Genomic DNA, 54,458 nt, shown 5'->3' with positions numbered 1-54,458 from the left:
ACGACCACCACTACGACGACGACCACCACCTCCGCCCAGTCGGACCCGCCCGCGCAGTCCTCCACCGGGACCACGGGAACGTCCTCGGGCACGTCGTCGACCGGCGGCGGCAGCAGCGCCAACACCAGCAGCGGCAGCAGCGCGGCCGAGTCCTCGTCGCCCAGCTTGGTAACGAGCACGCCCAGCTAGTCCGGCGTGTCACGGTGGATGCCAGCCGGCCGAGCTGTTGGAGTCCCACCTCCCGGTAAATCGCGAGGCATGGACGGCGTTCCTTGGCATTGTGAAGGCGTGCGACCTGACTACCCGCTGAAGACCGAACGCCTCGTCCTGCGCCCCTTCGAACCGGGCGACCTCGACGACCTCCACGCCTACCGCTCCGACCCCGAGGTCTGCCGCTACCTCTACAGCGAACCCGGCCCGATCGAGGAGACCCAGCAGCGCCTCGACAAGAGCCTGACCATGGACGAGCTGACCGAGGAGGGGCAGTGGCTCGTGATGGCGGTGACTCTCGAGGACCGGGTCATCGGCGACGTCGTCCTCAAGTGGGTCAGCGAGAAGGACCGCCAGGGCGAGCTCGGTTACGTCTTCAACCCCGCCTACCAGGGCAAGGGCTACGCGCGTGAGGCCGCAGAGGCCATGCTCAGGATCGGGTTCGAGGAAATGAAGCTGCACCGCATCGCCGCCGTGTGCGACCCGCGCAACGAGCCGTCGTGGCGGTTGATGGAACGTCTCGGCATGCGCAGGGAGGCGCACTTCCGCGAGAGCGAGATGTTCAAGGGCGAGTGGGGTGACTGTTTCATCTACGCCATGCTCGAAGAGGAGTACGGCCGTGCGGCCTGACTACCCGATCGAGACGGACCGTCTCGTCCTGCGGCCGTTCGAGCTCGGCGACGTCGACGACGTCCTCGTCTACCGCTCGCTTCCCGAGGTCAACCGCTACCTCTACTGCGAGCCCTGCACGAGGGAGGAGGCCGCGGCGGGTCTCGCGAAGTGGGCCGGCCAGGACGAGATCACCGGGGAGGGGCAGACGCTGGCCCTCGCGGTCACCCTCGAAGGCCGGGTCATCGGCGAGGTCGACCTCAAGTGGCTGAGCGAGCAGCACCGGCAGGGCGAGATCGGCTACATCTTCAATCCCGCCCACCAGGGCAACGGCTACGCGCGTGAGGCCGCGGAGATCATGCTCGGGATCGGGTTCGGGGAGCTGGGCCTGCACCGGATCATCGCCGACTGTGACGCGCGCAACGAACGGTCGTGGCGGGTGATGGAACGCCTGGGCATGCGCCGGGAAGCCCACTTCAGGCACAACGAGATCGTCAAGGGCGAGTGGGGCGATCGTTTCGTCTACGCCATGCTTGCCGAGGAGCATCGGCAGCTGAAGTAGGGGTGATCATGTCGCGGGTTGCGGCCATCGACTGCGGGACCAACTCGATCCGACTGCTCGTCGCGGACGTGACGAAGCGCGACGACGGCACCGCGTGGCTGCGGGACGTGCACCGCGAGATGAAGATCGTCCGGCTCGGGCAGGGCGTGGACGCGACCGGGCGGTTGCACCCCGACGCGATCGAACGGACCAGGGAGGCCCTGCTCGACTACGCGCGCACGATGCAACGCAAGGGCGTGGAGACCGCACGGATGGTCGCCACCAGTGCGACGCGCGACGCGAGCAACCGGGACGAGTTCTTCGGGATGACCGCGGAGATCCTCGGCGCGCCCGCCGAGGTGATCACCGGGGACGAGGAGGCGCGGCTGTCGTACCTCGGCGCGGTGGCCGATCTTGACCCGGACGAGGGACCCTTCCTTGTCACCGATCTGGGTGGAGGTTCGACCGAGTTCGTCCTCGGCAGCGGCACGGAGGTCGAGGCCGCGCGATCTATGGACATCGGGTGTGTGCGGCTGACCGAGCGGTTCATCAAGTCCGATCCGCCGGCGAAGGCGGAAATCGCCGAAGCGGAAGCGTTTGCGCGCGAAGCGATCAAAGAAGCCTTCAACTCGGTGCCGGTGGAGAAGGCGGTGACCTGGATCGGGGTCGCCGGCACCGTCACGACGTTGTCAGCCCTGGTCCAGGGCCTGGAGGTGTACAACAGCGACGTTATTCACCTCAGCAGGATCACACTTGACAATGTTCGAGAAATCACCGACCGTATTCTCTCCATGACGCATGATGAGCGTGCCTCGCTCGGGCCCATGCATCCCGGCCGGGTGGACGTGATCTGCGGTGGAGCGTTGGTTCTGCGTGCGATTGCCGAGGAGCTCTCGAATCGCGCGGGTATTCGCACGCTCGTGTGCAGTGAGCACGACATCCTCGACGGCATCGCGTTTTCGCTGGTCTAGCGCCGAATTAAGGTCGACTTGAGGTGATCGTGACGAGTTTGTAACCGCTTTCGATGCGCGTACTCCTGGACACCCCGGTTAACGTCCTCTCACGTTTTGGGAGGTGGACGAGACCTCCCGGGGAGGCGCGCGCACGCAATATCTGCGGCGGCGCCGGGGAAAGGCGGGAGAGACTGATGTCGCGATCACTGGTTGCGTGGGTGGCTCTGCCAGTCGCGCTGGCCATGACGCTCAGCGCATGTGGCGGCGGTGGTGGTGGTTCGACCACCTCTGAGGGCAAGGAAGACACGGAAGGCACGGTGTCGATCTACGGCACCGAGCCCAAGAGCACGCTCTTCCCGGCCAACACGACCGAGGCGGGCGGCGGCAAGATCACCGACGCGCTGTTCACGCGTCTGGTCGGCTACAAGCCTGACGACGGCGCCACGTACAACCTGGCCGCCGAGTCGATCGAGTCGAGCGACGCCAAGGTCTACAAGATCAAGCTCAAGTCGGGCATGAAGTTCCACGACGGCACCGACGTCGACGCGCAGAGCTTCGTGGACGCCTGGAACTTCGCCGCCTACGCGCCGAACGCGCAGCAGGCCAGTTCGTTCATGTCGCCGATCGCGGGCTACAAGGACGTCCACCCCGCCGACGAGAACGCGAAGCCGGCCGTGGACAAGATGTCCGGCCTCAAGGCCGTGAGCCCCACGGAGCTCGAGGTCACGCTGAGCGCGCCGAACTCGGTTTTCCCGATCATGCTCGGCTACCAGCCGTTCTCGCCGCTGCCGAAGGCGTTCTTCGCGGACCAGAAGGCGTTCGAGGCCAAGCCGATCGGCAACGGGCCGATGAAGTTCGCCGCCCGCACGCCGAACGCGCTGATCAAGCTCGAGCGCTTCGACGACTACAAGCTCGAGGACAAGGTCCACTTCAAGACCCTCGACGTGAAGATCTACTCCAGCCAGGAGACCGCGTACCAGGACCTGGTCGCGGGCAAGCTGGACTTCATGGAGGCGCTGCCGCCGTCGGCCAAGGTCGGCGAGAAGTACAAGGCGGACCTCGGTGACCAGGTCCTGAACGCGAACCTGCTGGGCCAGAGCGCCATCGCGCTGCCGTACTACGTCCCGGCGTTCAAGGACAACGTGAAGCTCCGCCAGGCCATCTCGATGGCCATCAACCGCGAGCAGATCACCAAGACCGTGCTGGCCGGCTCCTACGTGCCGTCCGACGGCTGGGTCTCGCCCGGCATCAAGGGCTACCGCAAGGGCATCTGTGGCGAGTACTGCTCGTACAACCCGGAGAAGGCCAAGGCGCTGCTCAAGGAGTCCGGCTTCACCGGCAAGCTGACCATCCAGTCCAACCAGGACGGTGGCCGCAAGGAGCCGCTCGAGGCCGCGTGCAACAGCATCAAGCAGGCGCTGGGTGTTGAGTGCGAGTTCGTCGGTGCCACCAACTTCGGTGCGTACCGCCAGATCGTCGACGGCAAGCAGCTGACCGGCATGGGCCGTTCGGACTGGTCGGCCGACTACCCGTCGATCGAGAACTTCCTCAACCCGCTGTACCGCACCGGCGGTTCCTCGAACGACTCGAACTACTCGAGCACCGTCGTCGACGGTCTGCTGGAGAAGGCTGACGGCACCGCCAACCAGGACGAGGCCATCAAGCTCTACCAGCAGGCGGAGGACCAGATCGCGAAGGACATGCCGTCCATCCCGACCTGGAACGAGAAGGGCATCGGTGCGCGGTCGAAGAACCTCCTCGCCGCCAAGCTGACCTTCACCCGTGACGCCGAGCTCGCGGCATTCCGCGTCAAGGCGAAGAGCTGACAGCCGACGAAGCGCACGTCAGATTCTGAGCAAGTGAGCACTGAGCAGTAACCCTTTCCGGCCTCGCGTCCGCCAAGCGTTACGGACGCGGGGCCGGAAGGGTGTTCAGGGTCTGGCGCCCCCCACCACGCAAGGAGCCGACCTCATGGGTCGCTATGTGCTGCGCCGTCTGCTGCAGCTGATACCGGTCTTCCTGGGGACCACCTTCCTGATCTACGCACTGGTCTGGGCGATCCCGCAGGACCCCTTCTCCGGCAAGTGCGGTCAGCGGCCGTGCGACCCGTCGTACATCGCGGAGATGAGCCAGAAGCTCAACCTCAACGACCCGCTGCTCGTCCAGTACTTCAAGTACCTCGGCAATCTGCTGCTCGGTGACTTCGGCACGACGTTCAACGGCGTCTCCGTGGGCGAGCAGATCTCCACCTCCTGGCCCATCACCTTCAAGCTGGGCATCATCGCGGTGATCATCGAGGCGGTCATCGGCATCATCGCCGGTGTGCTGACCGGCCTGCGCAAGCAGGGCTTCCTCGACAACCTCGTCCTGGTGTCGACGCTGTTCCTGATCTCGCTGCCGGTGTTCGTCACCGGTTTCGTGCTGCGGCTCTACCTCGGCCCGCAGGGCTTCGACATCATGGACACGTCCGTCGGCACCGATCCGTCGATAGGCGAGCTGATCCTGCCCGGCTTCGTGCTCGGCAGCCTCTCGATGGCCTACGTCGCCCGGCTGACGCGGACGAGCATCGTGGAGAACCGCCGTGCGGACTTCGTGCGCACCGCGATCGCCAAGGGGCAGCCGCAGACTCGCGTCGTCGGCATCCACCTGCTGCGCAACTCGCTGATCCCGGTGATCACGTTCCTCGGCACCGACCTGGGTAGCCTCATGGGTGGCGCGATCGTCACCGAGGGCGTGTTCAACATCAACGGCATCGGCGGCCTGATCTTCCGCGGCATTCAGGAGAAGGAAGGCGTCATGGTCACGGGCATCGTGACCCTGCTGGTGCTCGTCTATCTGCTGGCGAGCCTGCTCGTCGACCTCCTGTACGCCGTTCTCGACCCGAGGATTCGCTATGAGTGACCCAGGATCCGTGTCCGGCGGAACCGGACTCGAGGCGGCCGCGGCCGCCGGCGTCGACCAGGCGAGCCACCTCGACGACTCGTCGCAGAAGCAGCGCAAGCCCCACTCGCTGTGGAGTGACGCGTGGGGCGAGCTGCGGCGCAAGCCCACGTTCGTCATCTCGCTGGTGATCATCGCGATCGTCGTGGTGATGGCGATCTGGCCGTCGCTGTTCACGTCGGTCGACCCGCGGCACGCCAACCTCGACAAGTCGCTCGCGAAACCGTCCGCGGACGCGTGGTTCGGCTACGACCTGCAGGGCTACGACGTCTACGCCCGCGCCATGTACGGCGCCCGTGCGTCGTTGCTCGTGGGCATCTTCTCGACGATCCTGACCGTGGTGATCGGCTCGTTCGTCGGCATCATCGCGGGCTACGCGAAGACGTGGATCGACAGCTTGCTGTCCCGGTTCGCGGACATCTTCGCCGGCATCCCGTTCGTGCTCGGCGCGATCGTCATCCTGACCACGCTGAACGCGCCTTCGGAGAACCCCGGCGTGGTCCGCATCGTCACGCAGGTGGTGCTCTCGATCGCGGTGCTGTCGTGGCCGGTCGTCATGCGCATCATGCGGTCCGCGACGCTGGTGGCGAAGCAGCAGGACTACGTCAAGGCCGCCCGCGGCCTGGGCGCCTCGCCGTTGCGCATCGTCTTCCGGCACCTGCTGCCGAACACGGTCGCTCCGGTGCTGGTGTACGGGACGATCGCCCTGGGTGCCTTCATCGGCGCCGAGGCGACGCTGGCGTTCCTCGGCATCGGCCTGCGGCCGCCGGTCGTGTCGTGGGGCGTGATGATCTCGGAGTCGCGCGACTACTTCCAGTCGGCACCGCACATGCTGCTGTTCCCCGCGGGCTTCGTCACGGTCACCGTGCTGGCCTTCGTCATGCTCGGGGACGCCGTGCGCGACGCCCTCGACCCCAAGTCCCGATAGGGAGATCTCGTGACTCAGCCATTGCTGGAGGTCGAGGATCTCCACGTGGAATTCCGCACCCGCGACGGTGTCGCCAAGGTGCTCAACGGCGTTTCGTACCACGTCTCGGCGGGCGAAACCCTTGCGGTGCTGGGTGAATCCGGTTCCGGCAAGTCCGTGACCGCCCAGACGATCATGGGCATCCTGGACATGCCGCCGGCGTTCATCACCAACGGCACGATCAAGTTCCGCGGTGAGGACCTGCTCAAGCAGTCCGACGAAGAGCGTCGGATGGTCCGTGGCGAGGGCATCGCCATGATCTTCCAGGACGCCCTCTCCGCCCTGAACCCCGTGTTCACGGTCGGGTTCCAGATCGAGGAGCAGCTGCGCGTGCGGCGCGGGATGTCCAAAGCGGACGCCCGCAAGCGCGCGATCGAGCTGCTCGACCAGGTCAAGATCCCGAACGCCAAGGGTCGCATCTCGGACTACCCGCACCAGTTCTCCGGCGGTATGCGGCAGCGCGCGATGATCGCGATGTCGCTGGCGCTCGACCCGGAGCTGCTGATCGCGGACGAGCCCACGACCGCGCTGGACGTCACCGTGCAGGCCCAGATCATGGACCTGCTGGCGGAGATCCAGAAGGAACGCGACATGGGCATGATCCTGATCACCCACGACCTCGGCGTGGTCGCCGACGTCGCGGACCGGATCTCGGTCATGTACGCGGGCCGCATCGTCGAGCACGCCGACGTGTACGAGCTGTTCCGCGCGCCGGGCCACCCGTACACCGAGTCGTTGCTGGAGTCGTTGCCGCGCCTGGACCTGAAGGGCCAGGAGCTCAAGACGATCAAGGGTCTGCCGCCGTCGCTGACCAACATCCCACCCGGCTGCCCGTTCAACCCGCGCTGCCCGCGCGTGTTCGACCGCTGCGTCTCCGAGGTGCCCGCGGTGCACAACCTCGGCATGGGACGCACCAGCCGGTGCCACATCGCGGAGGAGGTTGTCGCTCGTGGCTGAGCCAATCCTCGAGGTCGAGAACCTCGTCAAGCACTTCCCGGTCCGGGTCGGTGTGCTGTTCAAGCGCACCGTGGGCCACGTCCAGGCCGTCGACGGTGTGTCCTTCAGCTTGAACAAGGGCGAAACCCTCGGCGTCGTCGGCGAGTCCGGTTGTGGCAAGTCCACGCTGGCCCAGGTGCTGATGCGCCTGGAGCCGCCGACGTCCGGTGTCGCGCGCTTCGAGGGCCGCGACATGTTCGCGATGAAGGGCGCGGAGCTGCGCAAGCTGCGCCGCGACATCCAGATCGTGCTGCAGGACCCGTACACGTCGCTGAACCCGCGCATGACGGTCGGCGACATCGTCGGGGAGCCCTTCGAGATCCACACCGAGGTCGCCCCGAAGGGCTCGCGCCGGCAGAAGGTCCAGGAACTGCTGGAGACCGTGGGCCTGAACCCGGAGCACATCAACCGGTACCCGCACCAGTTCTCCGGCGGTCAGCGCCAGCGCATCGGCATCGCCCGCGCGTTGGCGTTGAAGCCCAAGGTGATCGTGTGCGACGAGCCGGTGTCCGCCCTGGACGTCTCGATCCAGGCTCAGGTGATGAACCTGCTGGGCGACCTGCAGAGCGAGATGGGTCTGTCGTACGTCTTCATCGCCCACGACCTGTCGGTGGTCCGCCACCTCTCGGACCGCGTCGCGGTGATGTACCTCGGCAAGATCGTGGAGATCGGCACCGAGGACGAGATCTACGAGCGCCCGATGCACCCGTACACGCAGGCGCTGCTGTCCGCCGTGCCGGTGCCGGACCCGACCCAGCGCGGCCGGCGTGACGTCATCCGTCTGACGGGCGACGTGCCTTCGCCGATCGACCCGCCGTCGGGCTGCCGGTTCCGCACGCGGTGCTGGAAGGCGCAGGACATCTGCGCGACCGAGGTGCCGGAGCTGGTCGTGCGCAAGGACGGCCACCCCGCCGCGTGCCACTTCGCGGAGGAGCGCGCGGTCGTCTGATCGTGTCTAGCCGGTTGAGGGGTCGTGCCTGCGGGTGCGGCCCCTCAACTCGTCGAAGGCCCGTTTGCCGGGCGCCTGGGCGAGGAACTCCTTGATCGCCAGCGCGCATTCACGCGGGCTGTTCCTGCTCGTGTCGACCTCGAAGTCGTAAAGCCCGTGCTGGTGGACGATCTGGAACTGGTTCGCGGCCATGCCGGGCGTCCGGTCACCCCTGGCATGTTCGCGCCGCTCCAGCTCCTCCAGAGGGCAGTGCACGCCCACGAGCACGACGTCCAGGCCCTCCAGCACCTCCAGGCAGTCCTGGAGCCGCCAGGGCTCGCTGAACAGGTGGTCGACCACGACGTCGTTGCCGGCCTGCGCCATGGCCGCCACCGAGCGGTGGAAGCCCGCCCTCATGCGGCGCAGGAAGGCGTTGAGCTCGGGCTCGTCGAGCTCTGTCACCCGGTTGCCTGGGCACATCGCGGAGAACGCGTCGATGCTCAGGTGGAAGTACCAGGTGTCCAGCACCTGCAGGAGCTCCTCGGCGATGCTCGACTTGCCGGAGCTGGACGTCCCGTTCAGGAAGATGATCATCCGTTGGCCAGCTCGGTGATCGTCACCCCTGGGGCGATCTCGCGCGTGCCGATCTCGACGAACCCGCGCTTGCGGTACAGCCGGAGCGCGGGTTCGTTCCCGGTGCCGGTGCTGACGATCTGCGGGCCGTCCGGCAGCGCGTCGAGGAGCCGGGAAGCGATGCCGCGGCGATGCGCCCGCGGGTGCACGACGAGCCGGCAGATGTCTACAGTGGACCCGACGAGTTCGTAGGACACCGCGCCCACGAGGCCTTCCTCGTCGTACAGCCCGAGAAAGGTCTCGCCGGACGCTCGCAGTTCGGCAGGCGTCTCGTGCAACGGCGGGATGCCGTCGAAGCCGATGAGCTCGGCCTCGACGGCATAAGCCAGCCGCTGCACCGTCCACAGCTCGTGCAGGACGGTGTCGTCGGACAGGTCCAGGATCACGTGTTGGACGAGTTCCGCACGAAGGCGGCCAGGTCCTCGGACTGCTGGACGCGCGAGGGCTCGTGCACGTACATCATGTGGCCGGCCGGGTAGTAGGCCGACTCGATGTTCGCGGTGAGCTCCTTCGGGATCTGCAGGTGCGCGATGAGGTGCTCGGCCGCGAAGTACGGCGTGGCGCCGTCGTACCAGCCGAACGCGACGTGCACCTTGAGGTGCGGGTTCGCCCGCATCGCCGCCGAGAGCTTGCCCGCGGTCGTCACGTGCCGGCCCTCGAACTCCTTGTACGACCACTTCTCGATGGCCGACCAGGCGAGGGTCTCGTACGGCAGGTCGTTGGAGTAGCCGAGCTCGGCGTGCAGGTAGTGGTTGATCGACGCCGAGTACGGGCCGAGGATCGCGTCGATGGACGGGTCGGCGGAGATCTCCTCGCGGCCGTAGTCCTTGTCCCACCCGGTGAAGCGGCCGTCGAGGCGGCCGACGGTCCTGCGGTCGCGGCGCAGCAGCTCCGTGAAGAACCGGATGTGCTCGATGCGCAGGTCGACCGCGTCCACGTACTCCTCGGTCAGACCGGTCAGCCGTGCGATCTTCTCGATCGTCGCGGCACGTTCGACGTCGGAGAGCCGGTTGCCGCGAGCCAGGGCGTACGGGTAGTCGCGCGAGGCGAACTCCTCGGCCTCGGCGAGCACCTCCTTGAGCGGACGGTCGCCGTGCAGGCCGTGGTAGTGCGCGATGGCCGCGTATGTGGGCAGGAAGAGCGTGTAGCCGAGGTCGTGGCCCTCGTTGAACTCGAGCGTGGCGAAGTCCAGCACCGAGGAGATCAGCATGAGCCCGTTGACGTACATGCCGTACTTCTTCTGCAGGTGCTCGGCGAGGCCCGCGGCGCGCAGCGTGCCGTACGACTCGCCGCAGAGGAACTTCGGCGACATCCAGCGGCCGTTGCGCGACGTCCACAGCCGGATGATCTCGGCGATGGAGTCGATGTCGGGCTGGTAGCCGTGGTAGTTGCCGGGCTTCTCGCCCTTCGCGGCCCGGGAGAACCCGGTCGACACCGGGTCGATGAACACGAGGTCGCTCTCGGCGAGCAGCGACTCCTCGTTGTCCGCGATCCCGTACGGCGGCGCGGTCAGGTTGCCGACGTCGCCGCTCAGCACCTTGCGCGGCCCGAGGAGCCCCATGTGCAGCCAGAGGCTGGCGGATCCGGGCCCGCCGTTGAACGCGAACGTCACCGGCCTCTTCAGCGGGTCGGCGCCGTCGAGCGTGTACGCGGTCAGGAACACCTCGGCCTTGGGCTTGTGGCCCTCGAACACGCCGTCCTTGAGCACTTCTTCCTTGAGCACGACACGCCCGGTGACGGCGGTGTAGTTCAGCTCGCGGCCCTTGACGGTGATGCTGTGCTGAGTGGTGACCAGGTCATCAGCCGGAGACTCTGGCTTCTCTTCGGTCTTCTCCTCGGACATGGGAGCAACACTACGGAACTCGACGATCGAATAACGGCCTGCCGAGCGTGCCCGCGCCTGGTCGCCTGGCGCGAGTCGGTCGCCGCGGTGAAGCGCGCCGCGTTCCGCGATCAGGAGTACTGGGGCAAGCCGGTGCCGGGCTTCGGCCCGATGGACGCCTCGTTGCTGATCGTGGGCCTCGCCCCCGCCGCCCACGGCGCGAACCGAACCGGCCGGATGTTCACCGGCGACCGCTCCGGCGACTTCCTCTACCGGGCGTTGTACGAGGTCGGACTGGCCTCGCAACCCGAAGCGTGGGCGCTCGACGACGGCCTGGAGCTGTACGGCGTCCGGATCGCCTCACCGGTGCGATGCGCGCCGCCAGCCAACAAGCCGACGCCCGAGGAACGGGACCGGTGCTCGCCGTTCCTGCGCGAGGAGCTCGGCCTGCTGACCTCGCTGCGGTCCGTCGTGGTGCTCGGGGCGTTCGGGTGGCAGGCGTTCCTGCCGCTGCTGGGGTCCGCGCGGCCCAAGTTCGGGCACGGGCTGGAGGTGGAGCTCGGTGGGCTGCGTGTGTTCGGGTGCTACCACGTTTCGCAGCAGAACACCTTCACCGGGAAGCTCACCCAGGAGATGCTGCAGGAGGTGCTGCGCAGGGCAGTGGGCTGATGCGGAGTCCCGGTCTGACACCGTCAAGTTGACCAAAAGGATCATCCCAACGGCGGCGAACCGTGTAAGGCTGACCGGCATGAAGTGGTGGCGGGCCGTGGTCGCGGTGGCGGCGTTGCTGATCGTCGTGGTGGCGGCCAGCGGATCGTCGCCGATCACGCTCGTCAACCGCCTGGACGACAGGCCGCCGCCGCAGGACCGCTCGTCGTCGCTGGACGTGGTGGTGCCGCAGAACCTGCCGGACGCGGTCGCAGTGCCGTTCACGGTGTTCCTGCTGTTCCTCGCCGGACTCGTCCTGTTCGGACTGGTCGGGATCATCCTCGCGATCGAGCTGCCGCGCTGGCGCCGCCGCCGGGGTGTGCGCGGCGTGGAGATCGAGGACTTCGAGCTCACCCGGACCGTGTCGGCGGTCCAGCGCGTCGAGAAGGCGTTACAGGAGTTCACCGAGCACCCGCAGCGGCCGCCGCGCGACGCCGTGATCGCCGCCTGGCTCGCGCTGGAGGAGGCCGAGCCCCGCAAGCCGCACCAGACGCCGACCGAGTTCACCGAGAAGCTCGGCGTCGACGCCGCCGTCCTCAAGGACCTGTACCAACGCGCGCGCTTCGGGCACGAGGACGTGACGGCCGCACAAGCTCAACAGGCGCAACAAGAGTTGAGCCGCATCGTCCGGGAGCTCGCATGAAGACCGCACTGGCGCTGGTGGTCGGGGTGATCATCGGCGTCGTCATCTGGTGGCTCGGCGCCTCGCCGTTCTGGGCGGCGGCGCTCGCCGTGCCGCCCACCGCGTTCGGCGTGCTGATCACCAGGCTGCCCCGCGCCACGGACATCGTGTGGAGCTCGGCACCGCCGCCGCCCGGCTCGATCAGTTCCGCACAGGCCAGCACGCTCACGAGCAGGCTGGCCGAGGCGGCGGAGAACCCGCGGCGCTACCAGGAACGGTTCCGCGCCCGGCTCGCACTACTGGGGATCGAGGCATCCGAGATGCCGGACCCGAAGGAACTCGCCGAAAGGCTCAGGAGGGTCGAGTGACCATTGAACTGGAGGCCAAAGCCGTTCTCGACGAGATCGGCAAGGTCGTCGTCGGGCGCACGCGGACGGTGCGGCTCGCGTTGGCGGCCGTGCTGGCCGGTGGCCACGTGCTGCTGGAGGACGTGCCGGGGCTCGGCAAGACGCTGATCGCGCGGTCGCTGGCACAGGCTTTGAGCCTCGACTTCCGCCGCCTGCAGTGCACGCCGGACCTGCTGCCCGCGGACGTCACCGGGTCGTTCCTCTACGACCCCGGCAGCCGCGAGTTCGAGTTCCACCAGGGGCCCGTGTTCACCGGGCTGCTGCTGGCCGACGAGATCAACCGGACGCCGCCGAAGACGCAGTCCGCGCTGCTGGAAGCCATGCAGGAGCGGCAGGTCACGGTCGAGGGGCGCACGTTCCCGTTGCCCAGGCCGTTCCACGTGCTCGCCACCTCGAACCCCGTCGAGTACGAGGGCACCTACCCGTTGCCAGAGGCGCAGCTCGACCGGTTCCTGGTGCGGCTCGACATCGGGTATCCGCCCGCTGAGGAGGAGGTCGAGGTCCTGCGGCGCAGGATCGCGCGACAGCGGGAGGAGGCCGAGGTGCCTCCGGTGTTCGCGGCCGGCCGGCTCGCCGAGCTCCAGGCCGAGCTCGAGAAGACCACAGTGGACGACGACCTCCTGCGGTACTGCGTCGATCTGGCCGTGGCGACGCGGCAGCACCAGTCCGTCGAGGTCGGCGCGTCACCACGAGGCGCGCAGGCGCTCGTGCTCGTCGCCCGCGCCCTGGCCACTTTGGACGGACGCGCATACGTGACGCCCGAGGACGTCAAGGAGTGCGCGGTCGCCGTGCTGGCGCATCGGCTCGTGCTCAAGCCGGAGACGTGGACGTCCGGTGTCAGCGGCGTGCAGGTGGTCACCGAGCTGCTCGGCAAGGTTCCGGGCCCGCCCAGCTCATGAGCAGAGCGGACAAGATCAGGGACGCGTTCGCCCAGTCGCACGGCGCGCACTGGCATCCGACGGACGCGTACTCGCGCGCGGTGTGGCTCGGCGCCGGCCTCGTGGTCGGCGGCCTGTTCCTGCACCAGGTCGAGATGGTGCTGTTCGGCGTGCCGCTGATCCTCAGCGTGCTGCTCACGTCGAAACCGAAGGGCACGCCGACGGTCAGCGTCCGCCCGGTGCCGCGTGGTGCGGGTGCCGGAGTCGTGCACACCGTCGCGCACGTCGACGGCGCGGACGCGGAGATCGCGGTGGTCAAGCTGCCGTCCGGTCCCGCGGCCGTTCCGGCGCACTCGCCCGATCTGCCCGTGGAGATCCGCCGCGACGCGTGGGGTCCCGGCGTCGATCTGCGGTTGGACCACCTCTTCGCCGGACCGGACGGCATGCACGTCTACGGCCCGATCGTCGGCACCGAACACGTCCGCACGATCCTGCCGCCGGTCGAGCACCACCCGTCCGGCCCGCTGCCACCGCGCCCCGCCGGACTGGTCGGCATCCACCGGTCGCCGCGCGCCGGTGACTCGACCGAACTGCGTGACATCAGGGCGTTCCAGCCAGGCGACCGGCTCAAGCGCATCGACTGGCGCGTCACGACCCGCACCGGCACGGTCCACGTCCGCGAGCGGCACGCCGAGGCCGACGCGGAGATCGTGCTGGCCATCGACACCCGGACCGACGTGGGCACGAACGTGGCGGAGTGGTCGTCTCCTCACTACGGCGCCACCACGCGCCCCGACGGCAGCCTGGACCGCGCGGTGCGCCGGGCGGCGTCGATGGCGGCGGGGTACCTGAGGCAGGGCGACCGGGTGGCGTTGATGGACCTCAGCCGTCCACAGCTCAACGTCCGGTCCGGCGTGGGCCGCCGGCACCTGTTGCGGATCCGCACCCAGCTCGTCGTGTGCGTGCAGGCCGCTGGGTGGGCGTCACGCGTGGCGTTGCGGAAGCTCCCGCACGGATCGGTGGTGGTGCTGCTGTCGCCGTTCCTCGACGACGACATCGCTGACCTGGCCGTGCAGACGCGCAAGCACGGGCATGTGGTGCTGGCGATCAACACGCTGCCGTTGCCGTTGACGCCCGACCGGGAGACGCCGTGGGGCGAGGTGGCCGCGGAGATGATCGCCGCGGAACACCGGCTGCGGCTCAGGCGCATGAGCCGGCACGGGGTGGCGGTGACGGCGGAATGCTGATGCGACTGGCGATCGTGCTCGCCGCGGTGCCCGTGGCGTTGATCCTGCACCTCGAGTCCGACACGATCGCGCCGCTGATCATCGTCACGGTGCTGACGGCGATCACCGCGCTGATGCCGGGGAGCGCGGGCGCGGCGTTGCTGATCGGGTACGCGGCGGTGGCGATGGCGTTCGCCGACGGGCACCCGTTGCGGCTGGGCGTGCTGCTGATGATCCCGGCGCTGCACCTGATTCACGTGACGTCCGCGCTCGCGGCGGTCGTTCCGGTGAAAACGAGAATCGAGCCCGCTGCGCTGAAAGCACCAGCACGCCGGTTCGCCATTGTCCAGGCGATCTCATTCGCTGTCGCGGGCTTCGCGGCGTTCGTCCCATCGGGGCCTAATATCGGGCTTGTCGAGCTGCTCGGACTGGGGGCTCTGACGGTCGTGATCGCGGTCGTGGCGCTGAGGATCTGAATCGACCCTCTCAGCGAGAACACCTCAAATCTCACTCAAGGTGCAGGTCAGCGGTGAGGGTGTTCGGCATCACCCGGCGACGGTAGTCACAACGGCCCCTCCGGACGCGCGAAAAAGGGGGTCCTGGTGCGACCATATGTGTATGGCTGCTGTGAAGTCGCAACCCACGCGAATCGTCATTGTCGGCGGTGGGTACGTCGGGATGTACACGGCTCTCGGACTGCAGAAGAAGCTGCGATCCGGTGAGGCGTCGGTCACCGTCATCGACCCGCAGCCGCACATGACCTACCAGCCCTTCCTGCCTGAGGCGGCGGCCGGCTCCATCGAGCCGCGCCACGTCGTCGCCCCCCTGCGCAAGGTGCTCAAGCGCTGCCACGTCGTCACGGGCCGCGTCACCAAGATCGAGCACGCGCGCAAGATCGTGACCGCCGAGCTGTCCGACGGCCACGTCGAGGAGATCGAGTACGACGTGCTCGTCTCCGCGCTGGGTGCGATCTCCCGCACGCTTCCGATCCCCGGCCTGGCCGAGGTCGGTATCGGCATGAAGACGATCGGCGAGGCGATCTACGTCCGCAACCACGTGCTGTCGCGCCTGGACCAGGCAGCGAGCACGAACAACGCGGACCTGCGCAAGAAGCTGCTCAGCTTCGTCGTGATCGGTGGCGGCTTCGCGGGCATCGAGACGCTCGCCGAGCTCGAGGACATGACGCGGTATGCGCTTCGGTACTACGAGGGTGTCAAGCCCGAAGAGATGAACTGGGTCCTCGTCGAGGCGATGGGCCGGATCATGCCCGAGGTGTCCGCCAAGCTCGGGGCGTGGACCGTCGAGGCGCTGGAGAAGCGCGGCATCAAGATCTACCTCGACACCCGCGTGAAGTCGCTCGAGGGTGGCCACGTCGTCCTCGACGACGGCACCGAGTTCGACTCCGACACGATCATCTGGACCGCCGGCATGAAGGCGAACCCGGTGCTGCGCAACACGGACCTCCCGCTCGACGAGCGCGGCCGCGTCCGGTGCACCGCCGCCATGCAGGTCCAGGGCCTCGACGGCGTGTGGGCCGCCGGTGACTGCTCCGCGGTGCCGGACCTCTCACGCATCGAGGAGGACCCGACGGCGACGTGCGTGCCGAACGCGCAGCACGCCATCCGTCAGTCGAAGCTGCTGTCCAAGAACATCGTCGCGTCGCTGCGCGGCCAGAAGCCGAAGGACTACTTCCACAAGTACCTCGGCTCGGTCGCCGGCCTCGGCCTCTACAAGGGCGTGGCGGACGTGTTCGGCCTGCGCTTCAAGGGCCTGCCCGCGTGGTTCATGCACCGCAGCTACCACGTGGCCTTCATGCCCACCGTGAACCGCAAGCTGCGCGTGCTGATGGACTGGACGCAGGCGCTGTTCTACGGTCGCGAGGTCGTGGCGCTCGGTCAGATCAACGACCCGAAGTCGGACTTCGACCGCGCTGTGCAGTCCTGACCCGTTACTCCCCGTGAGTGCACTAGTGCCCCGAACGTGACCACGTTCGGGGCACTTCGCTCGTCCGGAGGCGGAACTTGAGCGCCCAATCGGAGTAAGCTCCGGGGCCTGTCTTGACATTGCGTTACGTGAACCAGAGACTACGGCTGGTGCATCACCTGAATGCGTGATTCGCCGTGTGGGGAGAGAGGTGATCCCGATGTCTCTCGAGGAGCTGGCCGCACAGCTTCGTCGCGGCGAGATCGAGGACCCCGCGTTGGCGCAGTACGCCGCAGAGTACGCGCAGGCGGGGCAGAGTTTCCGCAGCAAGAAGGACGATTGAGCAGGTCGGCTGACGGGCGGGTGCCAGGTGCCCCGTCCGAGGCTGCCAGACCACTGCTGTTGCAGGGTCAGGACTACCTCTTCCGTTCCCCGCCCAAATGCCTGGACTTCCAGGAACAGGTCCACCGCCTGGGCATGGTCGACGAGGGCGACGGCAATCCCCAACCTTGCGTACTGGTGCTCGCGCGCGCCGCCGACATGGAGATGAACGAACTCTCCATCGCCCTGGCCGAGCGCGGCATCCGCATGGCCCGCATCGACGCCGACCGCTGCGTGGACCTGCCGCTGTCCGTCTACACCGACCAGCCGCTGATCGAACTCGACCGCTGGCTGCTGCGCCCCCTGCTGGTCTGGCGCCGCCACTTCGAACTCTCCGCGGTCCCCGTCGAACCCGGCACCCTCGCCGGCGCCTACGCGGTCGACCAGTGGGCCTCAGTGGCCAACTGGCTGTCCTCACGCTCCGACTGGGCACATGTGAACCCTTCGCGCTTCTCGACGCATCTGGACCGCCTGACGCAGCTTTCCGACGCTTCTTCGTTCGGATTGCGTGTGCCACGCACAGCCGTGACAACCCGTCCGGGCCGTACGCGCCCCGGCGGAGGCCGCTGCATCGTCAAGACGGCAGGGCGCCACCTGCTGGAACCACGCCCAGGCGTGCAACACGGCCTGTTCCCGCGCCCGCTGGAAACCTCCCGAGCCTCCGACGCCCCAGAGCCGGCCCCGGTGATCGTCCAGGAGTACGTGCCCTCGGACACCGAGCTGCGCGTGTTCGTGGTGGGGGAGCGCTGCATCGCCTTCCAGGTCGACAAGCTGGACCCGGCCCAGCTCTGGGTGGACCCCGACGCCGTCCGCGTGACGCCGACCTCCGTGCCGACCTCCCTGTCGGACCGCCTGCTGGCCCTGGCCCGTCACTGGCGCGTGCAGGTAGCCGCGTTCGACCTGCTCGTCACCGGCTCTGACCACGTGTTCCTGGAGATCAACGTCAACTGCGACTGGCGCTGGTTCGAGCACCGCGCAGGCGACAACTCGGTCTCCGCCGCCGTCCACGACTGGGTCGCCCTTCGCTTCAAGGAACTGCTCGGAGCAGGGAGGGCCCGCTGATGTTCGGGGCCGTTCGACGCTTAGCCGAATGCTCGCTCTAGTCCAATTCGCTGGGCCAGGCGGGCGAGAAAAGACCATCCGCTCACACAGGCCGACGATCAAGGCCTAGGCTCACCGCGCCCCCGTAGCCCAATCGGTAGAGGCAGGTCCCTTAAAAGGATCACAGTACGGGTTCGAATCCCGTCGGGGGCACCATCTGCATCCACCCCAGGATCTGGTGCCTGAACAGGCAATTTGCTCGTCGCAGGCATGGCTTCGACGAGCCTTTCGGCGGTACCGGCTGCCCCCTGAGGGTGTTCGGGCGAAGCCGGAGAGTAACCAGAAGTTGATCATGATCATCGTTCAGATGGACGCTGAGCCGAGTGATCTTGGTCGGGCATCATCGCAGCAGGTCAGGCAGATCGAGCTGGGTGGCGGCTGTGGTGGTCGGTTTGTCGGCCTCTGGTATGTCGGGCGGTGTGGTCTTCGTCACGGGAGGGGTCCGTGAAAAGTCGGCCGCGGTGGAACCCTCGGTGGCGGTTCCGGACATCTCCCGGTGTGAGCAACGAGGTGCACGCCGGGCTCGACTCGGACGCGGAGCTGTGGGCGAAGGTCCGCACGGGGGACATGGCCGCCTTCCGGGTGGTCCACGACCGTCACGCGCCCCGCGTGTACCGGCACTGCTATGCGCGCATCGGTGACCACGCCGAGGCCGCGGAGGCCGTCAACCAGGTGTTCCTCGCGGCCTGGCTGCGCAGGCACAAGATCACCGCCGGGCCGGACGGGCTGTTGCCCTGGCTGGTCGTCACGGCGGGCAACACCGCGCGCAACCACCTGCGGTCCATGCGGCGCAGGGACGCTCTGGTCGACCGGGTGGCCGCCGCGGCGGACCGGGGCGACGGGGCGGCTGCTTACAACGTGGCGGTGCGGGCGGCGTTGGACACGCTGAACGCCGCGGGTCGCGCGGTGGTCGGGTTGTGTCTCATCGAGGGTTACACGTACGAGGAGGCGGCGCGGGTGCTGGACGTCCCGGTGGGCACGATCCGGTCCCGGCTGAGCCGAGCCAAAGAGCGGTTGCGCAGTGAATTGAAGAAAAAGGGAATCGACTACCGGGAAGGGGGCATCTGATGCAGTCGTTGTTCGACGGGGCACATGAATTCGACACCGACGAGTCGTGGCGCGGAACGCAGGACGTGATCACTGGACATGCGCGACGGCGGAAAAGGGTCGCGGTGACGGCAGGAGTAACGCTCGCGGTGCTCGGCACTGGTGCGGCCGCGGTGGTGTCCGCACTTCCGGTGACCGATTCGTCGAGCGTGGAATGCCGCGCTGTCGCCAAAGACGGAAAGTCCCTTCCCGGAACTTTCGGCGGCCAGGCCGGGCCGGCGGGCAGCGTCGCCGAACCGGCCGTCGCGGTGGACCTGTGCGCGACGTTGTGGCGAACGGGCCTGCTGCGCCCCGGCGTCGAGGGTGTCGTGAGCCCCGAGGGCGACGCCGACCCCAACGCGTCCGGCCCCTACCCGGTGCCGTCCCTGGTGGCCTGTGTCGACCAGGGCGGCGGCCACGCGGTCGTGGTGGTGGGGACCAGTCCGGCGGACTGCTCGCTGGCCGGCCTCGCACCTCTGGCGGGCTGAGCGGATCGGGTGGGGCTGGTGCACCAGCCCCACCCGATCACCAGAACTCAGCGACCTACCACTTGAAGTGGATCGAGGAGACCTCTTCGTCCACGAGCCCGTAGCTGCCCGCGGACGTGTAGTAGCCGGCACCCGCGCCGCCGTAACCAGCGTTTTCGAACACCTTGTGGTGGCAGCTGGAGTAGCTCCGGCCGGAGGCGATGTCGTCGTTGATGGAGTCGCCGACGTAGTTCACGCCCCACGACAGGGACGTCGTGCAGCCCGACGCGGCGAGGGCGGTGTAGATGGTGCCGCCGCCGAAGTTGTTCGAGTCGTAGAAGATGCCGATGACCACGTCCTGGAAGGCGGCCGACTTGCCCTCGGCCGACTTCATCAGCGCGGCGAGCTCCTCCGGCGAGTCGACGCCGGCCGCGGACTCCGCACTGGCCACGCCGCCGGTCGCGTAGGCCACCCCGGCGCCGACGCTGTCAAAGCACACCGGGGCGTCGTTGAGGACCTGCGGCCCGTCGGCCGGATCGCCGTCGACACCCAGCGGGACCGCCTGGACGACGCAGTGCCGCACCTGGCCCTTTCCGGTGTCGGCGACAGCGTTCGGCGCGAACAGGACCGCGCCCAGAGAAAGAAGTGCGGCAACTGAGGCCGCTTTGCGAGGGTTCATCATTGTTGTTCCCCCAGAGATTGTCCGCCTCTGTTGGGCGGGTACGTCCGAATCTATCCAATTCGGCATTATTGGTAAAGTCCGGCAATCGGTCTAAACTGCCGGAATATAATCAGTTGAACACCGAAAACGAATCAGTTGAACGTTGGGGCGCCCAAGTCGAGACCATTCAGGTCGATCGTGTGACGATGCTTTCCAGTCGGGTGCGAATCCACTCGACGATCTCACCGCGCCCCGCCACGAACCCGTCGGTGCCGATCTCGGCGAACTTCCCGCCCGACGCACGGACGAGCACCTCGCCCGCCGCCACGTCCCACGGGTGGATGCCCAGGTTCGCCGCCGCGTCGGCCCGGCCGGCTGCCACCCAGGCGAGCGAGAGGGCCGTTGAGTAGACGCGGCGCACGTCAGCGACGTTCATGAGTGAGCCCAGGAGTTCCATCTCGCCGTGGTACGGGGTGCCGGGCAGCGGGATGTCGGTCAGCACGAGTGGTCGCGGGCTCATGCCCGGCGCGACGGTCAGGCCGCCCGACCGCACGCTGAAGGGCACGTCGGTGGCCGCGGTGAACAGTTCGTCGCGGAACGGGTCGAGCACGCAGCCCGCCACCAGCACGCCGTCGACGGCCGCGGCCACCGAGATGCAGGACAGCGGGAGGCCCCGGACGAAGTTGCGGGTGCCGTCGATCGGGTCGACGAACCACGTCACCGGAGCGGACGCCGACCCGAGCTCCTCTCCGACGACCGCCGAGCCCGGTGCGCCGGACGTCAAAGCGGTCCGCAGGAACGCCTCCACCTCCAGGTCGGCCGTGCTGACCTGGTCGAACGTGCCCTTCAACGTCACGTCGACCGGCATGTCGTGCAGCAGCTTCGCGGCATCCACACAGGACTGCGTGGCGAGCGCGAGGAGATCCCCAGGAGTCACGAGGTCATTGTGATGCGTCACAAACACGACCGGCTGACTCTGGGCAACGTCCCACCCGCCCACGTGACCAGAGCTACCACGATGAGCTGACCTGACGATGACGTTGGAGGTTCGGGATGCGGATCGTGGCCGGGTTGGCGTTCGTGGCGGCGTTGGTCGCCGGCACAACCACAGCACAGGCGGACACGCTCGAGTACGTGGCGCTCGGCGACTCGGCGGCGGCCGGGCCGTTGATCCCGAACCAGGACCCGGCGCTGTGGTGCCTGCGCAGCGACCGGGACTACCCGCGGGTCGCGGCGGAGCTGCTCGGCGCGACGCTCACCGACGCGACCTGCTCCGGTGCCGAGACCGATCATCTGGCAGGACGCCAGTTCGGCTTCGTGACGCCGCAGCTGAACGTGCTGAAGCCGTCCACCGACCTCGTGTCGCTGACGATCGGCGCCAACGACATCGGGTTGTTCCAGACGGCGTTGAGCTGCATCAACTTCCTGCCCGAACCCGCGGGCATCTCGTGCAAGGACCGCTATACGGCGGGCGGCACCGACCAGCTCGCGCAGGCCGTCGACGCGTGGGCGCCGGAGTTCGGTGCGGTGCTCGACGCGATCAAGCAGCGGTCGCCGCACGCCACCCTCCTCGTCACCGGCTACGGCACCTACATCCGGCCGGGCGGCTGCTATCCGCGTCAGCCGGTCTGGAGCCGTGACAGCGACTACCTGCAGAGCGTGCTGAACAAGATCAGCGCGACCGTCAGGGCCGAGGCGACCAAGCGCGGGGCCACGTTCGTGGACTTCGCGGCGGTGACCGTCGGACACGACATCTGTGCCGCACCCGCCGACCGGTACCTGGAGGGCCTGATCCCGACGACGATCGCGGCGCCGCAGCACCCCAACGCGGCGGGCATGCAGGCCTTCGGTACCGCGGTGGCGAAGGCAGCCGATCTTGTCGGACCCGCTGCGTGAGTTGTGACGCGGGGTTCCCGGCCAGGGGCAGGGCCCCGGCAAAGTCCCGTCAGGCCATCCGCCTGGTTGTCGATGGCGTGTGCAAGTACCACCAACCCAACATCAACAAGCACTTTGCTACTACCAACTGGCCTCGTCGATCCCAGCGCCCGGCTCAGCCATGTTCGGCAACTGTCGACCATGTTGGGTGTAGTTGGCGGCGATTTGATCAAGAGTTGGTGGTACTTGCAGACGCCCACCAGCAGAAACGACTTGGCCCGGGCCTTGCCAGCCACAGGGGGTACCCCTGCGTCAGCGCGCCCTCCGCGCCGCCAACGCCGCGGTCAGCAGCGTGACGTGCTCGATCCGGGTCGGGTCCAGGCCGGTCAGCTCGGCCACCCGCCGCAGCCGGTAGTCCACGGTGTTCGGGTGCACGTGCAGCTCGGTGGCGGCAGGGCGTCGCGAGCCGCGGCGGAGGTAGACCTCCAGGGTCTCCACCAGTTCGTCGGACAGCGGATCCACAATGGACGCCAGCGGCTCCAAAGCCGCGCTGGGCCTGGACAACTGGTATTCCAGCAGGACGTCGGTGAGCCGGTACAGGCCAGGGCCCGACCGCACCGCCACCAGAAGCACCTCGCGCGCCAGCCTGGCGGCGGCCGCGACCCCGGAGGGAGGGGCCGCGACCGCCGCCACCGTCAGAGGCACGCCCGCGGACCGCGTCACGTCCGCCACGATCCGGTCGAGCGGGAAGTCCTCGCCGGGCAGCAGGGCGATGCCGCCGTCCGGGGTCAACGAGGACAGCACCGGTTCACGGCTGTGGCGTTCCAGTTCGGTTCGCAGTCGCCGCAGCTTGCGGCGGCCGGCCACCGAAGCGTCGACGTCCGGCAGCAGCTCGTCGGGATGCGGCGGCACGTGCAGTGCCAGCACGACGTACGGGCCGGCTTTCGCACTGCCGTCGAGCAGCGACGTCAGCAACGTGTGCCGCGCGGACCGCTCGTCGTCGAACATCGTCTGCCGCTCGTCCAGGTAGCCCGCGCTCACGGCGGGCGTGACGACCTGCAGGTAACGCATGGCCAGGGCGTTGAGCTCCAGCACCTGCCCGACCTCGTCCGGCCGGGCGTCGGGCACCAGCGCCTCCCACACGACCTGGATGCCCACGTGGTACGCGGTCAGCACCACGTCGATCGGCACGCCCTCCTCGGCGCGGCGGGCCGCCGACTCGCGCAGGAACCGCAGCTCCTCACCGGTCGGCAGGGTGCCGGTGCGCAGGACGTCGGCGAACGCGCGCAGGGTTTGTTCGATCACCCGGGTGATGTCGCCGGCCAGCTCCTCGCCGGGCAGTTGCTGGTAGGCGGGCACCCGTTCGGTGATCTTGGCCAGCACCTGCCGCACGAACGCGGGCATCTCCGCGACGAGCCGCGAGGCCACCGGACGGCCACCGATCACAAAGGACATCCGCCGATTCTGGCCCAACTAGAGCTCGATCACCGTGCCGTCCAGCGGAACCTCGACTCCGGCCTCACGCAGCTTCGCGGACTCGGGTGACGACGGGTCCAGCACCGGGTTGGTGTTGTTGAGGTGCGTGTAGATCCGCCGGACGGAAGGGAACCGCCGCAGCTCCGGCAGGCTCGCGGAGATCGGCAGGTGCCCCATCGCGGCCTGGCCGGACGAGCTGCCGGTCGCCGACCCCATCTCGGACGCCGCGTAGAACGTGCCGTCGAGCAGCACGCAGTCCGCGCCGGCCACCACCTCGTCGAACCCGGCGGGCCACGACGCCAGGCAGGGTGCGTAGACCAGCACACCGCCGGTCAAGGGATCGACGAACCGGTACGCGACCACCCACGGTCCGTCCACAGTGGATGAGCGGGCATACCGAGGACGCTTGTCGCTGACCGGGATCGCCGTGACGTGCAGCCCGCCGAGGTCGAACTGGCCGGAAACCTCGCGCCACGACAAAGGCGAGTAGCCGTCGATCACCGTGCGCAGGTCGAACTGGTCCTTCAACGCGTGCAGCACCGCGCCCGGAGCCCACACCGTCAAACCAGCCCCGCCGCGCAACGTCAGCAGGCCCAGGGTGTGGTCCAGCTCGGCGTCGGTGAACAAAGCCCCGCGAAGCGGTGTGTCGCGCGGGCCCGGACCGGGGTTCAGCAACGCACACGCGGCGATCTGGGTGCGGATGTCGGGTGAAGCGTTGACGAGCCACCAGTCGGTGCCGTTGCCGCTGATCGCCAGGCAGTCCTGGGAACGCGACGGCAGCGAACCGGATCGAGCGCGCACACACAGAGAACAAGCGCAGTTCCACTGCGGGAAACCGCCACCGGCTGTGGTGCCGAGCAGAACCGCTTTCAACTCATCTTCCTCATCGCCATCGCGGGCACCTCGGCCGGCGCTATCTCGGTCTCCAGGATCAGGTCCACAGTGGACCGTGCGGGCGACAGCGAACAGACCGGGTCGGTCGCGGCGGCGTCACCGGTGAGCTGGAACGCCTGGCAGCGGCAGCCACCGAAGTCGATCTCCTTGCGCGGGCACGAACGGCACGGGTCCTGCATCCAGTCGAAGCCGCGGAAGGCGTTGAAGGAAGGCGAGTCGTGCCAGATGTCGTGCAACGAGGAGTCGCGGACGTTCTCGATCTTCAGCGACGAGATCACCGTGGCGGCGGGACAGGGGAGGACGTCGCCGTTCGGTGCCACGGTCAACTGGCGTGCGCCCCACCCGTACATGCAGGGCTTCGGGTGGGCCTCGTGGTAGTCGGCGATGACGTAGACGATCTCCATCCGGCCACGCAACCGCGCCTGCGCCGCGGAAACGATCGGGTCGGCCACCGCCAGCTGTTCGCGGGTCGGCAACAGGACCGCCCGGTTGCGCAGCGCCCAGCCGTAGTACTGGGTGTTGGCGAGCTCCAGACGTTCGGCGCCCATCTCCTCGGCCATCGCGATGATGCCGGCGATGTTGTCGAGGTTCTGCCGGTGCAGCACGGTGTTCACGGTGAGCGGCAGGCCTTCGTCACGAACGAACGCCGCGGCCTCCACCTTCCGGTCGAACGCCTTGATGCCCGCGATCCGGTCGTTGCCCTCACGAGTCGCGTCCTGCAGGGAGAGCTGCACGTGGTCGACCCCGCGGGCGGCCAGGTCCCGCAACCTCTCCCGGGACAGACCGACTCCCGACGTGACCAGGTTGACGTAGCAGCCGAGGCTGTTCGCGTGCGCGACGAGCTCGGGCAGGTCCGGCCTCAGCAACGGTTCGCCGCCGGACAGGTGGATCTGCAACGCGCCCAGCGAGCGGGCCTGGTCGAACACCCGCCGCCAGTCCTCGGTCGACAGCTCCGCGTTGCGGCGCACCAGTTCGACCGGGTTCGAGCAGTAGCCGCACTGCAACGGGCATCGGTGCGTCAGCTCGGCCAGCAGGCCGAAAGGAGCCTCAGCCATCGACGTCCACCACCCTCCGCTCAACGAGACGAGCAACCAACGAGGCGATGTCCCCGGGCTCGACGCCGTCGTACTCGTCACCCAGGACGAGGGCGATGTCGCCGACCGAGCGAACACCATCACAAAGCGACACAACGGAAGCAGCGGTCTCGTTCAGCACCAGCACGCCCTCGGGGAACAGGACGACGTGCGCCGAACGGATCTGGTCGTAGGTGCATTTCACGCCGCGCCGGATGTGCGGCACGGCGTCCAGAGCGACGACCGACGTCACGGCTTTCCTTTGCCCGAGTAGTAGTCCACGGCGTCCAGCACGGCCCGCAGCACGTCGCACTTGAACGACAGCGCGTCGACGGAAGCCAGCTGCTGTTCGCGGGTCCGCGCGTGCTCGACCACGATGTCCAAAGTGGCCCGTCCCTCACCGGCGACCGCCTGGATGCGGTTGGTGAAGTAGGCGAAGCCCTCCTCGGCGATCCACGGGTACTGGTCCCGCAGGGCCGCCAAACGCTTGCGCATCAACGCACCCGAGAACATCTCGGTCAGTCCGGACGCGACCGCGATGACCCACGGCTGAGTGCGCGCGAAGTTCACGTAGGCGTCGACGGCGAACCGCGTGCCGGGCAGCACATGCCGTTCGTCGAGCACCTCTTCCCTGGTCAGGCCAACGGCTTCGGCCAGGCGGATCCAGTTCTCGGCACCGCCCTCACCGGGCTGGTTGCCGTCGTGCCAGATGATCCGCTCGCGCCACTGGCGGCGGATGTCGGGCAACGGGCAGTTGGAGAGGATCGCGGCGTCCTTCTGCGCGATGCAACGCTGGTAGTACCAGCGGTTCGCGGCCCACGCCTGCAGCTCGTGCTTGCTCAGCTGGCCCGCGTGCATGCGCAGGTGGAACGGGTGACTGTCCCAGTACCGGGGGGCGAGGGCACGGAGCTCGGCGACGAACTCCGCGGCAGGAACGGCAGTCATGGGCGGAAACTCCTCGGAGTGGGGCCGGGGTTCCCGCGCAGGGCGGGAACCCCGGTGAAGCCTGACGTCAGCTGCGCGCTGCGTAGGCGGTGACCTCCATCGGCGTGTCGAAGTCGCGGAAGTCGGGCTTGACCCACTCGCGCTTGACCTCGGGAAGCTTCTGCTCGGTAGCGGTGACGACAACGTTCATGGCGCAACTCCTCGGGTCCTGGCCTGCGCGCCCGAAGCGGGCACGCGGCACTTCCGTGGGGCGCGGCGGCGAACCACACCGTATGTCGTGCGGGCGGTCAAGGTCTAGACCGTACATAAAGTTAACTAAAGTCATCGGAGGTGTAACCCGAACGCGGTTACTCGACGTAGTCAAGAACGCCTGCAAATCACCCGCTCGGATGTGCGGGCGTCCCCTAGACATCGGAGGACCGTTGTGGGTTTATTCGACGTGTGATTGGGTAAACACGCCCTGCAACTACCGCCGCCGCAAACAAATACGAGCGGACCCAAAGGAGAGCACATGCGTGCTCGTCGTATCGCGGTGGCGGCAGCCTGTACTGCCGTGGCCGCATCCCTCTGCGTGATCCCCGGAGCCTCCGCACAGGACGGCCCGTCCGCACAGGCCGTGCGCACACTCGCCACGAAGCTGGACATCCCGTGGGACATCGAGTTCGCGCCCGACGGCAGCGGCATCTTCACCGAACGGGACACCCTGAAGATCAAGAAGATTAAGGGCACGACCGTGACCGAGCTGGACACGGTGGAGCAGGCGCAGACGACCGGTGGTGAGGGCGGCCTGCTCGGCCTCGCGCTGTCACCGAGCTTCGCCACCGACAACACGGTCTACATCTACTACTCGACGGCGAACGACAACCGCGTCTCCAAGCTCAAGCTCGGCGGGACGCCGGAGCCGATCGTCACCGGAATCCCCAAGAACAGGTACCACAACGGCGGCGGCCTCGAGTTCGGCCCGGACGGCTTCCTGTGGGCGACCACGGGTGACGGCCAGAACAAGCCGAACGCCCAGAACTGGAACTCGCTGGGCGGCAAGGTTCTGCGGTTCGACACGAGCGGCAGGCCCGCTGCCGGCAACCCTCGCGCCGGCAGCGTCGTCTACTCGATCGGTCACCGCAACGTCCAGGGCATCACCTGGATCGGCACCAGCGCGTACGCCACCGAGTTCGGTGACGCGAAGACCGACGAGCTGAACAAGATCGAGGCGGGCAAGAACTACGGCTGGCCGAACTGCGAAGGCAACTGCAACGTCGCCGGCATGACCAACCCCGTCAAGACCTGGCCCAACAAGCAGGCGGGCCCGACGGGCATCGCGCTGTACAAGGGCGCGCTCTACGTCGGCGCGGTCACCGGCCAGCGGGTGTGGAAGATCCCGGTCAACGGCACCTCGCTCGGCACCCCCGAGTCCGTGTTCACCGGCTACGGCCGGGTGCGCGCGGTCGCCGCGGCGCCGGACGGCACGCTGTGGCTGGGCACCTCCAACCAGGACGCCAACGGCTCACCCGGTGCAACCGACGACCGCATCCTGTCGACCGACGGCTAACTCACCCGATCGAGCCTGCTCGGATGGCACGCGGGGACCCTACGTACCCCAGGACGAAACGCGGGGTCCCCGCGTGCCCTCAGCAGACACGGATGGGTGAGGGTTAGTTGCGCGCTGCGGGCATCCGGCGGAGTTGGTCCAGCACCGCCGGATCCTGCAGCTGCATCCACTGGATCACCTCGGTGTAGGTGGCGCACACCGTTTCCGGCTTGTCGCACACGTACCCGAGGAACTGCTCCATCGCGTTGGAGAACGCCGAACCGTTCCACTCGTTGAAGTGGTTGCCGATCACGAGCGGAGCGCGGTTGCCGTTCAACGCGGCCAGGTGCACCGACTTGTAGGTGTCGAAGACGATCTGGGTGAACTCGGCGGCGCGCGCCGGTTCCTCCTTGGCACCGTTGAGCGAGTACCAGAGGTTGAAGTCCATCATGACGACCTGCTTGCCCAGCCCCGGCACCCGCACCTCGGGCATCGGGAACTCGTACAGTCCGTTTTGGACGGACGGCCACTGCACGCCCAGCGCGACCTTGCTGGTGTCGTAGACGAGGCCGTGCGAGGCCATCGCCGGGAAGGCCTGGTCCCAGTTGCCTTCCAGGCACGGCGTCCGTCCACCCCGGACGGCGTCGGCCGGCAGCTTGAACCCGGCGGCGCGCGCCTTGTCCACGATCTGCCTGAACTGGTCGAGCTCCGCGTTCCAGGCCGCGTTGTCCCACTTGTCGACGGACGGCTGGGTGCCGCCGGAGCAGAAGTGGCCGTTGTAGTGCGTGCCGATCTCGTGCCCTTCGTCGATCACCTGGTTCAGGTAGCCGATCCGGTCCGTGATGTCCTTCCTGCTGCCACCGAACGAGATGTCGGAGGCGCCGCGCTTCAACCCGGCCGGTGGCTGGTACTGGTTCCCGTCCTGGTCAGCGAGCATGTAGACGCCGGACAACAGACCGGTGACGTGCGCGCCCTTCTGCTTCGCGATCGGCAGGACCTTGTCCCAGTGCTGCTTGGACACCGCGCCGTCGAAGGAGAACAGGACGAACTGCGGCGGCTTCTCACCGGGCGCGAGCTTGTGCAGCCACGGCTGCTTCTGCAGCTGTTCAGGGGTGGGCGCGGGCACGGTCGGCGTGGGCCCGGCGTCCTTGGGAGTGGGCAGCCGCGGCGCCATCGGCAGAGGACCGGAGTCCGCCTGGCTCTGTTGTTCTCTGGTGGACCCCAAGGCCCACACCATCGCGACAACCAGCCCCAGTGCCAGACCCGTGGTCAGCCATCCCCAGCGTTTCACACTTTAGGAGACGACTGGTCGCCCGAAGGGGTTGCGCGGTGAGTCCAACTGACTACTGAACGGGTTCGGCAATCACCACTCGGTTCGCCTCGTACCCCTGCTGTCCGCCGATCCACGTCCCGCCGCAGGTGACGAGCACCAGCCGGTGCGGGCCGCGCGGGCCGAAGAACTCGACGGCGCGGGCCGGCAGTTCTTCCTTGCGCACGGTCTCGATCTGCTTGATGCGGAACTTGAACTCCTGGCCCGCGCTGTCGGCGATGACGACCTCGCGGCCGTTCTGCGCCTGCCACAGCTCGGCGAAGGGGCCCTTGGCGCCCTTCCAGTCGACGTGCCCGGCCAGGACCGTCGCCCCCTCGGTGCCGGCCAGTTCGGTGCCCCACCAGGTGGCCTCACCGATGCCGTCCGGCACGGGCAGCACGCCGTTCTTGACCTCCTTGCGCACCAGCGTGGCCGAACCGCCCGCGGGCAGCCGGACCGAACCGGGGCCGGCCTTGGGCGGCGCGGGTTGTTGCGCGGTGGGCTCGGGTGGCGTGGCGTTGTCCGTGTTCGCCCCGCCGAGCAGACCGGTGAGGTCGGCCCCGCGGCCGGTGCTGAGGCTGTCCGCGACCGGCCCCGGTCCGACCACGGGGATCTCGTCCGCGACCGCGTGTCCCTTGAGGACCGCGGTCTCGGACGTGGTGACCAGCACGCTGGTGGCCGCGACGCCCGCCACCAGCACGCCGGTCAGAAAAGCTCTGGGACTCACTGCCTGCGCCACACCAGGAAGCCTGCCAGCGCAGCGACGAGCAGCACCAGGCCACCCACGCCGAGCATCAGACCCGGACGCAGCTGTGTGTCGAACGAGGCGGTCGCGACCGGCGTCTGACCGTCCGCACCCGCCGGGATCGTGCTCGGCACGACCGGCTTGTTCGGCTTGTTCACCAGTTCGAGCGCGAGCGTCTGCCCTGCCGCGACCGTGCCGCACGCGGCCGGCGGTGCCTTCGGGTCGAAGAACTCCTCGTAACCCTTGGGCGCGGCCACCTCGACGAGACAGATCTCCTGCGGGGTGCGCAGGTCCGGCACGGCCACCGTGCCGTCCGGACCGGTCTGCAGCACCAGCGGCTTGCCGTCGGTGCCGACCAGCGGGGTGTCGTCCTGCTTGACCGCGGGAGACGTCTGGTCCTTGGCCGTGACGCGCAACGCGACGCCCGCGATGGACTTCTTGGTCTCGGAGTCGATCTTCGTGATCTTCACGGCGCCCGGCGCGGTCTTGGCCTTGCCGTTGGCGGCGGCGTTCAGCGTCTTCTCGCCACCGGTGGTGACCATCCGCTGCATGTTGTCCGTCGGGATCGGCTGGTGCACGACCGGCTTGTCGGCGGGGGAGGCCGCGACGGCCGTGATCGAGGGGTTCGGGCCGGTCGAGATGATCTTGACGACGGCCGGGCTGCCGTCGGCGCCGGTGGTGGCCTTGCCGGTCACGCTGCCGTCGGCGAGCGTGGCGTCGGTCAGGTTGAAGTCGATCGGGGCGTTCGTGACGCCCTTGCCGTTGGCCTTGACCAGAGCCAGCGTCCAGCTCGACTCGGTGCCGATGATCAGCGGTTCCTTCGGCGCGGTGGCGCTGAGCGTCCACGGGCCGCGGTTGGCCTCGGCGTCGGCCTTCATGCTCGCGACGGCGGCCATGACGGGCTGCGGCAGCCGCGCGGCGTAGAAGGCCGTGTCGTAGGCGAGGAACTTCGCGTCCTTGGCTTCGAGGTTCACCGCGCCGTCGACCGGGGAGGTCCAGGTGTGCAGCAGGTGCGCGAGGGCGGCGGCCTCCTCCGGCGACTTGGTCGTGGAGTAGCGCAGCAGCAGGTAGGAGATGTTCGCCGCGATGTCGGGGGCGAGCGGCTTGCCCGCCTTGGTGAGCAGCGCGTCACCTGGTTGGTAGGGGACGCTGCTGTCCGGCGCGGGCAGCGCGTACTGCACGCACCACACCTGCTTCTCCTGCCAGATGTATGACCCGTGCCACTCGCTACCCGGTGTGGCGTTGGGCTGGAGCCCTGACGCGTTGTGGCCGATGCCCTTGACGCCGACCGCTGTTGCCGTCGCGGGGACGGTCAGGAGCGCGAGCCCCGAAACCATCGCCACGGCGGCCAGACGTTTCCAGCCCATTTTAGATCTTGGTCCCCTCTGACCTGTGTTAATCCCGCGTGCGAGCTTGTCGGTAGCCCACATCGGGGACAAGCCGCCACAAGGGGCAAGTGTGTCGTCACTCTGGGTGTGAACGTGATTGAAGTGTGACGGCAGTTACTCACTTTGGGTCGGACACGCCGCGACACGCCGTAGTCTCATCACGCTTCGGAGTTGGTGCAGTATTTGCGCACGTGTGATCGTCGTCGGGGGTAAAGTCGCCTTTACCGACGGGGAACCCAGCGCCCAGCGCGCTCGTTGTACCCGTGACGGCGTAAAGCAACGCCCCAGGAGGACCAGGTGCGCTCCAGCAGCAACCCGGCTTTCCGTAACCTGCCGACCGGCGGCGGGTACGGAGGCTACGCAGGCTTTGGCCAGCCAGAGGCCGGCTATCAGCAGCAGCCGCCGCCGCTGACCAGCGAGCGGCCGATGACGATCGACGACGTCGTCACCAAGACCGGCATCACTCTCGCCGTGGTCGCCGTCGGCGCCGTCGTGACGTTCGTGACCGGGCTGTACGCCCTCGCGTTCCCCGCGGCCATCGTCGGCCTCGTGCTCGCGCTGATCATCATGTTCAAGCGCATGCCGAGCCCGCCGCTCGTGATCGCCTACGCCGTTGCCGAGGGCATCTTCCTCGGTGGCATCAGCTACATCATCGGCAGCCAGTTCAAGAACGGCACCGCGATCGTCGGCCAGGCCGTGATCGGCACGCTCGGCGTGTTCCTCGGCATGCTCGTGGTCTACAAGACCGGCGCGATCCGCGTCACGCCGAAGTTCACCAAGTGGATCACCGGCGCCATCATCGGTGTCGGCGTGCTGATGCTCTTCAACCTGATCCTGAGCTTCTTCAACGGTGGCGGCGGCATCGGCATCCGCTCCGGCGGCACGATCGCCATCATCTTCAGCCTCGTCTGCATCGGCCTCGCGGCGTTCAGCTTCCTGATCGACTTCGACGCCGCGGACCAGGCGATCCGCGCCGGCGTGCCGGCCAAGTACGCGTGGCAGATCGCGTTCGGTCTCACCGTGACCCTGGTGTGGCTGTACACCGAGATCCTGCGCTTGCTGTCGTACTTCAACTCGGACTGACGTCAGGGTTCCTCGGAGGGGCGTTCCGCTGCGGCGGGGCGCCCCTTCGGCGTTTGTAGGCTGGAATCTGTGGATCATGCATACCGCTTGGAGATGGAACCGCCCACCGTCGACGACTACCTGCGCCTGCGCAAGGAATCCGGTCTGAGTGAACGAACCCGCGAAGAAGCGGAGAACGGCATTGACGGCGCGTGGGCCAGCGCATATGCCATTCACGTGGAATCAGGTGAAACCGTGGGCATGGGCCGTGTGCTGAGCGACGGCGGTTGGTACTTCCACATCATCGACATGGCGGTGTTGCCGAGCCATCAACGCAAGGGCATCGGCGACGCGATCATGACCGCGTTGTTGGATCGCATCGGCGAACAAGCGCCGAACGCGAACGTCAACCTGCTGGCCGACCCGCCTGGCCGCCGACTCTACAAACGGCACGGATTCGTTGAGAGCGAGGCGGTGGGGATGAGGCGCTAAGCGCGCCAGCGCACGTCCGGCAGCTGGGTGCCCACCTTGATCAGGCAGGTCGTGCAGAGGGCACCCGCCTGAGCGCGCGACACCCGTTCGTCGGGTACCGAATGTTCGCAGACGGCCTCGTAAAAGCTGCGGGACCCGTTGGCTTGATCAAGAGAGAAAGCATGGCATTGCAGGTCATATTCGCTTTGCCACCACACGTAGGGCATGTCCGACCCCTCCTTGCTCGTCGGTAGGGACGGACTTCCCCTTGCCCGATGACGCCGTTGCGCGACGATTCATCTCATCGGCAGAAAGGTGGCAGGCAAGTAGCTCCGTTCGGGTGAAGCGGAGCTACTTGCAAGCGTCAATTTGCAGATCTTGAGGAATCCCCAGATCAGCTGAGGCGTTCGATCACCATCGCCATGCCCTGGCCGCCACCCACGCACATGGTCTCAAGACCGAACTGCTTGTCGTGGAACTGCAGAGAATTGATCAAGGTCGTGGTGATGCGCGCACCGGTCATGCCGAACGGGTGGCCGACGGCGATCGCGCCACCATTCACGTTCAAACGATCCAATTCGATTCCGAGGTCCTGGTACGACGGAATCACCTGGGCGGCGAACGCCTCGTTGATCTCCACCAGGTCGATGTCGGACACCGACAGCCCGGCGAGAGCCAGCGCGCGCTTCGACGCCTCGACCGGGCCGAGGCCCATGATCTCCGGCGACAGACCTGAGACGCCCGTCGAGACGATCCGGGCGAGCGGCGTGATGCCGAGCTCGCGGGCCTTCGTGTCGGACATGATCACGAGAGCGGCGGCGCCGTCGTTGAGCGGGCAGCAGTTGCCGGCGTTGATGCGGCCGTCGGGGCGGAACACGGGCTTCAGCTGCGACACGGCCTCATAGCTGACGCCGGCGCGCGGGCCGTCGTCGGCGGAGACCACGGTGCCGTCGGGCAGCGTCACCGGGGTGATCTCGCGGGCCCAGAAGCCGTTGGCGATGGCCTTCTCGGCGAGGTTCTGCGAGCGGACGCCGAACTCGTCCATCTCCTGACGCGAGACGCCCTTCAGCAGCGCCAGGTTCTCGGCGGTCTGACCCATCGGGATGTAGACGTCCGGCACGACGTCGAGAGACCGCGGGTCCACCCATTCCGAGGCGCCGGAAGCAGCCGTGGCGGCCGTGCGGGCCTCGGCGTCACCGAACAGCGGGTTGTGCGTGTCCGGCCACGAGTCGGAGCTGCCCTTGGCGAACCGCGACACCATCTCGACACCGGCCGAGATGAACACGTCACCTTCGCCCGCCTTGATGGCGTGCAGGGCCATGCGCGTGGTCTGCAGCGACGAGGCGCAGTACCGCGTGACGGTCGTGCCGGGCAGTGAGTCCTGGCCGAGCAGCACGGAGACGACGCGCGCCATGTTGAAGCCCTGCTCACCACCGGGCAGGCCGCAGCCGAGCATCAGGTCGTCGATCTGCGCGGGGTCGAGCTGCGGCACCTTGTCGAGCGCCGCCCGCACCATCCGCGCCGCGAGGTCGTCCGGCCGCAGGTCCTTCAGCGAGCCCTTGCCCGCGCGGCCGATGGGGGAGCGGGCAGCGGAGACGATCACGGCCTCTGGCATCACGAAACTCCTCGTTGAGAGTCAAGGTTGCCGTCGAGCCTAGTTAACGCCCGCTCACCCCGGCCAGCGCGAGTGACGAGGATTCCGAAACTCAGGCGTGCCGCTTCTGCAGCCACGTCGGCCATCTGGACGGTCCCACGGCCATGGCCGCCGCGGAACGCACCGGGAGCGGGGTGACGGCCCAGCCCGGCCACAGTCCCGCCACCTGGCACAACGGCGCCAGCAGCACTCCCGCCGCGGCTTCGTAGCCGGTGGCGCTGGGATGAAATCGGTCGGTGCTGAACATGTCGACGTGCCGCGCGGTGAACTCCGGGGCCAGCAGGTTCCCCAACGACACCGGTACGCCGCCGGCCCGCTTGACGACCTCGGTCTGCGCCGCCGCCAGCCGCAGGCTGTACTGATGGCCGACCAGCCGCAACGGCTGCGGAATCGGCCGCACCGTGCCGAGGTCGGGGCAGGTGCCGACGACGACACCGCACCCGATGGCGCGCAGCTTGCGGACCTGCTCGCCCAGCAACGAAGCGGACTCGCGGACGCTGATCCGCGACGTCACGTCGTTCGCGCCGATGATGATCAGCGCCACCTGGGGCGCGCCCAGCAGGGCCACGTCGATCTGCCGCAGCAGGTCGCGCGTGGTCGAGCCGCTGATGGCGCAGGTCGACAGGCGCACCGGCCGGCCGGCTTCCTCGGCCAGCGCCTGGGCCAGCAACACGCCCGGCATCTGCGAGGGATGCGTCACACCGACACCCACCGCCATCGAGTCGCCGAGCACCGCGAACCGCAGTGGATCGCGGCCGTCGTCGAGGTACACGCCGTCCGGTGCGGGCCAGAGGTGCTCCAGCACGCCGATGGCCACCCGAGCGCGCCTGCCCTGCTCGTTCAGCAGCCCCACCAGCGCGCCCGAGAGACCTCCGAGCGTCGCGGCGGCCATCGCCAGCGCTCGCAGCGTTCTCAGTCCGATCATCCGCAACACCCCCTTTCCAGATGAATCGTCGGTACCGCTGTTCGAATTAACCTCCGCCGTCGCTAGAGCTAGGCTTCGTTCCGCTATCTCGGAGAGTGGGAGCAGGGGAGTAGATACCGGTGGAGTACGTCGAGCACGTCGTTGATCTGGTCGGTAACACGCCGCTGGTGAAGCTCAACTCCCTGACGTCGGGAATCAAGGCCACGGTGCTGGCCAAGGTCGAGTACCTGAACCCCGGCGGCAGCGTGAAGGACCGCATCGCGCTGCGGATGGTCGAGGCGGCCGAGCGCTCGGGTGAGCTGCGGCCCGGCGGCACGATCGTCGAGCCGACCTCGGGCAACACCGGCGTCGGGCTGGCCCTGGTCGCCCAGCGCAAGGGCTACAAGTGCGTGTTCGTGTGCCCGGACAAGGTCAGCGAGGACAAGCGCAACGTCCTCAAGGCCTACGGCGCCGAGGTCGTGGTGTGCCCGACCGCCGTCGCGCCCGAGCACCCGGACTCCTACTACAACGTCTCGGACCGGCTCGTTCGCGAGATCCCGGGCGCGTGGAAGCCGAACCAGTACTCCAACCCGGAGAACCCGGCGAGCCACTACCACCAGACCGGCCCCGAGATCTGGCGCCAGACCGAGGGCAAGATCACGCACTTCGTCGCGGGCGTCGGCACCGGCGGCACGATCTCCGGCACCGGCCGCTTCCTCAAGGAGGCCTCGAACGGCGCCGTGCAGGTCATCGGCGCGGACCCGGAGGGCTCCGTCTACTCCGGTGGCACCGGCCGGCCGTACCTGGTCGAGGGCGTCGGCGAGGACTTCTGGCCGGAGGCGTACGACAAGACCATCTGCGACCAGATCGTCGAGGTCTCGGACGCGGACTCGTTCGACATCACCCGCCGCCTCGCCCGCGAGGAGGGCCTGCTCGTCGGCGGTTCCTGCGGCATGGCGGCCGCCGCGGCGCTGCGCATCGCGAAGGACCTGCCGGAAGACGCCGTCGTGGTCGTGATCCTTCCCGACGGTGGCCGCGGCTACCTGTCGAAGGTCTTCAACGACCGCTGGATGGCCTCCTACGGCTTCCTCCCGCCGGACTCGACCGGCGCGACCGTCGGCGACGTGCTCCGTCGCAAGGGCGGCATGCTCCCCGACCTCGTCCACGCGCACCCGAACGAGACCGTGGGTGACGCGGTCGCGATCCTGCGCGAGTTCGGCGTCTCGCAGATGCCCGTCGTGAACGCCGAGCCGCCCATCATGGCCGCCGAGGTCGCGGGCGCGGTGAACGAGCGAGACCTGCTCGACGCCCTGTTCACCGGCAAGGCGCAGCTCGCGGACCGCCTCGACAAGCACATGTCGCCGCCGCTGCCCACGCTCGGCGCCGGTGAACCCGTCGGCATCGCGATGAACGCGCTGTCGAACGCGGACGCGGCCCTGGTCCTGGAGGACGGAAAGCCTGCCGGAGTCGTAACTCGGCAGGACATTCTGGGGTTCTTGGCTGGTCGCTGAGCGTAGAAGCCGGTGCGTCCGATAGCGTGACGCCCCAGATCATCAGTCTTATTCACACACGGCCCAGCCAAGGGGGTTGGAAACCGGATGAACGCTCCGCAGCCGCCAGGAAACCAGTTCGGCGGTCAGCCGCAGCAGGAGCCCAACGCGGACGCCACGCAGATCGTCCCGGGAGGTGGCCAGCCCTCTGCGGCGAACCCGAACCCGGACGCGACGCAGGTCGTCTCGCCTGGTCAGGCTCCCGCCGCACATCAGCAGAACGCGGACGCCACCCAGGTCGTCAGCCCCGGCCAGGTGCCGCCCTCGGCAGCTCCCGGTTCGGGTGGCTTCCCGGCACAGGGGCCCGGCTCCGGCGGTTTCCCCGCCCAGCCGCCGTCGCCCCCGTACGGCGCTCCGCAGCAGCAGCCGCCTGCCTACGGCGCCCCGCAGCAGCCGCCCTACGGTGCTCCGCAGTCGAACCCGTACGGCCAGCCGCAGCAGCAGCCCTACGGTCAGCCGCAGCAGCCGTACGGTGCTCCGCAGTCCAACCCGTACGGCCAGCCGCAGCAGCCGTACGGTCAGCCCGCCTACGGTGGCGTGCCCGCCGGTTACGGCATGGCACCGCCGCCTCCGACCGGCTACGCGGAGTGGGGTTCGCGCTTCGTCGCCTACCTGATCGACGTCGCCGCGCCTCTGGTCGTGGTCTACGTCCTGGTGCTGGTGCTCGGCCTGATCGGCGCGTCCACCGGTGACAGCGGCATCGCGATCATCTTCGGCATCATCAGCCTGGTCCTCTGGCTCGGTTACGCCGGCTTCGTGATCTGGAACACGATCATCAAGCAGGGCCAGACCGGTCAGACGATCGGCAAGAAGATCGCGAAGATCAAGCTGGTCGGCGAGGAGACGCAGCAGCCGATCGGTGGCGGCACCGTGTTCGTGCGCCAGCTGTGCCACATCGTCGACGCCCTGCCGTGCTACGCGGGCTTCTTCGCTCCGTTGTGGGAGCCGAAGAAGCAGACCTGGGCCGACAAGATCATGAAGACCATCGTGGTCAACGCCCCGGAGACCGCTTCGCAGTACGGCGGCGGCACCGGTGGTTACCCGCAGCAGCCGGGCACCGGTGGCTACCCGCAGCAGCCCCAGCAGCCGGGTGGCTACGGCCAGCCGCCGCAGCAGGGTTACGGCGGACAGCAGCAGGGTTGGTGAACCCGCAGCAGCCGTACCAGCCCCCGGCCACTTCCCAGTGGCCGGGGGCTGGCCCGTATCAGGGACCAGGCCATCCGGGTCCTGGTCCAGGTCCGGCGCGCCCGAGTGGTGCGACGGGCGTGCTCGGCGGCGTGTGCGGTGCGCTGGCCGGTCTCGTCATCCTGGTCGGCACGATCTGGGCGCTGGCGCAGTTCGGGGGAACGTTCGGGTTTCTGATCAACGCCGTCACCCCGCTGGTCCTCTTGGTGCTGCAGGTTCTCGCCGCCGTGCTGCTGCTCATCGGCGGCCTGCTGCTGTGCCTGAGGGTGGGGTTCGGCAGGTTCCTGCTACCAGTTGGTGCCGTGGTGGTGCTCGGCATCGTGCTGATCGCGATTTTGCAGGAGTTCCCCTTCGGCGCCGTGGTGCCCGTGCTGGCGTTCGCGCTGCTGCACGTGCAGGACACCGTGTGGCTAACACTGCTGTTCGCGGTGGCCGGTTCACTCCTTGGACTCTTGCCGTCGACCGCCAGATGGGTGAGTACCCTTCGGACATGAGCACCCCATACGGCTTCGCCACCAGGGCGATCCACGCCGGTCAGGACCCGGACCCGACCACGGGTGCGGTGAACGTGCCCATCTACGCGACCTCCACGTACGCCCAGGACGGCGTCGGCGGTCTGCGTGAGGGCTTCGAGTACTCGCGGACCGGCAACCCGACCCGCCGCGCGCTCGAGACGTGCCTCGCCTCGCTGGAACGCGGGCGCTACGGCCGTGCGTTCTCCTCCGGCATGGGTGCGACCGATGCGGCGCTGCGCACGTTCCTCAAGCCCGGCGACCACATCGTCATCCCGAACGACGCCTACGGCGGCACGTTCCGGCTGATCGACAAGGTCTTCTCGAAGTGGGGCGTCACCCACTCGCCGGCGCCGGTCTCGGACGTGGACGCCATCCGCGCGGCCATCACGCCCGCCACGAAGCTCGTGTGGATCGAGACGCCGACCAACCCGCTGCTGAACATCGGCGACATCGCGGCCATCGCCTCCGTCGCGCACGAGTCAGGCGCCAAGCTCGTCGTCGACAACACCTTCGCCTCGCCCGCCCTGCAGACCCCGCTGGAGCTGGGCGCGGACGTGGTGCTGCACTCGACGACCAAGTACGTCGGCGGCCACTCGGACGTCGTGGGCGGCGCTCTCATCACCTCCGACGAGGAGATCGACGCGGCGTTCGGGTTCCTGCAGAACGGCGCGGGCGCGGTGCCCGGCCCGTTCGACGCCTACCTCACGTTGCGCGGCATCAAGACCCTCGAGCTGCGGATGGAGAAGCACTCCGACAACGCAGAGCTGGTGGCGGAGGCCCTGACGCGGCACCCGCGGGTCCGGAAGGTCATCTACCCCGGCCTGGAGTCGCACCCCGGCCACGTCGTCGCGGCCAAGCAGATGCGCCGGTTCGGCGGCATGGTGTCGTTCCTCGTCGAGGGCGGCGAGGAGGCGGCGCTCGAGGTGTGCGCGCGGACCAAGCTGTTCACGCTGGCGGAGTCGCTCGGCGGCGTCGAGTCGCTGATCGAGCACCCCGGCAAGATGACGCACGCGTCGACCGCGGGCTCCATGCTGGAAGTCCCCGCTGACCTGGTGCGCGTCTCGGTGGGCATCGAGTCCGGCGACGACCTGGTGGCCGACCTGCTCGAAGCGCTGGGCTGAAATGCACGCGGGGACCCCGCGTTTCCTCCAGGGAAACGCGGGGCCCCCGCGTGCCGTTTGCTAAGGCTTTTTGGAGCCGCCGAACCTGTCCACGTTCTCGGCCTCGGTCATCGGCGCCGCCGGTAGGTCGGCGCCGTTGACACAGCCGCCGACGAACTCGATCGAATCGCCGGTGCGGACGAAGCGGCCGGCCTCGTCACAGCCGGCGTGCGCCACGGTCAAGAACGCCGCTCCGGTCAGTGCCGCAGCCGTGGTCACGGCTCCGACCAGCGGAATCACCGCGGCCACGCGTCGTACGAGTGCCATGCCACCTCCCCACGATGTGTATCCCCCGTGAAGCAGCCTACCGGGGGAATGCCATCAGAGGTTGCCGCGTCGCTCCTGTTCGCGCTCGATCGCCTCGAAAAGGGCCTTGAAGTTGCCCTTGCCGAAGCCCAGCGAGCCGTGGCGCTCGATCAGTTCGTAGAAGACGGTCGGCCGGTCGCCGATCGGCTTGGTGAAGATCTGCAGCAGGTAGCCGTCCTCGTCGCGGTCGACCAGGATGCGGTGCTCCTTGAGAGTCTCGATCGGCACGCGGACCTCGCCGATCCGGGCCCGCAGCTCCGGGTCGTCGTAGTAGGAGTCCGGCGTGTCCAGGAACTCGACACCGGCGTCGCGCATGGCGGTCACCGTGCGGATGATGTCGTTGGTCGCCAGCGCGATGTGCTGCACGCCCGCGCCCTCGTAGAACTCGAGGTACTCGTCGATCTGCGACTTCTTCTTCGCGACCGCCGGCTCGTTCAGCGGGAACTTGACCCGGTGGTTGCCGTTCGAGACGACCTTGGACATCAGCGCCGAGTAGTCGGTGGCGATGTCGTCGCCGATGAACTCCGCCATGTTCACGAAGCCCATGACGCGGTTGTACCACTCGACCCAGTAGTCCATCTTGCCGAGCTCGACGTTGCCGACGCAGTGGTCGACGGCCTGGAACAGCCGCTTCGGCGCACCCTCCGGACGCTTCACGGTGGACGTGCGGGCGACGTAACCGGGCAGGTAGGGGCCCTTGTACTGGGAGCGGTCCACCAGCGTGTGGCGGGTCTCGCCGTAGGTCGCGATGGCCGCGAGACGCACGGTGCCGTGCTCGTCGGAGACGTCGTGCGGCTCCTCCAGGACGGTGGCGCCCTGTGCGCGCGCGTGCTTGATGCACTGGTCGACGTCGCCGACCTCCAGCGCCAGGTCGATCACGCCGTCGCCGTGGCGGCGGTGGTGGTCGAGGAGCTCGGAGCCGGGCAGCACACCGCCGTGGATCACGAAGCGGGCCGAACCCGACTTCAGCACGAACGACTTGTGCGAGCGCTGGCCGGTCTCGGGACCCGCGTAGGCCACGAGCTCCATGCCGAACGCCACCTGGTAGAGCCAGGCGGTCTGGGTGGCGTTGCCCGCGACGAACACCACGGCGTCCATGGCGCGCACGGGGAAGGGGTCCTTGGTCGCGTCGTAGTCGACCAACCCCACGAGCTGCCGGAGCTGGTCGTAGCTCACGTCGTCAAGCTGCTGCGTCATGCTTCACAGCATGAGTCGACCTAGCAGGGTGAGCAACAGTCAGCGATTTTGCTGAACATTTTGTACAGTGATCTGTGGCCAGCGATCAGCAGAGTGAGCACTCTGACCAGCCCGTCGACGAACTCGACGCAAGGCTGCTGTTGCTCTTGACAGACGAGCCGCGGCTGGGCGTCCTCGAATGCTCGCGGCGACTGGGCGTCGCACGGGGAACGGTCCAGGCCCGGCTCGACCGCCTCGTCGACAAAGGCGTGCTCACCGGGTTCCCGCCGGCACTGGACCTCGGCGCGATGGGGTACGGGCTGACGGCGTTCGCGGTGGTGGAGATCGCGCAGGGCCGGCGCGCGGAGGTGTGCGAGGGGCTGGCCGCGATCAGCGAGGTGTGCGAGGTGCACGCGACGACCGGCCAGGGCGATCTGTTCGTGCGAATGGTCGCGAGGTCGAACGCGGACCTGCAGCGCGTGGTCGATCACATCGTCGACGTGCCGCACGTGCGACGGCTGTCGACGTCGATCGCTTTGTCCACACCAGTGCCCCCACGCGTGCGGCCGCTCCTGGAACGCGTGAAAAAAGGACGGGGCCGGTCACCGAAGTGACCGGCCCAGTGCCTATTTCAAAAAGTTCGTGATGGCTGCTACGCGGAGTACGGAACAGCGGAGATCAGCGTGACCTTCTGGAGCTTGCCGTTGGGCAGCTCGTACTCGACGGTCTCACCGTCCTTCGCGCCGTTGAGCGCCTTGCCGAGCGGCGACACCGGGGAGTAGACCTCCATCTCGCCGTGCGCGCCCTCTTCGCGGGTCGCGAGCAGGAAGGTCTCGGTCTCGTCGTCGCCGTCGTAACGGATCGTGAGCACCGTGCCCGGCGCCGCGACACCCTTGGTGGTGGGGGCTTCGCCGACCTTCGCGGCCTGGAGCAGCTCGTGCAGCTGGCGGATGCGCGCCTCCTGCTTGCCCTGCTCCTCGCGTGCCGCGTGGTAGCCGCCGTTCTCGCGGAGGTCGCCCTCTTCGCGACGGGCGTTGATCTCGGCAGCCATGACCGGGCGGTACGCGATAAGTTCGTCCAGCTCAGCCTTGAGCCGGTCGTAGGCCTCCTGGGTCAGCCAGGTCACCTGGGTGTCGCTCACGGTCACCAACTCCTCGTCTTGCTCTGGCGCACACGTGTGCCCCAGATAGTTCCCGGGCCGGGGGCCCGGAACGGAAAAACACGGCCCGCGCCGGGGCCGTGCTTGAGCGGCAATAGTAACACGAAGACAACGTTCAGCGACGGCGATTTGTTCCCCATCTCGCCGTTTAAACCGCAGATCACCCGCTTGGCCGCTAGCTCGTGGACAAGTAGGCGGGAACCTGGTAGGAGCACCCGAACACCTCGCCGGTGACCGGCGGCTTCGAGGTGCGGAGAACTGTTGTCTCGACGACGAGCGAATTTCCCGGCGGAACCAGAACTTCGCGTCTGCCTGCTTCGTCCCCGTCCTTGGATCGGGCCCGAATGATGCAGACGGCGGCGCGCTCCGGTTGATCTCGGGAAACCTCGAAACTGACCTGTACGCGGTCGTCGCCGAGGAAGTTGAACGCGGTCTGCTTCGCCTCGATCGGCTTTGTGCCGAGATTTCGGTAACCGACGAAGGCGACGACGGCACCCACCGCCACGGCTACAGTGAGTAACGCCCAGCGCGTCCACTTGGACAGCGGTTTGCGACTCTGTTTGCTGTAGCGCCCCTCGGGAAGCGCGCGCTGTGCCACTTTGCCGCGTCCTCCTCAGCCTCTGGGGAACAATGGTGCCCGACGTTCAGTTGATGAGTGTCGCAGGACCGTTGACACAGGAGGACCACGGGGGTCATGGCCGAAAAGCTGCGCCTTATGGCAGTGCACGCACATCCCGACGACGAGTCGAGCAAGGGCGCGGCCACGATGGCCCGCTACATCGCGGAAGGCCACGACGTGATGGTCGTGACCTGTACTGACGGTGGTGCGGGCAGCATTCTCAACCCGGCGATGGACAGGCCGGACGTGCTCGAGAACATCATCGAGGTCCGCCGCGAGGAGATGGCCCGCGCGGCCAAGATCCTCGGCATCCAGCACCGCTGGCTGGGCTTCAAGGACTCAGGTCTGCCCGAGGGCGACCCGAAGCCACCGCTGCCAGAGGGCTGCTTCGCCCTCGTGCCGCTGGAGGAGTCGGTGCCGTCCCTGGTGGAGGCCATTCGCGACTTCCGCCCGCACGTCGTCGTGACGTACGACGAAAACGGCGGATACCCGCACCCGGACCACATCCGGACGCACGAAATCTCGATGGCAGCGCTGGACGCCGCGGCCGATCCCTCGTTCGACCCGTCGCTGGGCTCGGCGTGGGAGACGCAGAAGGTCTACTACGGGCACGGCTTCTCGCGCGCGAAGCTCCTGGCGTTCCACGAGGCCATGGAGGCCCGCGGCATGGAGTCGCCGTACACGGAGTGGCTCGCGAACTGGTCAGCCGACCGCCCGGACGTGATGGACCGCGTGACGACCCAGGTCGAGTGCGCGGACTACTTCGACGTCCGCGACGAGGCCCTCAAGGCCCACGCGACCCAGATCGACCCGACCAGCCGCTGGTTCGTCATCCCGATGGACCTGCAGCGCGAGATCTGGCCGACCGAGGAGTACGAGCTCGTCCGCTCCCTGGTCGACTCGACGCTGCCGGAGAACGACCTGTTCGCCGGAGTTAAGGTCTAGGGGTGATTCCCCAGCTTTCGCAGGACTTCGACCTCAGCAGCACGGTGGCCCTGGTCGCCGTGCAGCCGTCGAACACGAACGAGAACGACAAGGGCGGCCAGGGCGAGGACTTCGGCAAGTCCTCCCCGGTCGGCCTCGTCCTGCTGATCGTCTTCTTCATCGCGGTCTTCTTCCTCGTCAAGTCGATGAACAAGCACCTCAAGCGGGTGCCGGCGTCGTTCGATGAGCCGGCCGAGGCCTCCTCCGACCAGCCCGCGGAGACCCCGGCCGAACCGAAGAAGCAGGACTAGCGGGACTGCCCCGACGGCTGATCGCGCAACATCCTCCTGCGCACTGACACCAACCAGTCCTCGACCCGTGCCCGGTCAGGCTCTTCCGGCAACGGCCCGTCCGCGCTCACCAGCTCGTCTCCGAGCCGGTGCGCCCACGCGACGGCGTCGTCCCACGGCATCGAGCCGTCGCGGATCCTGAGCAACGAACGGTCCGCCGCGATGGACAGTTCGCCCGTGCGCACCAAGTGCAGCCCGAGCAGCCGCAACCGCACGACGTGCATGAGCTGTTTGGGCTTCAGGTTGCGGCCCGCGCGTGACAGCTGCATCTCCGTCGCGCGTGTGTAGGCCCGCACCGCGTACCGGGAGAGGAACGCGGGCAGCAGCGCCTGCAGTTCCTCTCCCATCGGCGTGCTGACCTCGATCAGCGGGCTCACCAGCGTTTCGAGCACCGTCGGGTTCGACTTCAGCCCCAGCTTGCAGAAGTGCTCGACCTCCCAGGTGAGCTGCTCCGGCGCCGGGCCCTCGACCGACGTCGGTGGCTTTTCGAACAGCCAGAAGGCTTCCGTGGGCGCGACGAACACCCCGCGTCTGTCCACGTCGGACTCCTCGGTCGCCAGCCCGTAGGCGTGCGAGCCGATGATCGCTTCCAGGATCACAGTCGTGGGTCCACCGGTTCCGACTCCAGCGCGAGCACGCCGAAGACGCACTCGTGCACCCGCCACAACGGCTCGCCGCGCGCGACGCGTTCGAGGGCCTCGATGCCCAGGGCGTACTCGCGCAGGGCGAGTCCGCGCTTGCGTCCGAGCGAACGCTTGCGCAGCCGTGCGAGGTTCGAAGGCGTCGTGTAGTCCGGGCCGTAGATGATCCGCAGGTACTCGCGTCCACGCACCTTCACGCCCGGCTGTACGCGTCCGCCGAGGTTCGCCAGCGGCTTCACGACCATGCCCTCGCCGCCGGCCGCGGTCAGCTCGTCCCACCAGCGAATGCCGGCCGCGGGATCCGCGGTGTCGACCACGAGGTGCCGGGTCTGCTGGAACAGCGGCCCCTCCAGGCGGCTCAACGTCTCCAGGTGCCACAGGTGCGAACGGTCGTGGAACGTGCGCCCCTCGACCGCGAGCAACTGGAACGGCGCGATCCGCACGCCCTCCAAGCCGTTGGTGGGCCAGCAGTACCGCTCGTACGCTGCACGGTAGGCCTCGGCGTTCAAGGCGCGCTGAGTCGTGCGCGCCAGCAGTTCCGACACGTCCACACCGCGCGCAGCCGCCGACTCAAGAACGCTGACGGCCACCGGCAGAGCGCCGCCTGCCGCCGCGCCGACTGCCGCGTACTGCTCGCGGATCAGCCCGGAGGCCTTGGCGTTCCACGGCATCAGCTCGGCGTCGAGGAGCAGCCAGTCCGTGGCGAACTCGTCGAACAAGCCGGCACACGCCGAACGCACGCGGTCCAGCAGTTCGGTGCCCAGGGCGCCGTCGAAGAACGCACGCCCGGTGCGCGTGTAGATCGCGCCACCTTCCTTGCGCACCAGCAACACCGCGCGGGAGCCCATGTGCTTCTCCTCGCAGATCACCTGCGCGACACCGGCCGACCGGTACTCCGCGAACGCGTCCTCCGGGTGCTCCAGCACGTCGTCGCGCGTCGAGGTCGCGGTCGGCGCCATCGTCGGCGGCAGGTACAGCAGGTCGTGCGGGTCGATCGCGAACCGGCTCATGACCTCCAGAGCCGACGCGGACTGCTCAGCCCGGATCGTCACGGGACCGATCAGCGACGTGTCGATCCGGCGCAGACCGGTGACGTCGGTGAGCGACAGGACGTCCGGCGCGCGCTCGGCGGCCTTCGGAGGCGGGAACGGCGCGTCGTTCTCGTACCAGACCTGGTGCGCCTTCACGGAGACGGTTTCCTTCTCCGGGTAGCGCAACGCGGTCAGCTTCCCGCCGAACACCACGCCCGTTTCGAGGCACATGGTGTTGTTGATCCACTCGGCCTCGGGCACCAGGACGTGCCCGTACAACACCATGGCCGAACCGCGGTAGTCGTTCGCCCACGGCAGGCGCACCGGCAGGCCGTGCGCGTCGGTCTCGCCGGTCGTGTCGCCGTACAGAGCGAAACTCCGCACCTTCGCCGACGCACGACCGTGGTAGCGCTCGGGCAGACCGGCGTGTGCGACGACGAGGTTTCCGCCGTCGAGAACGTAGTGCGCGATCAGGCCGTCGCAGAACTTCTCGGCCTCACGCCGGAATTCGGGAGTCTCGTGCGCGAGCTGCTCCAGCGACTTCTCCAGCCCGTGCCGGACCGTCACCTTGTGGCCGCGCAACGCCCGGACGAGCTTCTCCTCGTGGTTTCCGCGCACGCTGAAGGCGTGGCCGGCGGCGACCATGCCCATGACCAGGCGCAGCACGCCGGGAGTGTCCGGCCCGCGGTCGACGAGGTCGCCGACGAACACGGCCTTGCGGTCGCCCGGCGGGACCGCGTCCACCGCACGGCCCTCGTCGTCGCGGACCAGCGAGTACCCCAGCTCGACCAGCAGCTCCTCCAGCTCGGCGCGGCAGCCGTGCACGTCACCGAACACGTCGAACGGACCGGTCTCGTGCCTGAGGTCGTTGAGCAGCCGCTCGTACACGATCGTCGAGTTGTCCACATCGGACTCGGAGCGCAGCACGTGGACGCGCTTGAAGCCCTCCTTGCCGAGGAACTTCAACGACCGCCGCAACGCGGCCCGATGCCGCTTCACGACGTGCGCGCCGAAGTCGCGGTCTGGCCGCTCTGCGTTGCGCCGCAGGCAAACCTCGGTCGGGGTGTCGAGGACGATCGCCACCGGCAGCACATTCGCCTTCTTCGCGACCTCGATCAGCTTCGCGCGGTCGGGTGCCTGCACGTTGGTCGCGTCGATCACCGTGACGCGCCCTGCTTCGAGCCGTTTCGAGGTGACGTAGTGCAGCACGTCGAACGCCGCCGCGGACGCCGCCTGGTCGTTCTCGTCGTCGGACACGAGCCCGCGGAAGTAGTCACTCGACAACACCTGCGTCGGGAGGAAGTGCTTGCGCGCGAACGTGGACTTGCCCGAACCGGAGGCGCCGATCAGCACCACCAGGCACAGGTCCGGAATCTTCAGGTCCATCAGTTCTCTTCCCCCAAGCTGAACACGGCCATCTGGGTCGGCGCGCCGCGTTCGGCGTCCTCCGGCCCGATCGGCACATGACGCACGGTGTAGCCACGGCGTTCCGCGACGCCGTCCGCCCACTGCGCGAACTCCGCCCGCGTCCACTCGAAACGGTGGTCGGAGTGGCGCATCTGCCCTTCCGGCAACGTTTCGAAGAGCGGGTTGTACTCGACGTTCGGTGTGGTCACCAAGACCGTCAAGGGCCGTGCCACGGTGAAGACCGAATGCTCCAGCGCGGGCAGGCGCGACGGGTCGACGTGCTCGACGACCTCCATCAGCACCGCCGCGTCGTAGCCGGCGAGTTCGGTGTCGGCGTACGTCAAAGCCGACTGCCGCAACGTGATCCGTTCGCGCTGGCGATCGGACATGCGGTCGAGGTGCAGCTTGCGCGCGGCCTCCTGCAACGCCTTCGCGGACACGTCGACGCCGTGGATCTCGGTGAACTCGGGCTCCTTGACGAGTTCGCGCAGCAACGCGCCGCCACCGCAGCCGAGGTCGAGGACACGCTTGGCCCGCGCCTCTTGCAGCGCCTTGATCACGGCCTCCTTGCGCTGTGCGGCAAGGGAGATCTTCGGCTCCGCCAGGGCGTTGTCCAGCTCCTCCGGCTCGACCTCGTCGACGTCCGCGAGGCGTTCGAGCGCAGAGGTGATCAACGGTCGCTTGCGCGCCAGGTACCTGGTGGTGATCAGCTCCTTGTCCGGGTGCGCCGCCAGCCAGCCGTCACCGGCCTTGAGCAGCTTGTCGACCTCGTCGGCCGCGACCCAGTAGTGCTTGCCGCCGTCGAGCACCGGCAGCAGCACGTAGAGGTGCTTCAAAGCGTCGCTGACCCTGAGCGTTCCGGTCAGCGTGACGTCGCCGTAGCGCGAATCGCCGTGCCCGGTGACCTCGACGGTCCAGCCGAGCGGCGTGAACAACCGCTCCGCGAGCCGGTGCGGCAGCGCGGGAACGCGGATGACCAGCGGAAGCGGCGTCCGGGCGAGCTCGGGGAAGCTCTCGCTGCGGCCGTTCATGGCCGTGCGGAACACGCTGCCGAGCGCGACCGTGAGCAACGACCCGGCCGCGTACGGCCTGTCGTTGACGTATTGCGTGAGCGTGCTGCCGGGACCTCGCACGAGCGCGATGGGGTCGACCTCCAGCAGGAGGGCGACCGTGCATTCCTCGTTCGTCGCCTTCGGGTAGAAGACGTGCGCGACACCCGAGCTCGTCGAGAACGACTGAGCCCGGTCCGGGTGCTTGTGCAGCAGGTGACCGAGGTCGGTCGCCGGCTGGTGGGTGGTGGTCATGGTCAGCAACACGAGGTCGAGTCTGATCGAGAGTCGGCCTCTGCGCTGCTGATTTAGTGTGGTTCGTATGACGAACCGGCTCGTTGACGCGACCAGCCCGTACCTGCTGCAGCACGCTGACAACCCGGTCGACTGGTGGCCGTGGGGCGCGGAGGCGTTCGAGGAGGCGCGACGGCGCAACGTCCCGGTGCTGCTGTCCGTCGGTTACGCGGCTTGTCACTGGTGCCATGTGATGGCGCACGAGTCGTTCGAAGATGCTGCTGTCGCGGCGTTCGTGAACGCCCATTTCGTGCCGGTGAAGGTCGATCGCGAGGAACGTCCGGACGTCGACGCCGTGTACATGGAGGTCACGCAGGCCATGACCGGCTCCGGCGGGTGGCCGATGACGGTGTTCCTCACGCCGGACGCACGCCCGTTCCACGCCGGCACCTACTACCCGCCCTCGCCGCGCCAGGGCATGCCGTCGTTCACCCAGCTCGTCGAGGCCGTGACGGAGGCGTGGACCACCCGCCCGGACGAGATCCTGGAGTCGGCTTCCGTTGTGGTGCAGGAGATCTCCCGCCACACCGCGCCACTGCCACCGTCCGCTGTGGACGCGGACGCGCTGGCGGGCGCGGTGGTGTCGTTGCTCGGCGAGTTCGACCGGCGCAACGGCGGGTTCGGTGGCGCGCCGAAGTTCCCGCCGTCGATGGTCGTGGAGTTCCTGGTGCGGCACCACGAACGCACCGGCTCGGTCGAGGCGATCTCGATGGCGACCACCACGGCCGACGCGATGGCGAACGGCGGCCTGTACGACCAGCTCGGCGGCGGGTTCGCGCGGTACGGCGTCGACGCGTCGTGGACCGTGCCGCACTTCGAGAAGATGTTGTACGACAACGCTTTGCTACTCCGGTTCTACACGCACCTGACGCGCGTCACCGGTTCCGCACGCTATGAGCGGGTCGCGCGGGACACGGCCTCGTTCCTGTTGCGCGATCTACGTACGGCCGAGGGCGGGTTCGCGGCGTCGCTGGACGCGGACACCGAGGGCGTCGAAGGCCTGACCTACGTGTGGTCCTTCGAGGAGTTGGGGGATGCCGCCGCCGCGTTCGGTGTCACCGAGGAACCGAACTTCGAGGACGGCAAGTCGACGCTGAGGTTCGTGTCGGAGCCAGGCGAGGACGTGCGGGCGTCGTTGCTGGCTGTTCGTGCTTCGCGGCCCCAACCGGGCCGGGACGACAAGGTGATCGCGGCGTGGAACGGCATGGCGATCACCGCTCTGGCCGAGGCGGGCGCCTTCTTCGGTGAGCCGACGTGGATCGTGGCGGCTTCGGAGGCGGCGTCGTTGCTGGCTTCCGTGCACCTGGTCGAGGGCAGGCTGCTGCGGACCTCGCGGGACGGTGTCGCGGGACCGTCGTTCGGCGTGCTGGAGGACTACGGCTGCCTCGCCGATGGCTTGCTCGCGTTGCACCAGGTGACGGGTTCGATCCGGTGGCTCGATCTGGCGTGCGGCCTTTTGGACACCGCCCTCTCTCGTTTCGCCGTGCCGGACTCACCGGGCGCCTACTACGACACCGCGGATGACGCGGAAACGTTGGTGCGCCGCCCTGCCGACTCGACCGACAACGCGTCGCCGTCGGGGGCGTCTTCGCTGGCCGCAGCCTTGCTGACGGCCTCGTTGCTGTCCGGCGCCGATCGCTCTTCGCGTTATGCCACGGCCGCTTCGGAAGCCGTGACGCGTGCCGGACTGCTGGCCGCTCGGGCGCCGAGGTTCGCCGGCCACTGGCTGACCGTCGCGGAGGCTCTCGTGGCAGGCCCGCTGCAGGTGGCGGTCGTGGGTGCCGGCGAGGACCCGCGTCGTGCGTCGCTGTGGGCGGCGGCGGTCACGCACGTGCCCGGTGGTGGCGTGGTCGTGTCCGGAGAACCGGGCTCTGTGCCGTTGCTGGAAGACCGCCCGTTGGTCGACGAGGCACCTGCCGCGTACGTGTGCCGCGGCTACGTGTGCGACATGCCGGTTGCGTCGGTGGATGCGCTGGTCACTTCGCTGACGGCGAACACCCTCTAGCTGATTGCAGGCGTAACGTCGGTAACGACGTAATCATGTAATCAGGGGTGGTTGAAATGGGACGTGGATGGCGAGGACGCGGCGGGTGGCAACAGGCTGACCTGCCGTCCGCCGACGACGCGGCGGCATGGTTCGCGGGCAGGCTTCCCGACGGCTGGTTCACCGGCGCGCCCGAGGTGATCGTCGACCGCGAGGAGATCACGGTCGTCGGCACGCTGGCTCCGCTCGAGGGCGAGTTCGACGACGCCTCGCGCGCCGCGGCCGAGTCGGGCCGCATCTCCCGGTGGCGGGAGGAGACGCGCAACGAGCGCATCGAGATCGCGCGCCAGGCCGAGCACCGCTACGGCCGCAAGGTCGCGTGGGGTGCCGCGCTCGGCGACACGCGTGAACTGTTCACGCACCTGGCCGTGCCGGTCATGACGCGTCTGCGCCAGCCGGAGCGTCAGGTGCTCGACACTCTGGTGGCCGCGGGTGTGGCCCGGTCGCGCGCGGACGCCCTGGCATGGGCCGTCCGGCTGGTCGGCGAGCACGCGGATTCGTGGCTCGGCGAACTGCGGGACGCCATGTCGAAAGTGGACGATCTGCGTTCGCAGGGCCCCGATCTGGCCTAGCCTCGGCGCGGTGGAGCTGACTGACTACGCGGCAGCCGTGGTGTGCGGCGAGCCCGGTGCGTTCGAAACGTTCGTTGATGAGGCCCAGGACCGTTCGTACGACGAAATGTCGGCGGCGGCCCTGGTCCTTTCCAGTTCACCGGACGTCCAGGTGAACCAGTTGCTGGGCAACGTTCTGTACCTCACAGGGTCTCTGCCCGCGCTGGAACCGCTGGCGCTGCGCGTCGCGGAAGCCTTTGAGCGCAAGGATCCTTCCGTTTCGGAGTGGGAGCAGGCCCTGCTGCTTCCCATGCAGCACGAGGACGTCCGTGCTCACCTGCCGCACCGCGACCGCCTGCTCGTCGCGGTTCCCGACGACACCTGGCTGTACGGGTTGCTGGCCGTCGTGGACCTGGAGACGTTGCTGGTGCTGCATCCCACGAGCGGCGCGGGCTTCGAGGTGACGATCGGTGGGCTCGGCGACAACTTCCAGCTCCACACGTTGCTCGCCTATCGCCTGGTGCCGTCGCTGATCCCCGGCGAGCCGCCGCTGCAGTCGTGGGTGGAGGCGGCGTCGGTCGGTCCGGAGCTCGAACCCGCGGAGACGATTCGCGGCCAGTTCGAGCTGTCCGACGCGTTCGGCGAGACGATCTGGAACGAGGGCCGTCCTTGCGACATCCCGGTTTTCGAGGGTCGTCGGGTGGTCGTGCTGGGCGAGCCGTCCTACCTGCGGTCGTGGAACGCCGGCCGGATCTACCCGCTGATGACGCCGATGGTCGACGTCACGCGGGTGCTGCCGTCCGACGAGGCTGCGTCGTGGCTCGCGAAGGTCGGTCCATGAGTTTTGCCGTTGACGCGAGGAAAGTCCTCGACGCCTCGCTGCCACTGAACCGCAGCGTCAGCGCTCTTCGCCGCTGCCTCTCGCACTATCACCCGATCGGTTTCGAGGCGTCGTTCAGCTTCTTGTCGTTCGTGGCGGGCAACTTCTCCCGCGACCTGGGCGCATTGCCGCGCGCTCTGGAGCTGCTGACCGCGAGCTACTCGGCGTGGCAGGCCGAAGTCCGTGCCTACGGAGTGCTCCGCCGACGCGCCAAGCAACTCGGCTACCGCGTACCGCATCCGTTGGCGCCCAACCCTCACCGGCCGTCGCACTGGTACGGCGCACCGCGCGAGGCCGCCCTTCACGCCGTATGGGTCTGGTACTCGCAGGGTGTCGCCGACGACGTGGACGTGCACTGCCTCGCTGCGGCGTTGTTGGAGCGTGGGCGGTTCACAGCGGCGCAACAGGAGATGTTCGACCAGGTGCACGCTGACCGGGGGAACTCGATGACGGTGGTGCGGCAGATGGCTCAGGTGTGTCAGACCCGCTCGCTATAGTTGATTTTGGGGGAACCCCGGCCGAGTCGTGTGTGTGGTGCGTCCCCCTCCAGAGGGCGATGCCACACCCGAGTGCGACCGTCGTGACGCCAACGACGGACACGAGCGTTAGTTCCTGTACGCCCAAAAGCACGGATGTTGCGAGGCCCGACACCGGCATGAGGCCGATGAGCACGCCCGCGCGGCCGGAGCCCAGGCGGTTCACGGCGAAGTACCAGAGGCCGAAGGCCAGCGCGGTGACCAGCAGGGCCAGCGTCACCAGCGCGAACGTCTGGCGCGCGTCCGGCATCCGCCAGCCGCCGACGAACGTGCCGACCACACCGCCGATCGCCGCGGCCAGCAGGCACGTCCAGGTGGCGACGCCGAGCACGCCGAGGCGGCGGACCACGCCGACCGCGAAGAGCGTGAAGCACACCTCGCCGACCATCGTGAGCAACGCCAGCACGAGGCCTGGGCCGTGCCACGCGCCGCCGCCGGACAACACCACCACGCCCGCGGCCACCACCACTGCGCCGACCACGGCGGCGAGGGAGCGGTTGCGGGCCAGCAGGGCCAGGGCGATGGGGGAAGCGCCCATGACCGCGGCCACGAAGCCCGGTTCTGCGTACTGCTGGGCGGCGATGAGCAGGGCGTTGAAGCCGAGCATGCCCGTGACGACCACGCCCAGCAGCGGTGGGATGTCGCGCCACGAGGGCATCGGGAGGCGGCGGGCCACCAGCAGCAGCACGGCGGCGGCCAGCAGGTAGCGCATGGCCTGGCCGGTCAGCACCGGGTAGCCCTCGAGCATGCCCGTGACCGGAACCGACGCACCGACGATCGTTGCCGCTGTCGCTCCCGCGGCCACCCCAAGTTTCATGGCTCAGAGCCTTGCGCCGAACTGGTCCAGGTTTAAGCTCCACTTCGATGACTGCGAACTGGTCCACTTTTCGCGAGCTGCTGTTGCCGGGGCATCAGCGGCGGCGCGGGGTGGAGGTCGAACTGCGCAGGGCCATCCGGGACGGGCGGCTCGTGCCGGGGACGCGGCTGCCGTCGAGTCGCGACCTGGCGGCGCAGCTCGGGGTGGCGCGCGGGACGGTGACGTCGGCGTACACGCAGCTCGTGGCGGAGGGGTATCTCACCAGTCGCCGCGGGTCGGGGACGACGGTCGCGAGCCTCGGGCCGGCCGGTGCGTGCGGTGTGCCGGAGCCGCCGCAGCGGTGGCGGTTCAACCTGCGGCCCGGACTGCCCGCACTGGGCGCTTTTCCGCGCGCTGAATGGGTTGCGGCGCACCGGGCGGCGCTCGCGGACCTGCCGGACGACGACCTCGCCTACCCGGATCCGGCCGGACTGCTGGCGCTGCGCAGGGAGATCGTCGACTACCTCGCGAGGGTGCGGGCGGTGGTCGCGCGAGATGCCGTGATCACCAACGGCGCCGCGGACGGGTTGCAGCTCACCGCCAGGATGGTGAACGGCAGCATCGCGATCGAGGAGCCCAGCCACTTCGGCGGCGAGGACCTGTTGCGCTCGCACGGCCTCAACACCGTGGCGATTCCGGTGGACGACAAGGGGATCCGGGTCGACCTGCTGTCCAAAACGGACTGCAGGGCGGTGCTCGTCACGGCCGCGCACCAGTTCCCGCTGGGCGTGGTCCTGCACCCGGAACGGCGGCGGGCGCTCGTGGACTGGGCGCGCGAGCGGGACGCGTTGATCATCGAGGACGACTACGACGCGGAGCACCGGTACGACCGGCCGGCGCTG

At 68.2% G+C, this 54,458-nt stretch carries 60 protein-coding genes and 1 tRNA gene (1 of these 61 running past the window's edge); 36 read left to right on the top strand and 25 right to left on the bottom strand.

Translation table 11 applies throughout. From position 1 onward, the window contains the following. The first annotated feature begins 288 nt into the window (after nt 1–288). The 8 genes from B0F77_RS11795 (at nt 289) to B0F77_RS11760 (ending at nt 8,165) form a co-directional block, all read left to right on the top strand. Nucleotides 289–840: a GNAT family N-acetyltransferase gene (locus tag B0F77_RS11795; protein ID WP_342746790.1), complete on the top strand. Its 552-nt coding sequence runs from the start codon at nt 289–291 to the stop codon at nt 838–840. Next, entirely contained in the window at nt 830–1,381 is a 552-nt protein-coding gene (locus B0F77_RS11790; protein WP_086662879.1) for a GNAT family N-acetyltransferase, read from the top strand. Before B0F77_RS11795 ends, B0F77_RS11790 begins: the two co-directional genes overlap by 11 nt. Nucleotides 1,382–1,389: 8 nt before the next feature. Beyond that, nucleotides 1,390–2,331 carry a Ppx/GppA phosphatase family protein gene (locus B0F77_RS11785; RefSeq protein WP_086662896.1) on the top strand — a complete coding sequence of 314 codons (942 nt, stop codon included), beginning with the start codon at nt 1,390–1,392 and terminating at the stop codon, nt 2,329–2,331. A 176-nt stretch (nt 2,332–2,507) separates the two neighbouring features. After that, nucleotides 2,508–4,139: a peptide ABC transporter substrate-binding protein gene (locus B0F77_RS11780; protein ID WP_086662878.1), complete on the top strand. Its 1,632-nt coding sequence runs from the start codon at nt 2,508–2,510 to the stop codon at nt 4,137–4,139. A gap of 145 nt (nt 4,140–4,284) precedes the next feature. Then, on the top strand, nt 4,285–5,214 hold the full coding sequence (locus B0F77_RS11775) for an ABC transporter permease (protein ID WP_086662877.1): 930 nt from the start codon (nt 4,285–4,287) through the stop codon (nt 5,212–5,214). Then, the gene (locus B0F77_RS11770) at nt 5,207–6,181 is read left to right on the top strand and encodes an ABC transporter permease (RefSeq protein WP_086662876.1); all 975 of its coding nucleotides are present in this window, start codon (nt 5,207–5,209) and stop codon (nt 6,179–6,181) included. Before B0F77_RS11775 ends, B0F77_RS11770 begins: the two co-directional genes overlap by 8 nt. Nucleotides 6,182–6,190: 9 nt before the next feature. Continuing rightward, nucleotides 6,191–7,177, top strand: coding sequence for an ABC transporter ATP-binding protein (locus B0F77_RS11765; RefSeq protein WP_086662875.1), 987 nt, complete (start codon nt 6,191–6,193; stop codon nt 7,175–7,177). Then, nucleotides 7,170–8,165, top strand: coding sequence for an ABC transporter ATP-binding protein (locus B0F77_RS11760; RefSeq protein WP_086662874.1), 996 nt, complete (start codon nt 7,170–7,172; stop codon nt 8,163–8,165). Before B0F77_RS11765 ends, B0F77_RS11760 begins: the two co-directional genes overlap by 8 nt. 6 nt (nt 8,166–8,171) lie before the next feature. Here the strand turns inward: B0F77_RS11760 and B0F77_RS11755 are convergent, their stop codons facing one another. The 3 genes from B0F77_RS11755 to B0F77_RS11745 are packed head-to-tail and all read right to left on the bottom strand — an operon-like array spanning nt 8,172 to nt 10,620. Beyond that, nucleotides 8,172–8,738, bottom strand: a complete 567-nt coding sequence (locus B0F77_RS11755) for a chloramphenicol phosphotransferase CPT family protein (RefSeq protein ID WP_086662873.1) — start codon at nt 8,736–8,738, stop codon at nt 8,172–8,174. Further along, nucleotides 8,735–9,163: a GNAT family N-acetyltransferase gene (locus tag B0F77_RS11750; protein ID WP_086662872.1), complete on the bottom strand. Its 429-nt coding sequence runs from the start codon at nt 9,161–9,163 to the stop codon at nt 8,735–8,737. The genes B0F77_RS11755 and B0F77_RS11750 overlap by 4 nt, the downstream gene beginning before the upstream one ends. After that, nucleotides 9,160–10,620 (bottom strand): S10 family peptidase, encoded by a 1,461-nt coding sequence (locus B0F77_RS11745; protein ID WP_086662871.1) that lies wholly within the window; start codon nt 10,618–10,620, stop codon nt 9,160–9,162. Before B0F77_RS11745 ends, B0F77_RS11750 begins: the two co-directional genes overlap by 4 nt. A gap of 30 nt (nt 10,621–10,650) precedes the next feature. On the opposite strand from B0F77_RS11745, the gene B0F77_RS11740 reads away from it, so the two are divergent. The 12 genes from B0F77_RS11740 (at nt 10,651) to B0F77_RS11690 (ending at nt 19,419) form a co-directional block, all read left to right on the top strand. After that, nucleotides 10,651–11,268 carry a uracil-DNA glycosylase gene (locus tag B0F77_RS11740; RefSeq protein ID WP_211293752.1) on the top strand — a complete coding sequence of 206 codons (618 nt, stop codon included), beginning with the start codon at nt 10,651–10,653 and terminating at the stop codon, nt 11,266–11,268. A 79-nt stretch (nt 11,269–11,347) separates the two neighbouring features. Continuing rightward, nucleotides 11,348–11,950 carry a DUF4129 domain-containing protein gene (locus B0F77_RS11735; RefSeq protein WP_086662870.1) on the top strand — a complete coding sequence of 201 codons (603 nt, stop codon included), beginning with the start codon at nt 11,348–11,350 and terminating at the stop codon, nt 11,948–11,950. Continuing rightward, nucleotides 11,947–12,297 (top strand): hypothetical protein, encoded by a 351-nt coding sequence (locus tag B0F77_RS11730; RefSeq protein WP_086662869.1) that lies wholly within the window; start codon nt 11,947–11,949, stop codon nt 12,295–12,297. The genes B0F77_RS11735 and B0F77_RS11730 overlap by 4 nt, the downstream gene beginning before the upstream one ends. Next, complete coding sequence (locus tag B0F77_RS11725; protein ID WP_086662868.1) at nt 12,294–13,235, top strand: AAA family ATPase; 942 nt, start codon at nt 12,294–12,296, stop codon at nt 13,233–13,235. Before B0F77_RS11730 ends, B0F77_RS11725 begins: the two co-directional genes overlap by 4 nt. Continuing rightward, complete coding sequence (locus tag B0F77_RS11720; RefSeq protein WP_086662867.1) at nt 13,232–14,461, top strand: DUF58 domain-containing protein; 1,230 nt, start codon at nt 13,232–13,234, stop codon at nt 14,459–14,461. The genes B0F77_RS11725 and B0F77_RS11720 overlap by 4 nt, the downstream gene beginning before the upstream one ends. After that, a complete protein-coding gene (locus B0F77_RS11715; RefSeq protein ID WP_158102668.1) occupies nt 14,461–14,916 on the top strand; it encodes a hypothetical protein in 456 nt (151 codons plus the stop codon). The genes B0F77_RS11720 and B0F77_RS11715 overlap by 1 nt, the downstream gene beginning before the upstream one ends. 142 nt (nt 14,917–15,058) lie before the next feature. Next, nucleotides 15,059–16,384 carry an NAD(P)/FAD-dependent oxidoreductase gene (locus B0F77_RS11710; protein ID WP_086662865.1) on the top strand — a complete coding sequence of 442 codons (1,326 nt, stop codon included), beginning with the start codon at nt 15,059–15,061 and terminating at the stop codon, nt 16,382–16,384. Nucleotides 16,385–16,583: 199 nt separating this feature from the next. Next, nucleotides 16,584–16,706: a hypothetical protein gene (locus B0F77_RS50510; protein ID WP_269083663.1), complete on the top strand. Its 123-nt coding sequence runs from the start codon at nt 16,584–16,586 to the stop codon at nt 16,704–16,706. Nucleotides 16,707–16,840: 134 nt separating this feature from the next. Then, the gene (locus tag B0F77_RS11705) at nt 16,841–17,806 is read left to right on the top strand and encodes an ATP-grasp domain-containing protein (protein ID WP_245847963.1); all 966 of its coding nucleotides are present in this window, start codon (nt 16,841–16,843) and stop codon (nt 17,804–17,806) included. A 118-nt stretch (nt 17,807–17,924) separates the two neighbouring features. Then, nucleotides 17,925–18,001 (top strand) — tRNA-Leu (locus tag B0F77_RS11700). Nucleotides 18,002–18,343: 342 nt separating this feature from the next. Next, on the top strand, nt 18,344–18,913 hold the full coding sequence (locus B0F77_RS11695; protein ID WP_086662863.1) for an RNA polymerase sigma factor: 570 nt from the start codon (nt 18,344–18,346) through the stop codon (nt 18,911–18,913). Beyond that, complete coding sequence (locus B0F77_RS11690; RefSeq protein WP_086662862.1) at nt 18,913–19,419, top strand: hypothetical protein; 507 nt, start codon at nt 18,913–18,915, stop codon at nt 19,417–19,419. Before B0F77_RS11695 ends, B0F77_RS11690 begins: the two co-directional genes overlap by 1 nt. A 55-nt stretch (nt 19,420–19,474) precedes the next feature. Here B0F77_RS11690 and B0F77_RS11685 read toward each other — a convergent pair whose 3' ends face one another. Both B0F77_RS11685 and B0F77_RS11680 read right to left on the bottom strand, forming a co-directional pair. Beyond that, nucleotides 19,475–20,077 (bottom strand): hypothetical protein, encoded by a 603-nt coding sequence (locus tag B0F77_RS11685; RefSeq protein ID WP_143466682.1) that lies wholly within the window; start codon nt 20,075–20,077, stop codon nt 19,475–19,477. Between the two features lie 169 nt (nt 20,078–20,246). Then, nucleotides 20,247–20,996: an inositol monophosphatase family protein gene (locus tag B0F77_RS11680; RefSeq protein WP_143466681.1), complete on the bottom strand. Its 750-nt coding sequence runs from the start codon at nt 20,994–20,996 to the stop codon at nt 20,247–20,249. A 116-nt stretch (nt 20,997–21,112) separates the two neighbouring features. On the opposite strand from B0F77_RS11680, the gene B0F77_RS11675 reads away from it, so the two are divergent. Continuing rightward, on the top strand, nt 21,113–21,955 hold the full coding sequence (locus tag B0F77_RS11675) for an SGNH/GDSL hydrolase family protein (RefSeq protein ID WP_086662859.1): 843 nt from the start codon (nt 21,113–21,115) through the stop codon (nt 21,953–21,955). Between the two features lie 291 nt (nt 21,956–22,246). On the opposite strand, the gene B0F77_RS11670 is transcribed toward B0F77_RS11675, so the two are convergent. The 6 genes from B0F77_RS11670 to pqqA form a co-directional block, all read right to left on the bottom strand. After that, nucleotides 22,247–23,389, bottom strand: a complete 1,143-nt coding sequence (locus tag B0F77_RS11670) for a PucR family transcriptional regulator (RefSeq protein ID WP_086662858.1) — start codon at nt 23,387–23,389, stop codon at nt 22,247–22,249. A gap of 18 nt (nt 23,390–23,407) precedes the next feature. Further along, nucleotides 23,408–24,283: a pyrroloquinoline quinone biosynthesis protein PqqB gene (pqqB, locus tag B0F77_RS11665; protein ID WP_086662857.1), complete on the bottom strand. Its 876-nt coding sequence runs from the start codon at nt 24,281–24,283 to the stop codon at nt 23,408–23,410. Continuing rightward, a complete protein-coding gene (pqqE, locus tag B0F77_RS11660) occupies nt 24,280–25,359 on the bottom strand; it encodes a pyrroloquinoline quinone biosynthesis protein PqqE (protein ID WP_086662856.1) in 1,080 nt (359 codons plus the stop codon). Before pqqE ends, pqqB begins: the two co-directional genes overlap by 4 nt. Continuing rightward, nucleotides 25,352–25,630, bottom strand: coding sequence for a pyrroloquinoline quinone biosynthesis peptide chaperone PqqD (gene pqqD, locus B0F77_RS11655; protein ID WP_245847961.1), 279 nt, complete (start codon nt 25,628–25,630; stop codon nt 25,352–25,354). The genes pqqE and pqqD overlap by 8 nt, the downstream gene beginning before the upstream one ends. Beyond that, entirely contained in the window at nt 25,627–26,322 is a 696-nt protein-coding gene (pqqC, locus tag B0F77_RS11650) for a pyrroloquinoline-quinone synthase PqqC (RefSeq protein WP_086662855.1), read from the bottom strand. The genes pqqD and pqqC overlap by 4 nt, the downstream gene beginning before the upstream one ends. Before the next feature lie 67 nt (nt 26,323–26,389). Beyond that, a complete protein-coding gene (gene pqqA / locus B0F77_RS47050; protein WP_143466680.1) occupies nt 26,390–26,512 on the bottom strand; it encodes a pyrroloquinoline quinone precursor peptide PqqA in 123 nt (40 codons plus the stop codon). A 321-nt stretch (nt 26,513–26,833) separates the two neighbouring features. Here pqqA and B0F77_RS11640 point away from each other — a divergent pair, with 321 nt between their 5' ends. Beyond that, nucleotides 26,834–27,871, top strand: a complete 1,038-nt coding sequence (locus B0F77_RS11640; RefSeq protein WP_086662853.1) for a PQQ-dependent sugar dehydrogenase — start codon at nt 26,834–26,836, stop codon at nt 27,869–27,871. Nucleotides 27,872–27,974: 103 nt separating this feature from the next. Here B0F77_RS11640 and B0F77_RS11635 read toward each other — a convergent pair whose 3' ends face one another. From B0F77_RS11635 to B0F77_RS11625, 3 genes are read right to left on the bottom strand one after another with little or no spacing between them, the layout of a single operon-like run. Next, nucleotides 27,975–29,141: a polysaccharide deacetylase family protein gene (locus B0F77_RS11635; RefSeq protein WP_086662852.1), complete on the bottom strand. Its 1,167-nt coding sequence runs from the start codon at nt 29,139–29,141 to the stop codon at nt 27,975–27,977. Between the two features lie 52 nt (nt 29,142–29,193). After that, the gene (locus B0F77_RS11630; protein ID WP_211293751.1) at nt 29,194–29,898 is read right to left on the bottom strand and encodes a class F sortase; all 705 of its coding nucleotides are present in this window, start codon (nt 29,896–29,898) and stop codon (nt 29,194–29,196) included. Beyond that, the gene (locus B0F77_RS11625; protein ID WP_086662851.1) at nt 29,883–31,271 is read right to left on the bottom strand and encodes an MSCRAMM family protein; all 1,389 of its coding nucleotides are present in this window, start codon (nt 31,269–31,271) and stop codon (nt 29,883–29,885) included. The genes B0F77_RS11630 and B0F77_RS11625 overlap by 16 nt, the downstream gene beginning before the upstream one ends. Before the next feature lie 318 nt (nt 31,272–31,589). On the opposite strand from B0F77_RS11625, the gene B0F77_RS11620 reads away from it, so the two are divergent. Together B0F77_RS11620 and B0F77_RS11615 are read left to right on the top strand one after the other, a co-directional pair. Further along, on the top strand, nt 31,590–32,375 hold the full coding sequence (locus tag B0F77_RS11620) for a Bax inhibitor-1/YccA family protein (protein WP_086662850.1): 786 nt from the start codon (nt 31,590–31,592) through the stop codon (nt 32,373–32,375). 69 nt (nt 32,376–32,444) lie between these two features. Then, nucleotides 32,445–32,846 (top strand): GNAT family N-acetyltransferase, encoded by a 402-nt coding sequence (locus B0F77_RS11615; RefSeq protein WP_211293750.1) that lies wholly within the window; start codon nt 32,445–32,447, stop codon nt 32,844–32,846. Here B0F77_RS11615 and B0F77_RS47045 read toward each other — a convergent pair. From B0F77_RS47045 to B0F77_RS11605, 3 genes are all read right to left on the bottom strand, one after another. Then, on the bottom strand, nt 32,843–33,052 hold the full coding sequence (locus B0F77_RS47045) for a hypothetical protein (RefSeq protein WP_109632219.1): 210 nt from the start codon (nt 33,050–33,052) through the stop codon (nt 32,843–32,845). The genes B0F77_RS11615 and B0F77_RS47045 overlap by 4 nt on opposite strands. Nucleotides 33,053–33,219: 167 nt before the next feature. Beyond that, on the bottom strand, nt 33,220–34,440 hold the full coding sequence (locus B0F77_RS11610; protein WP_086662848.1) for an acetyl-CoA C-acetyltransferase: 1,221 nt from the start codon (nt 34,438–34,440) through the stop codon (nt 33,220–33,222). Nucleotides 34,441–34,531: 91 nt separating this feature from the next. After that, nucleotides 34,532–35,404: an SGNH/GDSL hydrolase family protein gene (locus tag B0F77_RS11605; RefSeq protein WP_086662847.1), complete on the bottom strand. Its 873-nt coding sequence runs from the start codon at nt 35,402–35,404 to the stop codon at nt 34,532–34,534. Nucleotides 35,405–35,523: 119 nt separating this feature from the next. On the opposite strand from B0F77_RS11605, the gene B0F77_RS11600 reads away from it, so the two are divergent. The 4 genes from B0F77_RS11600 to B0F77_RS11585 all read left to right on the top strand — a co-directional run bounded on the left by B0F77_RS11600 (nt 35,524) and on the right by B0F77_RS11585 (nt 39,754). Next, nucleotides 35,524–36,894 carry a cystathionine beta-synthase gene (locus B0F77_RS11600; RefSeq protein ID WP_086662846.1) on the top strand — a complete coding sequence of 457 codons (1,371 nt, stop codon included), beginning with the start codon at nt 35,524–35,526 and terminating at the stop codon, nt 36,892–36,894. An 87-nt stretch (nt 36,895–36,981) separates the two neighbouring features. After that, nucleotides 36,982–38,079: an RDD family protein gene (locus tag B0F77_RS11595; RefSeq protein WP_086662845.1), complete on the top strand. Its 1,098-nt coding sequence runs from the start codon at nt 36,982–36,984 to the stop codon at nt 38,077–38,079. A gap of 119 nt (nt 38,080–38,198) precedes the next feature. Further along, nucleotides 38,199–38,612: a hypothetical protein gene (locus tag B0F77_RS11590; RefSeq protein WP_086662844.1), complete on the top strand. Its 414-nt coding sequence runs from the start codon at nt 38,199–38,201 to the stop codon at nt 38,610–38,612. Then, a complete protein-coding gene (locus tag B0F77_RS11585; RefSeq protein WP_211293749.1) occupies nt 38,609–39,754 on the top strand; it encodes a cystathionine gamma-synthase in 1,146 nt (381 codons plus the stop codon). Before B0F77_RS11590 ends, B0F77_RS11585 begins: the two co-directional genes overlap by 4 nt. A gap of 60 nt (nt 39,755–39,814) precedes the next feature. Here the strand turns inward: B0F77_RS11585 and B0F77_RS11580 are convergent, their stop codons facing one another. Further along, nucleotides 39,815–40,060, bottom strand: coding sequence for a hypothetical protein (locus tag B0F77_RS11580; protein WP_086662842.1), 246 nt, complete (start codon nt 40,058–40,060; stop codon nt 39,815–39,817). A gap of 54 nt (nt 40,061–40,114) precedes the next feature. Further along, on the bottom strand, nt 40,115–41,296 hold the full coding sequence (gene hppD / locus B0F77_RS11575) for a 4-hydroxyphenylpyruvate dioxygenase (RefSeq protein WP_086662841.1): 1,182 nt from the start codon (nt 41,294–41,296) through the stop codon (nt 40,115–40,117). Nucleotides 41,297–41,370: 74 nt separating this feature from the next. On the opposite strand from hppD, the gene B0F77_RS11570 reads away from it, so the two are divergent. After that, the gene (locus tag B0F77_RS11570; RefSeq protein WP_086662840.1) at nt 41,371–41,889 is read left to right on the top strand and encodes an Lrp/AsnC family transcriptional regulator; all 519 of its coding nucleotides are present in this window, start codon (nt 41,371–41,373) and stop codon (nt 41,887–41,889) included. Between the two features lie 38 nt (nt 41,890–41,927). Here the strand turns inward: B0F77_RS11570 and greA are convergent, their stop codons facing one another. After that, the gene (gene greA, locus B0F77_RS11565) at nt 41,928–42,422 is read right to left on the bottom strand and encodes a transcription elongation factor GreA (protein WP_086662839.1); all 495 of its coding nucleotides are present in this window, start codon (nt 42,420–42,422) and stop codon (nt 41,928–41,930) included. Nucleotides 42,423–42,609: 187 nt separating this feature from the next. Continuing rightward, nucleotides 42,610–43,032 carry a DUF4307 domain-containing protein gene (locus B0F77_RS11560; protein ID WP_086662838.1) on the bottom strand — a complete coding sequence of 141 codons (423 nt, stop codon included), beginning with the start codon at nt 43,030–43,032 and terminating at the stop codon, nt 42,610–42,612. Nucleotides 43,033–43,128: 96 nt separating this feature from the next. Here B0F77_RS11560 and mca point away from each other — a divergent pair, with 96 nt between their 5' ends. After that, entirely contained in the window at nt 43,129–43,998 is an 870-nt protein-coding gene (mca, locus tag B0F77_RS11555) for a mycothiol conjugate amidase Mca (RefSeq protein ID WP_086662837.1), read from the top strand. Nucleotides 43,999–44,000: 2 nt separating this feature from the next. Then, on the top strand, nt 44,001–44,288 hold the full coding sequence (locus B0F77_RS11550; protein ID WP_143466679.1) for a hypothetical protein: 288 nt from the start codon (nt 44,001–44,003) through the stop codon (nt 44,286–44,288). Here B0F77_RS11550 and B0F77_RS11545 read toward each other — a convergent pair. Genes B0F77_RS11545 through B0F77_RS11535 form a run of 3 tightly spaced genes read right to left on the bottom strand, consistent with a single transcriptional unit; the run spans nt 44,285 to nt 48,722 of the window. Continuing rightward, nucleotides 44,285–44,926 carry a nucleotidyltransferase domain-containing protein gene (locus tag B0F77_RS11545; protein WP_086662836.1) on the bottom strand — a complete coding sequence of 214 codons (642 nt, stop codon included), beginning with the start codon at nt 44,924–44,926 and terminating at the stop codon, nt 44,285–44,287. The genes B0F77_RS11550 and B0F77_RS11545 overlap by 4 nt on opposite strands. Then, nucleotides 44,923–47,385 (bottom strand): polynucleotide kinase-phosphatase, encoded by a 2,463-nt coding sequence (locus B0F77_RS11540; RefSeq protein ID WP_086662835.1) that lies wholly within the window; start codon nt 47,383–47,385, stop codon nt 44,923–44,925. The genes B0F77_RS11545 and B0F77_RS11540 overlap by 4 nt, the downstream gene beginning before the upstream one ends. Then, nucleotides 47,385–48,722: a 3' terminal RNA ribose 2'-O-methyltransferase Hen1 gene (locus B0F77_RS11535; RefSeq protein ID WP_086662834.1), complete on the bottom strand. Its 1,338-nt coding sequence runs from the start codon at nt 48,720–48,722 to the stop codon at nt 47,385–47,387. Before B0F77_RS11535 ends, B0F77_RS11540 begins: the two co-directional genes overlap by 1 nt. Nucleotides 48,723–48,777: 55 nt before the next feature. Here B0F77_RS11535 and B0F77_RS11530 point away from each other — a divergent pair, with 55 nt between their 5' ends. Genes B0F77_RS11530 through B0F77_RS47040 form a run of 4 tightly spaced genes read left to right on the top strand, consistent with a single transcriptional unit; the run spans nt 48,778 to nt 52,721 of the window. Next, on the top strand, nt 48,778–50,754 hold the full coding sequence (locus B0F77_RS11530; RefSeq protein WP_086662833.1) for a thioredoxin domain-containing protein: 1,977 nt from the start codon (nt 48,778–48,780) through the stop codon (nt 50,752–50,754). A gap of 56 nt (nt 50,755–50,810) precedes the next feature. Then, complete coding sequence (locus tag B0F77_RS11525) at nt 50,811–51,365, top strand: hypothetical protein (protein ID WP_086662832.1); 555 nt, start codon at nt 50,811–50,813, stop codon at nt 51,363–51,365. 10 nt (nt 51,366–51,375) lie between these two features. Next, on the top strand, nt 51,376–52,185 hold the full coding sequence (locus B0F77_RS11520; RefSeq protein WP_086662831.1) for a hypothetical protein: 810 nt from the start codon (nt 51,376–51,378) through the stop codon (nt 52,183–52,185). Then, complete coding sequence (locus B0F77_RS47040; RefSeq protein ID WP_143466678.1) at nt 52,182–52,721, top strand: hypothetical protein; 540 nt, start codon at nt 52,182–52,184, stop codon at nt 52,719–52,721. Before B0F77_RS11520 ends, B0F77_RS47040 begins: the two co-directional genes overlap by 4 nt. Here B0F77_RS47040 and B0F77_RS11515 read toward each other — a convergent pair. Then, nucleotides 52,615–53,577: a DMT family transporter gene (locus tag B0F77_RS11515; RefSeq protein ID WP_086662830.1), complete on the bottom strand. Its 963-nt coding sequence runs from the start codon at nt 53,575–53,577 to the stop codon at nt 52,615–52,617. The genes B0F77_RS47040 and B0F77_RS11515 overlap by 107 nt on opposite strands. A gap of 47 nt (nt 53,578–53,624) precedes the next feature. On the opposite strand from B0F77_RS11515, the gene pdxR reads away from it, so the two are divergent. Then, on the top strand, nt 53,625–54,458 hold the 5' portion of the coding sequence (gene pdxR, locus B0F77_RS11510) for a MocR-like pyridoxine biosynthesis transcription factor PdxR (protein WP_086662829.1). It continues 519 nt past the right edge of the window; the window shows 834 of its 1,353 coding nt (coding positions 1–834); the start codon lies at nt 53,625–53,627; the stop codon falls past the right edge of the window.

Source organism: Lentzea kentuckyensis, from assembly GCF_002150765.1.
GTDB classification, from domain to species: Bacteria; Actinomycetota; Actinomycetes; order Mycobacteriales; family Pseudonocardiaceae; genus Lentzea; species Lentzea kentuckyensis.
Note: the sequence above shows the minus strand (reverse complement) of the source record. Positions and strands in the feature narration are given on the sequence as shown.

What these genes read in the sequence shown, in the direction of transcription:
- B0F77_RS11525 (WP_086662832.1), top strand. Translation starts at nt 50,811, where the DNA reads ATGGGACGTGGATGGCGAGGACGCGGCGGGTGGCAACAGGCTGACCTG.
- hppD (WP_086662841.1), bottom strand. Translation starts at nt 41,296, where the DNA reads ATGACGCAGCAGCTTGACGACGTGAGCTACGACCAGCTCCGGCAGCTC.
- B0F77_RS11715 (WP_158102668.1), top strand. Translation starts at nt 14,461, where the DNA reads ATGCGACTGGCGATCGTGCTCGCCGCGGTGCCCGTGGCGTTGATCCTG.
- B0F77_RS11690 (WP_086662862.1), top strand. Translation starts at nt 18,913, where the DNA reads ATGCAGTCGTTGTTCGACGGGGCACATGAATTCGACACCGACGAGTCG.
- B0F77_RS11745 (WP_086662871.1), bottom strand. Translation starts at nt 10,620, where the DNA reads ATGTCCGAGGAGAAGACCGAAGAGAAGCCAGAGTCTCCGGCTGATGAC.
- B0F77_RS11675 (WP_086662859.1), top strand. Translation starts at nt 21,113, where the DNA reads ATGCGGATCGTGGCCGGGTTGGCGTTCGTGGCGGCGTTGGTCGCCGGC.
- B0F77_RS11540 (WP_086662835.1), bottom strand. Translation starts at nt 47,385, where the DNA reads ATGGACCTGAAGATTCCGGACCTGTGCCTGGTGGTGCTGATCGGCGCC.
- B0F77_RS50510 (WP_269083663.1), top strand. Translation starts at nt 16,584, where the DNA reads ATGTCTCTCGAGGAGCTGGCCGCACAGCTTCGTCGCGGCGAGATCGAG.
- B0F77_RS11580 (WP_086662842.1), bottom strand. Translation starts at nt 40,060, where the DNA reads ATGGCACTCGTACGACGCGTGGCCGCGGTGATTCCGCTGGTCGGAGCC.
- pqqA (WP_143466680.1), bottom strand. Translation starts at nt 26,512, where the DNA reads ATGAACGTTGTCGTCACCGCTACCGAGCAGAAGCTTCCCGAGGTCAAG.
- B0F77_RS11735 (WP_086662870.1), top strand. Translation starts at nt 11,348, where the DNA reads ATGAAGTGGTGGCGGGCCGTGGTCGCGGTGGCGGCGTTGCTGATCGTC.
- B0F77_RS11685 (WP_143466682.1), bottom strand. Translation starts at nt 20,077, where the DNA reads ATGAACCCTCGCAAAGCGGCCTCAGTTGCCGCACTTCTTTCTCTGGGC.
- B0F77_RS11775 (WP_086662877.1), top strand. Translation starts at nt 4,285, where the DNA reads ATGGGTCGCTATGTGCTGCGCCGTCTGCTGCAGCTGATACCGGTCTTC.
- B0F77_RS11640 (WP_086662853.1), top strand. Translation starts at nt 26,834, where the DNA reads ATGCGTGCTCGTCGTATCGCGGTGGCGGCAGCCTGTACTGCCGTGGCC.
- B0F77_RS11595 (WP_086662845.1), top strand. Translation starts at nt 36,982, where the DNA reads ATGAACGCTCCGCAGCCGCCAGGAAACCAGTTCGGCGGTCAGCCGCAG.
- B0F77_RS11730 (WP_086662869.1), top strand. Translation starts at nt 11,947, where the DNA reads ATGAAGACCGCACTGGCGCTGGTGGTCGGGGTGATCATCGGCGTCGTC.
- B0F77_RS11755 (WP_086662873.1), bottom strand. Translation starts at nt 8,738, where the DNA reads ATGATCATCTTCCTGAACGGGACGTCCAGCTCCGGCAAGTCGAGCATC.
- B0F77_RS11780 (WP_086662878.1), top strand. Translation starts at nt 2,508, where the DNA reads ATGTCGCGATCACTGGTTGCGTGGGTGGCTCTGCCAGTCGCGCTGGCC.
- pqqE (WP_086662856.1), bottom strand. Translation starts at nt 25,359, where the DNA reads ATGGCTGAGGCTCCTTTCGGCCTGCTGGCCGAGCTGACGCACCGATGC.
- B0F77_RS11530 (WP_086662833.1), top strand. Translation starts at nt 48,778, where the DNA reads ATGACGAACCGGCTCGTTGACGCGACCAGCCCGTACCTGCTGCAGCAC.
- mca (WP_086662837.1), top strand. Translation starts at nt 43,129, where the DNA reads ATGGCCGAAAAGCTGCGCCTTATGGCAGTGCACGCACATCCCGACGAC.
- B0F77_RS11515 (WP_086662830.1), bottom strand. Translation starts at nt 53,577, where the DNA reads ATGAAACTTGGGGTGGCCGCGGGAGCGACAGCGGCAACGATCGTCGGT.
- B0F77_RS47040 (WP_143466678.1), top strand. Translation starts at nt 52,182, where the DNA reads ATGAGTTTTGCCGTTGACGCGAGGAAAGTCCTCGACGCCTCGCTGCCA.
- B0F77_RS11720 (WP_086662867.1), top strand. Translation starts at nt 13,232, where the DNA reads ATGAGCAGAGCGGACAAGATCAGGGACGCGTTCGCCCAGTCGCACGGC.
- B0F77_RS11705 (WP_245847963.1), top strand. Translation starts at nt 16,841, where the DNA reads ATGGTCGACGAGGGCGACGGCAATCCCCAACCTTGCGTACTGGTGCTC.
- B0F77_RS11770 (WP_086662876.1), top strand. Translation starts at nt 5,207, where the DNA reads ATGAGTGACCCAGGATCCGTGTCCGGCGGAACCGGACTCGAGGCGGCC.
- pqqC (WP_086662855.1), bottom strand. Translation starts at nt 26,322, where the DNA reads ATGACTGCCGTTCCTGCCGCGGAGTTCGTCGCCGAGCTCCGTGCCCTC.
- B0F77_RS11610 (WP_086662848.1), bottom strand. Translation starts at nt 34,440, where the DNA reads ATGCCAGAGGCCGTGATCGTCTCCGCTGCCCGCTCCCCCATCGGCCGC.
- B0F77_RS11785 (WP_086662896.1), top strand. Translation starts at nt 1,390, where the DNA reads ATGTCGCGGGTTGCGGCCATCGACTGCGGGACCAACTCGATCCGACTG.
- B0F77_RS11710 (WP_086662865.1), top strand. Translation starts at nt 15,059, where the DNA reads ATGGCTGCTGTGAAGTCGCAACCCACGCGAATCGTCATTGTCGGCGGT.
- B0F77_RS11670 (WP_086662858.1), bottom strand. Translation starts at nt 23,389, where the DNA reads ATGTCCTTTGTGATCGGTGGCCGTCCGGTGGCCTCGCGGCTCGTCGCG.
- B0F77_RS47045 (WP_109632219.1), bottom strand. Translation starts at nt 33,052, where the DNA reads ATGCCCTACGTGTGGTGGCAAAGCGAATATGACCTGCAATGCCATGCT.
- B0F77_RS11585 (WP_211293749.1), top strand. Translation starts at nt 38,609, where the DNA reads ATGAGCACCCCATACGGCTTCGCCACCAGGGCGATCCACGCCGGTCAG.
- B0F77_RS11605 (WP_086662847.1), bottom strand. Translation starts at nt 35,404, where the DNA reads ATGATCGGACTGAGAACGCTGCGAGCGCTGGCGATGGCCGCCGCGACG.
- B0F77_RS11625 (WP_086662851.1), bottom strand. Translation starts at nt 31,271, where the DNA reads ATGGGCTGGAAACGTCTGGCCGCCGTGGCGATGGTTTCGGGGCTCGCG.